Annotated in this window: 21 protein-coding genes (2 of these 21 only partly in view); 6 read left to right on the top strand and 15 right to left on the bottom strand. The window is 69.1% G+C overall.

What is annotated here, in order from left to right:
* Nucleotides 1-622, top strand: partial view of an NAD-dependent protein deacetylase gene (locus HUA76_RS19240; protein WP_141644618.1) — the 3' portion only. The gene continues 242 nt to the left of window position 1, outside the view; only the last 622 of its 864 coding nucleotides appear in the window; its start codon lies beyond the left edge, outside the window; it ends in the stop codon at nucleotides 620-622.
* Nucleotides 623-637: 15 nt separating this feature from the next.
* Here the strand turns inward: HUA76_RS19240 and HUA76_RS19245 are convergent, their stop codons facing one another.
* A complete protein-coding gene (locus HUA76_RS19245; RefSeq protein ID WP_174461723.1) occupies nucleotides 638-1,543 on the bottom strand; it encodes a LysR family transcriptional regulator in 906 nt (301 codons plus the stop codon).
* Between the two features lie 106 nt (nucleotides 1,544-1,649).
* Between HUA76_RS19245 and HUA76_RS19250 the strand changes: the two genes are divergently transcribed.
* From HUA76_RS19250 to HUA76_RS19260, 3 genes are read left to right on the top strand one after another with little or no spacing between them, the layout of a single operon-like run.
* A complete protein-coding gene (locus tag HUA76_RS19250; protein ID WP_174458402.1) occupies nucleotides 1,650-2,849 on the top strand; it encodes an MFS transporter in 1,200 nt (399 codons plus the stop codon).
* Complete coding sequence (locus HUA76_RS19255; RefSeq protein ID WP_141644621.1) at nucleotides 2,846-3,904, top strand: SDR family oxidoreductase; 1,059 nt, start codon at nucleotides 2,846-2,848, stop codon at nucleotides 3,902-3,904. Before HUA76_RS19250 ends, HUA76_RS19255 begins: the two co-directional genes overlap by 4 nt.
* Before the next feature lie 59 nt (nucleotides 3,905-3,963).
* Nucleotides 3,964-4,560, top strand: coding sequence for an HD family hydrolase (locus tag HUA76_RS19260; protein ID WP_217439887.1), 597 nt, complete (start codon nucleotides 3,964-3,966; stop codon nucleotides 4,558-4,560).
* A gap of 13 nt (nucleotides 4,561-4,573) precedes the next feature.
* On the opposite strand, the gene cysI is transcribed toward HUA76_RS19260, so the two are convergent.
* The 10 genes from cysI to HUA76_RS19310 form a co-directional block, all read right to left on the bottom strand.
* Complete coding sequence (gene cysI / locus HUA76_RS19265; RefSeq protein ID WP_174461724.1) at nucleotides 4,574-6,265, bottom strand: assimilatory sulfite reductase (NADPH) hemoprotein subunit; 1,692 nt, start codon at nucleotides 6,263-6,265, stop codon at nucleotides 4,574-4,576.
* Nucleotides 6,266-6,289: 24 nt separating this feature from the next.
* On the bottom strand, nucleotides 6,290-8,131 hold the full coding sequence (locus tag HUA76_RS19270; RefSeq protein ID WP_174461725.1) for an assimilatory sulfite reductase (NADPH) flavoprotein subunit: 1,842 nt from the start codon (nucleotides 8,129-8,131) through the stop codon (nucleotides 6,290-6,292).
* Nucleotides 8,128-9,861 carry a GTP-binding protein gene (locus tag HUA76_RS19275; protein ID WP_174461726.1) on the bottom strand — a complete coding sequence of 578 codons (1,734 nt, stop codon included), beginning with the start codon at nucleotides 9,859-9,861 and terminating at the stop codon, nucleotides 8,128-8,130. Before HUA76_RS19275 ends, HUA76_RS19270 begins: the two co-directional genes overlap by 4 nt.
* Nucleotides 9,861-10,778, bottom strand: a complete 918-nt coding sequence (gene cysD, locus HUA76_RS19280) for a sulfate adenylyltransferase subunit CysD (protein WP_174458398.1) — start codon at nucleotides 10,776-10,778, stop codon at nucleotides 9,861-9,863. Before cysD ends, HUA76_RS19275 begins: the two co-directional genes overlap by 1 nt.
* Nucleotides 10,771-11,571, bottom strand: coding sequence for a uroporphyrinogen-III C-methyltransferase (cobA, locus tag HUA76_RS19285; RefSeq protein ID WP_141644627.1), 801 nt, complete (start codon nucleotides 11,569-11,571; stop codon nucleotides 10,771-10,773). The genes cysD and cobA overlap by 8 nt, the downstream gene beginning before the upstream one ends.
* The gene (locus tag HUA76_RS19290) at nucleotides 11,568-12,224 is read right to left on the bottom strand and encodes a bifunctional precorrin-2 dehydrogenase/sirohydrochlorin ferrochelatase (protein ID WP_174461727.1); all 657 of its coding nucleotides are present in this window, start codon (nucleotides 12,222-12,224) and stop codon (nucleotides 11,568-11,570) included. The genes cobA and HUA76_RS19290 overlap by 4 nt, the downstream gene beginning before the upstream one ends.
* Nucleotides 12,225-12,238: 14 nt before the next feature.
* Nucleotides 12,239-12,988, bottom strand: coding sequence for a phosphoadenylyl-sulfate reductase (locus tag HUA76_RS19295; RefSeq protein ID WP_174458397.1), 750 nt, complete (start codon nucleotides 12,986-12,988; stop codon nucleotides 12,239-12,241).
* A 482-nt stretch (nucleotides 12,989-13,470) separates the two neighbouring features.
* Complete coding sequence (locus tag HUA76_RS19300) at nucleotides 13,471-14,694, bottom strand: alpha-hydroxy acid oxidase (protein ID WP_174461728.1); 1,224 nt, start codon at nucleotides 14,692-14,694, stop codon at nucleotides 13,471-13,473.
* A gap of 103 nt (nucleotides 14,695-14,797) precedes the next feature.
* The gene (locus tag HUA76_RS19305; RefSeq protein ID WP_174461729.1) at nucleotides 14,798-51,592 is read right to left on the bottom strand and encodes a non-ribosomal peptide synthase/polyketide synthase; all 36,795 of its coding nucleotides are present in this window, start codon (nucleotides 51,590-51,592) and stop codon (nucleotides 14,798-14,800) included.
* A gap of 46 nt (nucleotides 51,593-51,638) precedes the next feature.
* Nucleotides 51,639-53,066: an MFS transporter gene (locus tag HUA76_RS19310; protein WP_174461730.1), complete on the bottom strand. Its 1,428-nt coding sequence runs from the start codon at nucleotides 53,064-53,066 to the stop codon at nucleotides 51,639-51,641.
* 267 nt (nucleotides 53,067-53,333) lie between these two features.
* Between HUA76_RS19310 and HUA76_RS19315 the strand changes: the two genes are divergently transcribed.
* Nucleotides 53,334-53,771 carry a DUF2383 domain-containing protein gene (locus HUA76_RS19315; RefSeq protein WP_141646270.1) on the top strand — a complete coding sequence of 146 codons (438 nt, stop codon included), beginning with the start codon at nucleotides 53,334-53,336 and terminating at the stop codon, nucleotides 53,769-53,771.
* Nucleotides 53,772-54,045: 274 nt separating this feature from the next.
* A complete protein-coding gene (locus HUA76_RS19320; RefSeq protein ID WP_141646269.1) occupies nucleotides 54,046-54,846 on the top strand; it encodes a hypothetical protein in 801 nt (266 codons plus the stop codon).
* A 9-nt stretch (nucleotides 54,847-54,855) separates the two neighbouring features.
* On the opposite strand, the gene HUA76_RS19325 is transcribed toward HUA76_RS19320, so the two are convergent.
* From HUA76_RS19325 to HUA76_RS19340, 4 genes are all read right to left on the bottom strand, one after another.
* Nucleotides 54,856-55,950 (bottom strand): hypothetical protein, encoded by a 1,095-nt coding sequence (locus HUA76_RS19325; protein ID WP_174457287.1) that lies wholly within the window; start codon nucleotides 55,948-55,950, stop codon nucleotides 54,856-54,858.
* A 33-nt stretch (nucleotides 55,951-55,983) separates the two neighbouring features.
* Nucleotides 55,984-56,544 (bottom strand): DUF2378 family protein, encoded by a 561-nt coding sequence (locus HUA76_RS19330; protein WP_174461731.1) that lies wholly within the window; start codon nucleotides 56,542-56,544, stop codon nucleotides 55,984-55,986.
* Nucleotides 56,545-56,636: 92 nt separating this feature from the next.
* Nucleotides 56,637-57,584, bottom strand: a complete 948-nt coding sequence (locus HUA76_RS19335; protein ID WP_174461732.1) for a VWA domain-containing protein — start codon at nucleotides 57,582-57,584, stop codon at nucleotides 56,637-56,639.
* 23 nt (nucleotides 57,585-57,607) lie between these two features.
* Nucleotides 57,608-57,671, bottom strand: the 3' portion of a protein-coding gene (locus tag HUA76_RS19340; protein WP_174461733.1) for an RCC1 repeat-containing protein. The gene runs 2,174 nt beyond the window's last position; 64 of the gene's 2,238 nt are visible here — the last part of the coding sequence; its start codon lies off the right edge, out of view; it ends in the stop codon at nucleotides 57,608-57,610.

Raw genomic sequence — 57,671 nt, forward strand, 5'->3', positions numbered from 1 at the left:
CTGGCCCCGCTTCGCTTCCGCCCACCCGAACCCCGCTCACCGGGCGCTGGCCGCGCTGGAGCAGGGTGGACATGTCCCCGGCCTCATCACCCAGAACGTGGACCGGTTGCACCACGCCGCGGGCAGCTCGCGCGTCATCGAGTTGCACGGCGCGCTGGCTCGCGTGCGCTGTCTGGACTGTGGAGCGCAGGAGGCGCGTGTCGACCTGCAGGCGCGACTGCTGGCGCTCAACCCGGACTTCTCCCACCAGGTGCTGGAGCTTCGGCCGGACGGTGACGCGGAGCTGTCGTCGGAGGCGCTCCAGTCCTTCCAGGTGCCCGCTTGCGTGCGCTGTGGCGGGACGCTGAAGCCGGACGTGGTGTTCTTCGGCGACAACGTGCCCGCGCCCACGGTGACGGAGGCGTTCGCCTTGCTGGAAGAAGGGGACGCGCTGCTGGTGGTGGGCTCGTCGCTCGCCATCTACTCCGGCTATCGCTTTCTCGTCCGCGCCGCGGAGCGCCACGTGCCCATCGCCATCCTCAACCTGGGCGAGTGTCGTGGCGTGGAGCTGGCGGACCTTCGCGTGGAAGCGAGCGCTGGAGACGTGCTGCCCAGGCTCGCCGAGGCGCTGGCGCGAAGCTGAGCGCGTCGTCACCCGTCAGGGCAGGCGCACGTGCGTGGTGAGGTGGTCCACGAAGGCGCGCACGCGCGCGGGCAGGTGTCCGCCCTGGCTGAGGAAGAGGGCATGGATGACCTCCGTGTCGCCGGGGTTGTACTCCTCCAGCACGGCCACGAGGCGGCCTTCGTCCAGGTCGTCCTTCACCTGGAAGCGCGCCAGCCGTGCCAGACCCACTCCGGCCAGCACCAGTTGTCGCAGCGCTTCACCGTCGCTCGCCTGGATGTTGCCGACCGGGGACAGCGAGAGCTGCGAGGAGGACTCCGTCAGGGGCCAGCCCTCGATGGCGCGCGCGTAGCTGAAGCCCAGCCGGTTGTGTGACGCCAACTCGCCCGGAGTCTTCGGCACGCCCTGGCGCTTCAGGTAGTCCGGCGAGCCGACGATGACCATCCGCGTCTCACCGAGCCTGCGCGCGGTGAGCTGGGAGTCCTTGAGCTGCCCGTGGCGAATGGCCACATCCGTGCGGTCATCGAGCAGGTCGATGAGCTTGTCCGTCAGCGTGAGGTCCACCGTCACCGACGGATATCGGGCGAAGAAGCCGGGGAGCAGGGGGATGAGGATGCAGCGCCCGAAGGCCGGGTTGGTGTTGATGCGCAGTCGCCCACTGGGCTCGTCGCTCGCGGCGGCACCGCGCTCCGCCTCGTCGAGTTCACCCAGGATTCGCACGCTGCGTTCATAGAAGCCGCAGCCTTCCGGCGTGAGCTGGAGCGCGCGCGTGGAGCGATTGACCAGCCGAGCCCCCAACCGCTGCTCCAGCCGGGCCACCAGCTTGCTCACCGCGGAGGGGGTCATCCGGAAGGCTCGCGCCGCGGCGGAGAAGCCTCCCAGCTCCACCACCTTCACGAAGACTTCCATCTCTCCGAAGCGATTGACGTCCAGGCGAGCCATGGTGAGCCGAACTCACAAGTCCTATTCCGCACGTCGCTCTACCGCAGCGAATTCGCCCCGTCCATACAAGGCCCCATCCAACTTCTTCACGGGAGGGCCGCGAATCATGCCGCTGGCCTTGTTCGCATTGACCGCGGGCGCCTTTGGAATCGGCGTCACGGAGTTCGTCATCATGGGCTTGTTGCTGGAGGTGGGCACGGACCTGGGGGTCTCCATCTCCACGGCGGGCCTGCTCATCTCCGGCTACGCACTGGGCGTCGTGGCCGGCGCCCCGGTGCTGACCGTGTTGACGGGGCGCTGGTCCCGCAAGCACGTGCTGCTGGGGTTGATGGTCATCTTCACGCTGGGCAACATCGGCTGCGCGCTGGCGCCCACCTACGGCACGCTGATGGCCGCGCGGGTGTTGACCGCGCTCTCCCACGGCACGTTCTTCGGCGTGGGCTCCGTGGTGGCCACGGGCCTGGTGCCGGTGGACAAGCGCGCGTCGGCCATCGCCATCATGTTCACCGGCCTGACGGTGGCGAACATCCTCGGCGTGCCGCTGGGCACGTGGCTGGGGCAGTCGCTCGGATGGCGCTCGACGTTCTGGGCCGTGGCGCTGATTGGCCTGCTCGCCGTGGCGGTGATTGCGCTGTTCGTGCCGCGTGACGAGGCGTCGCAAGAGGCGAACGACTGGCGCGCTGATTTGCGGGCCCTGGGCCGGCGGCCGGTGTTGCTGGGACTGTTGACGACGGTGCTCGGCTTCGCCGGGGTGTTCACCGTGTTCACCTTCATCGCGCCCATCCTGACGCGGCTCAGCGGCTTCTCACCGACGGCGGTGTCTCCCATCCTGCTCGTCTTCGGCGGTGGGCTGGTGGTGGGAAACCTCGTGGGCGGAAAGCTCGCGGACCGGCGGCTGGTGCCGTCCATCCTCGGCAGCCTCGCGGTGCTGGCGCTGGTGCTGTTCGGGATGACGTTCGTCCTGCATGACCGCGTCCTCACGGTCATCGCCATCGGCCTCTTCGGCGCCGCGGCGTTCGCCACGGTGCCGCCGCTTCAGATGTGGGTGCTGGAGAAGGCCGAAGGGGCCGGTCAGAGCCTCGCGTCGAGCCTCAACATCGGAGCCTTCAATCTGGGCAACGCGCTGGGTGCCTGGTTCGGTGGCGTCATCATCGACCGCGGCCCGGGCCTGGGCGCCGTCACGTGGGTGTCGGCGCTGGTGCCGGTGTCCGCCATCTTCATCGTCCTCCTGGCGCTGCGCCTGGAGTCCCGCGAGCGCCGCCTCGGCGCTCCCAACGAACGAATGCTGCAAGGAGGAGTGTCATGAGCACGGTCAACAAGGTCGCCCTCGTGGTGGGCGCGCAGGGTGTCATCGGTCGCAACCTCATCGAGCACCTCGAGTCGCTGGGTGACTGGGAGGTCATCGGCCTGTCCCGGCGAGGCGGCCCGTCCTCCGAGCGCGTGCGGCACGTGCAGGTGGACCTGCTCGACGCGGAAGACTGCCGCGTGAAGCTGGCGAACCTGGGCCATGTGACGCACATCTTCTACGCCGCGTACCAGGAGCGGCCGACGTGGGCGGAGCTCGTCGCGCCCAACCTGGCGATGCTCGTCAACGTCGTGGATGCCATCGAGCCGGTGGCCGCGGGCCTGCGCCACGTCAGTCTCATGCAGGGCTACAAGGTCTACGGCGCGCACCTGGGGCCCTTCAAGACGCCGGCTCGGGAGACGGACCCGGACCACATGCCGCCCGAGTTCAACGTGGACCAGCAGCGCTTCCTGGAGCAGCGGCAGAAGGGCAAGGCGTGGACGTGGACCGCGTTGCGTCCATCGGTGGTGGGCGGCGTCGCGCTCGGCAACCCGATGAACCTGGCCCTGGTGATTGCAGTCTATGCGTCCATCTCCAAGGAGCTGGGGCTGCCGCTGCGCTTCCCTGGCAAGCCCGGTGCGTATCACTCGCTGCTGGAGATGACCGACGCGGGGCTGCTCGCGAAGGCGACGGTGTGGGCGGCGACGGATGCGCGCTGCGCGAACCAGGCGTTCAACATCAACAACGGCGACCTGTTCCGCTGGAGCGAGCTGTGGCCGAAGATTGCCCGCTACTTCGGGCTGGAAGTCGCGCCTCCGCTGCAGATGTCGCTCGACGTCGTCATGGCGGACAAGGCGCCGCTCTGGAAGGCGATGACGGAGAAGCACGGGCTGGCGGGCCACTCCTACCAGGACGTGTCCTCCTGGCGCTTCGGTGACTTCGTCTTCTCGTGGGACTACGACATGTTCGCCGACGGCACCAAGGCGCGGCGCTTCGGCTTCCACGAGTTCGTCGACACCGAGGCGATGTTCCTGCGCCTCTTCGATGACTTCCGCCGCGCGAAGGTCATTCCCTGATTCCTCGGGGTGGCGCTTCAGGGGTTGAGCGGGCCTGGGGGGTGGGGAACAATCCGGGGATGGCTCACGGCGACGGAATGCAACAGGTCATCGGCTTCATCCTGGAGCTGGACAAGCTCAAGGGTGTCACGCGCAAGGTGAAGCCGTTGGGCCTTGCTCGCTACGAGAACTCCGCGGAGCACAGCTGGCAGTTGGCCATGCTGGCCCTCTCCCTGTCCCACCATGCTCCGCCTGGGATTGACCAGGACCGCGTGGTCCGGATGCTGCTGGTGCATGACGTGGGCGAAATCGACACCGGCGACACGCTGGCGTTCGTGGAGGGCGGGTGGAAGGAGCGCAAGGCGGCGGAGCTGGCCGCGGTGGAGCGCATCTTCGGTTTGTTGCCCGCGCCCCAGGGCCCTGCGTTCCTCGCGCTCTGGAAGGAGTTCGAGCAGGCGGAGACTCCCGAGTCCCGCTACGCGAACGCGGTGGACCGCGCGATGCCGGTGTTGCTGAACCTCTCCAACGAGGGACAGAGCTGGCGGGAGAACGGCGTCAGTCACGCGCGGGTGGTGGCACGCATCGCGCCCCCCATCCAGGCGGGGTGCCCCGCCCTGTGGGAGTACCTGGAGGGCCGTCTGGAAGAGGCCCGCCAGCGTGGCTGGTTCGGCGCGTGAGTGAGCGCGTCGCTCAGGCGGCCTGAGGTGTGCGGGACGGAGGCGCGGGGACGTGCCCCGCCCGCACCAGATAGTCGCCGAAGCCCTCACCCTGCTGTCGCTCGCTCGCATACGCCGCGAACAGTGGCTCCAGCACCGAGAGGATGGTCGCCTCGTCGATGTTCTCCCGGACCAGTCGGTTGAGGCGCTGGCCCCGGGCATCCCCGCCCAGGTGGAGGTTGTAGCGACCGGGGGCCTTGCCCACGAGGCCAATCTCCGCGAGGTAGGGGCGCGCGCAGCCGTTGGGGCAGCCGGTGATGCGCAGCAGGATGTTGGCGTCCTGGAGGCCATGTGCCTGAAGGCGGCCCTCCACGCGCTCCACGAAGGTCGGCAGGTAGCGCTCCGCCTCGGCCATGGCGAGGGCGCACGTGGGCAGGGCCACGCAGGCGAGCGCGTTGCGCCGCAGCGGACTGGCGGTCCGGAAGCTCTCCAGTCCATGGGCCCGGACGAGCGCGTCGATGTGCTCCTTGGACTCCGGGGGCACTCCCGCGATGACGAGGTTCTGATTGGGGGTCAGCCGGAAGTCGCCGGCATGCACCTGGGCAATCTCGCGCAGCCCCGTGAGGTGGAGCGCGCCGGGCCGGTCCGCCACGCGGCCACTGTCCAGATGCAACGTCAGGTGCCAGCGCCCGTCGTGGCCCTCCCTCCAGCCGAAGCGGTCTCCGTTGTGCTCGAAGGTGAAGGGCCGCGTGGGCTCCAGCTTGAAGCCGAGGCGGCGCTCCAGTTCCTCGGTGAACCAGGCGACGCCCCGGTCCTCCAGGACGTACTTCAGGCGCGCGCGCTTGCGGTTGCCCCGGTCTCCGTAGTCACGATGAATCTTCAGCACCTCCTCGGCCACCGCGAGCATCTGTTCGGGAGGCACGAAGCCCAGCACATCCGCCAGCCGGGGAAAGGTGTTGGCGTCACCGTGGGTCGCGCCCAGGCCGCCGCCCACCGCGACGTTGAAACCCTGGAGGACGCCGTCCTCGATGATGGCGATGTAGCCCAGGTCCTGCGCGAACAGGTCCACGTCGTTCTCGGGCGGCACCGCGACGGCGGCCTTGAACTTCCGGGGCAGGTAGGTGGCGCCGTACAGGGGCTCTTCCTCGCCGCCGGCCACCTTCTCCTCGTCCAACCAGAGCTCGTAGTACGCGCGAGTCTTGGGCAGCAGGTGCTCGGACAGGCGCACCGCCCAGCCGTACACCACTTCATGCACGCGGGTGTCCACCGGGTTGGGATTGCACAGCACGTTGCGGTTGACGTCGCCGCATGCGGCCAGCGTGTCGATGAGGGCGGCGTTGATGCGCGCAATCGTCGGCTTGAGGTCGCCCTTGAGGATGCCGTGAAGTTGGAAGGCCTGCCGCGTGGTGATGCGCAGGGTGCCGTTGGCGTGCTCACGCGCCAGCCCGTCCATGACGAGCCACTGCGCGGCGGTGCAGACGCCCCCGGGCAGCCGGGTGCGCAGCATGAAGCTGTAGTCCGGCTCCAGCTTCTGCTGGCGACGCTCCTCGCGGAGGTCCCGGTCATCCTGCTGGTAGCTGCCGTGGAACTTGATGAGGCTGGCGTCCGGCGTGGAGATGGCGCCCGTCACCGGGTCCGCCAGGCTCTCCGCCAGCGTTCCGCGCAGAAGGCGGCTGTTCGCCTTGATGTGCTCCACTTCGGAGAGGGGCTTGGGCTGGGTGCTCATGTCATTGCTCACAGTCAGAAGGATTCAGTAGACGTCACGCAGGTAGCGCCGCTCGTCACGCAGTGTCTTGAGCCAGTCCTCGGCGTCCTCTCGGCCGCGGCCACCATGCTCGGCGATGACGTCCACCAGGGCCGCGTGGACATCCGGTGCCATGCGCTGGGCATCGCCGCACACGTAGAGGTGGGCGCCGCCTTCCAGCCAGGTGTAGAGCTCCTTGCCCGCCTCGCGCAGCCGGTGCTGGACGTAGACCTTCGCCGCCGTGTCGCGGGAGAAGGCGAGCGAGAGCTTGTGGAGCGTCTTCTTCTTCAACGCCTCCTGCCACTCCGACTGGTAGAGGAACTGGCTGCGGAAGTGCTGCTCTCCGAAGAACAGCCAGTTGCGTCCGCGCGCGCCGACCTCCGCGCGCTCCTGCACGAAGGCCCGGAAGGGCGCCACGCCCGTGCCGGGGCCAATCATCACCACGTCCCGGTCCGTGTCCTCCGGCAGCCGGAAGCGCTCGTTGCGCTCCACGAAGACCCGCACCGAGTCCGCGTCCGCCCCTCGCGTGGACAGATGGGACGACGCGGCGCCGAGGTGGCGCTCGCCAAAGGCCGTGTAGTCGACCACCGCCACCGTGAGGTGCGCCTCCTCGCCCACGCGCTTGGGACTGGAGGCAATCGAGTACAGCCGGGGCGTCTGCTTGCGCAACGAGAGGACCAGTTCCTTCGCGCTCCACGGCGCGGGGTGCTGGCGAAGCACGTCGATGACCTGATGACTCTTCAGCAGCGCGCGGAAGGCCTCCGCGCCCGTGGGCGTCAGCACGGACTGGAGCGCGGTGCTCGCGCCGAGCGTGGCGTGTCGCTCCAGGAAGGGCCGGCTCAGACGCGTCAGCTCCAGTCCCTCCGAGAGCCACACCGCCAGCGGGAGTGTCTTCCCGTCGCGCGTCACCGGCTCCGCGCCATCCAGTCGCTGCTGCCTCAAGACGGCGTCCACCAGCTCCGGTGGATTGGGCGCCCACACCCCCAACGCGTCGCCCGGCGCGTACTCCAGGTCGGAGCCTTCGAGGGAGATTTCAACGTGGCGGACGTCCTTGAGCGCGCCCCGTCCGGTGATGCGCTGGTTGACCAGCACGGTCGCGGAGAAGGGGGCCTCCTTGCCCACGGTGGGTGTCGCCGTGGCGCCTCGCAGCGGGACGACAGTGGCGACGGCGGGCGTGCGCGGTTCGAGCGCCTCGCGAGCGCGACCAAGCGTCTGGTCCAACCAGCCCGTGGCGATGGGCTCGAAGTCCAGGTCGCAGTCGGCGCGCTCCACCAGCCGCGTGGCACCCAGCTCCGCCAGTCGCGCGTCGAGTGCCCGGCCCACCTCGCAGAACTTCGGATAGCTGGTGTCCCCGAGTCCGAGCACCGCGTAGCTCAGGCCCTCCAGTCGGGGAGCGCGCTTGCCCAGCAGGTGCTCGCAGAACCCACGCGCGTCGTCGGGAGGGTCTCCGTCTCCTTGCGTGCTGATGACCACGGCCAGCAGCTTCTCGCGCGCCAGCTCTCGCACCGGGTACTCACTGGCCCGGATGATGCGCACGGGAAGGCCCGCGCTCTCCGTCTGGTGCTTGAGTCGCTCGGCGATCAGCCGGCTGTTTCCCGTCTGCGTGCCGTAGACGATGGTGAGGGGCGCGGCGGGTGTCGCCGTGGGAGCCATGGCGACGGACGCCGCCGTGGAGACCGCACCGGGGCGTGCCGCGAGGCCCGCGGCGTAACCACTCAGCCAATGAAGCGCCGTCGGGTCCAGCCCCGCCACCAGCTCCAGCAGCAACGTGCCCTTCTCCGCGCCCAGCAATGCGCCGATGAAAGGAGGCGGGGACAGGGTGAGATTGCCTGGGGAGGAGGCGCTCACGTCGCGTCCTCCCGTGGGGCGGTGAGGCGTCGTGCCCACTGCTCCGGGGCCTCCGCGTCGTCCAGCTCCCACCAGCCCGTGCCCGCGTCATGGGCTTCCTCTCGCAGCGCACGCCGGACCTGGGGCGCCTCCGTGTAGACCAGGGCGAACAAGCCCGCGCGCGCCAGGGCCAGGGCCACTTCCACGTCCCCGGGAACGGTGGCGACATGGCGGCCCAGGTTGAACAGCTCACGCTCCAGCGCGAACGCGCGACTGGCCGCCTCGGGCGTGGCGGGAAGCAGGACGACGGCGCCGACCTGGCCCAGCCGTCCGTGTCGCTCGGCGCTCGTGACGAGCGACGCACCGGCGCGCGAACTGGACTCCGCGGGGCCCAGCACCATGCCCGCGCCCACGGTGTCGTGGGTGAGCGCGTCGATGACGATGAAGGCCCCCGTGCGCCGGTTCTCCTGGTACGGGTCGCACAACAGGGGCCGGCGGCACACCAGCCGGACGCGGCCGATGTCGTTGAGCGCCAGCGACTCCGAGGGCACCTCCGAGAGGGTCTCCAGCTCCTTGCGCCAGAGCACACGCTCGAACTGCGCGGGCGCCGTGCGCGTGGTCTGCTTCACCAGGTAGCGGCGAGTCACGTCCAGCGGCTGTTCACCGAACCACACCAGCATCGCGTCCAGGTGTTGTAGCGCCAGGGGCGGCTGGTCCACGTGGGCGAGCAGGTCGCCTCGGCTGGCGTCCACGTCGTCCGTGAGCAGCAGTGTGACGGAGTCCGTCGCGGAGGCTTCCTCCTTGGCGCCGTCGAAGGTGTCGATGGCCTCCACGCGCGTCCTGCGACCCGAGGGCAGCACCTGCACCTCGTCTCCCACGCGCACCGTGCCGGAGGCCACCTGGCCCGCGAGTCCCCGGTAGTCCTGATGGGGCCGCAGCACGTACTGGACGGGGAAGCGGAAGGCCGCGCCGTCGAGCCGCCGCTGGTGTGGGAGCGACTCCAGCCAGCCCAGCAGCGTGCCGCCCTCGTGCCAGGGTGTGCGGGGACTGAGGCGGGTGATGTTGTCGCCCCGGCTGGCGCTGACGGGGAACAGGCGCACGCCCTCGAAGCCCAGCGTGCGCGCGAAGTCCACCAGCTCGGAGCCGATGCGCTCGAACGTCGCGCGCTCGTAGCCCACCAGGTCTATCTTGTTCACCACCACCGCGAGGTAGGGGATGCCCAGCAGCGAGGCGATGTACGCGTGGCGCCGCGTCTGCGGCAGGACGCCGAGTCGCGCGTCCACCAGGATGACGCCCGCGTCCGCCGTGGAGGCACCCGTGGCCATGTTGCGCGTGTACTGAAGGTGTCCTGGCGTGTCGGCGATGATGATCTTCCGCAGTGCCGTGGATAGGTACCGGTACGCCACGTCGATGGTGATGCCCTGCTCGCGCTCGGCGCGCAGGCCGTCGGTGAAGAGGGAGAAGTCCAGCTCCTCCTCGTCACCCGCGCCCGCCGCGGCCTTGAGCCCCTGGGCCAGCAGCTCAGGAGGAAGCTCCGTCCGGGCGGCGGCCCGCTTCGCGCTGGCACGTCGCACCGCGGAGATCTGGTCCTCGAAGAGTCCGTCACACTCGAAGAGGAGTCGGCCGATGAGCGTGGACTTGCCATCGTCCACCGAGCCCACCACCGCGAGCCGCAGCAGCGCCCGGTTGGAGTGCTCGTCGAGGAGTCGTTGGATGTCGGGTTGCGCAACGGCCTGGAGTGCGGTGTCCATCAGAAGTACCCCTCGCGCTTCTTCAGCTCCATGGAGCCTTCTTCGTCGTGGTCGATGAGTCGGCCCTGGCGCTCGGACTGACGTGCGTGGACCATCTCGTGGATGACGGCCTCCACCGTGGTGGCGGATGACTCGATGGCTCCGCTGAGCGGGTAGCAGCCGAGCGTCCGGAAGCGCACCCGCCGGAGCGTGGGCCGCTCCCCGGCGCGCAGGCGCATGCGTTCGTCATCCACCATCAGCAGCGTGCCACCCCGGTCGATGACGGGGCGCTCGGCGGCGAAGTAGAGCGGCACCACCGGGATTTTCTCGCGCAGGACGTAGTGCCAAACGTCCAGCTCCGTCCAGTTGGACAGGGGGAAGACGCGCATGCTCTCGCCCGCGTCCACGCGGCCGTTGAAGAGGTTCCACAGCTCTGGCCGCTGCCGGCGCGGGTCCCACTGGCCATGCTTGTCCCGGAAGGAGAACACGCGCTCCTTGGCGCGGGACTTCTCCTCGTCGCGGCGGGCTCCACCGAAGGCCGCGTCGAAGCCGTGCAGTGCGAGCGCTTCGAGCAGCGCCTGTGTCTTCATCGCGTGCGTGTACTTCTGGCTGCCGTGGTCGAAGGGGTTGATGCCCTCGGCGAGCGCCTTGTGGTTCTGATGGACGAGCAGCCGCAGACCGTGTCGCGCGATGAAGGCGTCGCGAAACGCGTACATGTCCCGGAACTTCCACGTCGTGTCGACATGGAGCAGCGGGAAGGGCAGGGGCGCGGGGTGGAAGGCCTTGCGCGCCAGGTGCAGCAGCACCTGCGAGTCCTTGCCAATGCTGTAGAGCATCACCGGGTTGGCGAACTCCGCCACCGTCTCGCGGAGGATGTGGATGCTCTCCGCTTCCAGCTCCTCCAGATGCGTGGAGCGTGCGTGGGTCGTGTCAGTCATGTCCCGCCTCCGCGAACCGGGGGACGGAGTCTCCCGTCGCCGTGTGATTCCTCGCCGCGAGCGAAGGGAGCCGAGCGCGCAGCGCGACGACTTCGCCCACCACCAGCAGCGAGGGAGAGCCCAGTCCGGCCTTGCGCGCCTCCTGGGCGACGGTGCCCAGGGTGGCCTCCACCACGCGCTGGTGTTCCCAGGTGCCTGCTTCCACCAGGGCGGCGGGCGTGGAGGCCGCGCGACCCGCGGTGACCAGGGCCGCCGTCGTCTCCTCCAGGCGGTTTCCCGCCATGAACAGCACCAGCGTCTGGGCGCGTGCGAGGAAGCCCCAGTCGGGCGCTCCCCCCGCGCGGAACGCCGTGGCGAAGGTCACCTCGCCGGACATGTCCCGATGGGTGACGGGAATACCCGCCGAGGCGGGCACCGCGATGCCCGAGGAGATGCCGGGCACCACCTCGTAGGGAATGCGCGCGGCCTCCAGCGCCAGGGCCTCCTCCCCGCCGCGACCGAAGACGAACGGGTCTCCGCCCTTGAGGCGCACCACGGTGCGGCCGAGCCGCGCCTGGGCGATGAGCACCGCGTGGATGGCCTCCTGTTGTACCGACTCGCCCCCACCTTCCTTGCCCACGTAGATGAGCCGGGCGTGCGGACGCGCGTGCTCCAGCACTCCGGGGTGGATGAGCCGGTCATGCACCACCGTGTCCGCCTCTCGCAGCAAGCGCGCCGCGCGCAGCGTGAGCAGCTCTGGATCTCCAGGGCCCGCACCCACCAGGTACACGCGCCCTCTCGACGACTCCTTCATGTGAACTCTCCAGACGACTTGAAGGTCTTCAGTTCCGAGCGAAGCCGAGCCACCGCGGCCCCTCGCTCACCGCGCGCGAGCAGCGCGCCAGGCTCTCCCTCCACCAATTGCTTCAGCAGGCGCTGACGCCGGGGACCACGAGGCAGCCGTCGGCGCAGCCATCCACTCAGCCTCGCCAGCCAGACGTGGTGGGGCGCGACCTGGGCCCCCAGCTCCCTGCGCAGGTGGCGCGCCAGCGCGGGGGCCTGACCGGCGGTGGAGACCGCCACGGTGATGGGGCCTCGTCGCTCCACCGAGGGCAGGGTGAAGTCGCACAGCTCCGGCTCGTCCGCCGTGTTCACCCACAAGCCCAGCTCACGCGCCTCGGCCGTCAGGTGTTGATTCACGGCGGGCTCATCCGTCGCGGCCAGCACCAGCGCGTGGCCGCGTACATCGCCGGAGGCGTAGGCCCTGCGCTCCCAGTCCAGACGTCCCTCGGCGGCCAGGCGTTGGAGGGTGTCGGTGACGTCAGGGGCTATCAGGTGGAGCCGCGCGCCCGCTTCGAGCAGGGCCAGGGCCCGGCCTTCGGCCACGGCGCCTCCGCCCACCAGCAGGACGCGGCGGCCTTCCAGCCGGAGGCAGACGGGATAGTCGACAGGAGTAGAGGTCGCCATGGCGGGAGTCCGCGTCACCGAACGCGGTGCAGTCCGCACTCGCTGTGCTCTCGTGACTCCCACCACCACCGGCCCGCGCGCTCGTCCTCGTACGGCTTCACCGCGCGCGTGCACGGCGCGCAGCCGATGGACGGGTAGCCCCGGTCATGCAGGGCGTTGTACGGGACGGCGTTCGCCTGGATGTAGCTCCACACCTGTTGCCGGCTCCAGGCCGCCAGGGGGTTGAGCTTGAGCAGCCCGCCATGGTCGCGGTCGTGCTCGACGATGGCGACCTCGGTGCGGTTGGCGGACTGCTCGCGGCGCAGCCCCGTCACCCAACCGTCCAGTCCCTGCAGCGCGCGACGCAAGGGCTCCACCTTGCGGATGGCGCAGCACTCCTTGCGCGCGTCGAGGCTCCGGCGAAACGAGAAGTAGCCCTGGGTCGACTCCAGCGCCTCGACGCGGGCTCGCTCCGGGAAGTAGGTCTCCACGGGAATGCCGTAGCGATTGCGGACGACCTCGATGAGCTCGTAGGTCTCCGACGGCAGTCGACCGGTGTCGAGGGTGAAGACGCGCAGGCTGGGCGCGTGCTTGCGCGCCAGGTCGATGAGGACCATGTCCTCCACTCCGAAGCTCGAGGCGATGGCCGCGCGCGCGCCGAGCCGCTGCTCGACCCAGGCGAGAATCTCCTCGGTGGTGGCGGCTTCGAGCGACGCGGCTTCCGCGAGCAGGGCCGAGGGCTCGCGAGCGATTCCAAGTGCGGGGGACGACGGCACGACGGACACGGTGGACTCCAGGGGCTGAAAAGCAGACGGCCCGCGCCTCTTTCGAGGGCGGGCCGCGCGAGCAGGGGAGAAGGGATGGAACCGCTATCCGCTCCTCGAGGCTCGGGGCCCGCCTGTCGGCGGACACACCTCACACGCACACGCCAGACAGCACGCACAGCGGGCCCCGTGGGGCGCCTGCTGCGTCGCGACTGGCTGGGTGGAGATGAGGTGCATGAGGGAGCGTCGGGAAGCGGTGAGCGGGAAACAGCGGAGCAGACCCAGACCTCGGGACGGAGGTGGGGCCAGGCGAGGCGCGGAGGGAATCAGGAGGCTTCCGGCGCGCGCTTCAACAGCCCAGGCCCGAGAGGGCACAACAGGCACACGACCGACAGCAGCGGCGGAACAGCGCGGCCATCGGAGTGGAAGGCGTCAACACGGAACGGCAAGCTAACGGCTGTCACCTCGCGCCGTCAACCTGACCTCCCTGTCCCGAGGGGTACTCAGGTGTCGCTTGTCCCACTCGCCCGCCTCGTGACGGTGGAAGTCTCCAGTCGGTGCGAGGACGCGGTGGGTTCCAGGGTCGCGGGGGTATCGACACGCAGCGCGGAGCGCTCCAGCTCACGGAGCCGCGGACGACCCAGCAGCGCGAGCGTCCGGTCAATCTCCGAGGTGAGGATGTCCAGCGACAGCTCCACGCCCGCCTGCCCGTCCGCCGCCAGCCCGTAGAGGAACGGTCGACCCACCATGCAGGCGCGTGCGCCCATGGCGACAGCCTTCACCACGTCGGAGCCTCGGCGGATGCCCCCGTCGAGGATGACCTCCGCTCGGCCCTCGACCGCGTCCACCACCTCCGGAAGTACGTCGATGGCGCCCGGGAGGAAGTCGAGCTGCCGGCCTCCGTGGTTCGAGACGATGAGGGCCTCGACACCCAGCGAGACGGCCTGTCGCGCATCCTCCGCGCAGGTGATGCCCTTGAGCACGAGCGGGCCGGTCCAGATGGAGCGAAGCCACTCCACGTCCTTCCACGTCACCGAAGGGTCGAACTGGCTGTTGGTGAAGCGCGCGACACCCACCGCGTCGGTGCGGGTCAGCGAGGGATGGTCCACGAAGTTGCCGAAGGTGGCTCGCGGGCTCTTTGACATGCGCAGCACCCAACCCAGGTGGCGCAGCACGTCCATCACGTTGGAGAACTGGACGCGAGGAGGCAGGGTGAAGCCATTGCGCCGGTCCTGCTCCCGGTTGCCCATGACGGGCACATCCACCGTGAGGCACAGCGCGCGATAACCCGCCGCCTTCGCGCGCTCCACCAACGCACGCGTGACGCTCCGGTCCTTCCAGACGTAGAGCTGGAACCAGAGTGGGGAGGGCGCCGCGGCGGCCACTTCCTCCAGGGTTCCGATGGACATGGTGCTGAGGGTGAAGACGGTGCCTCGGCTCGCCGCGGCCTTCGCGGCCAGCTCTTCGCCCCGAGGCGCGAGCAGCCCCGCGAGCCCCGTGGGTCCCAGGATGATGGGGGTGGCCAGCTTCTCTCCAAGCAGCGTGGTGGAGTGGTCCACCGCGCTCACGTCCACCAGGGCCCGCGCTCGGAAGAGATAGCGGTCGAAGCCGCGTCGGTTGGCGCCGGAGGTGAAACCGTCGTCGGCGGCGCCCTCCACGTAGTCGAAGACGGTTCGGGGCAACCGGCGTCGTGCTCGCTGGCGCAGGTCATCGATGCTGACAATCACGATGCGTGCTCCCTCGGGGCCCGCCGCCCCGGAGCATCCACTCCGGGAGCGGGCCTGCTGACGATAGCAGCCCCGACGTGGGGGACCGCGCATCGCGCGTACATCAAGCTGCGTCTCGCTTCAGCGCGGCGAGCAGGCGAGCGAACAGCTCGGCCAGCGTGGTGACGTGGGGCGCGCGCAGCATCGTGTAGTGGTCTCCCGGTGACTCATGCACCGTCGGCGCGGTGGCCAGCCACGGGCCCCAGCCCAGGTCCGCCGTCACGGTGAGCCCGGGGAGCGGCGTCGCGGCCTTGATGAGCACGGTGGTCCCCTCATACGGCGCGCCCGTGGGCACATAGCCACGCTGGGCTTCGCTCAATCGTTGGTAGAGCGCGAAGAGACGCTCCGCCGCGTCGACGTCCAGGTCGATGGTGTGCGTGGAGGCGCGGCGGGTCAGCTCCAGCAGATAGGCGAGCCGCTCCCGGCCTTCGAGGCGGGCCAGTCGCTCCGGGTCCACCGGGAGGTCTCGCCACGGCAGGCCGAGCACCTGTCCGAAGGCCGCGAGCTGCGACAGTGCATCCGGTGTCGGACGCGGCTCCGGCTTGGGAGCATGGCTGTCGATCATCGCCAGCAGCTCCACCTGCTCGCCTGATGCCTGGAGCCGACGCGCCATCTCATAGGCGACGAGCCCGCCGAAGGACCAGCCCGCGAGCAGGTAGGGGCCATGGGGTTGTACGGCGCGAAGCTGCGAGAGGTAGTCCCGCGCGAGAATCGCGACGGACGCGGGAGGAAGCTCGCCTCCATCGATGCCGCTCGCGGAGAGGCCGTGAATGGGCCGGCTTGGAGCGAGTTGACGAACGAGCTCCGTGTAGCCCAGCGCGCTGCCGCCGCCTCCGTGGACCAGGAACAACGGGCGCTCGGTGGAGGTGCCCGAGTCGAGGCGCACGAGGTTCGGCGTGGCGCGCGTGCCGTCCTGCTGCTGCTCCAGGAATGGCGCCAGACGCTCGATGCTGGAGCCCTGGAAGAGCGCGGTGACGGGGAGCGAGACTCCTGTGCGCTCGCGAATCCGCGCCATCAGCTTGATGGCGAGGAGTGAGTGGCCGCCGAGTTCGAAGAAGTCGTCCTCGATACCGACCTGTGGGACGCGAAGGACCTGCGCCCAGATGGAGGCGAGCAGCTCCTCGGTGAGCGTGCGCGGCGCGACGTAGGTGGAGGAGGGAGCAGAGAGCACGGCCTCGGGAGGAGGCAGTGCCTTGCGGTCAATCTTCGCGTTGGAGGTGAGAGGGAGCGCGTCGAGGCGGAGCAGGGACGACGGCACCATGTACTCAGGAAGCCGAGACTTGAGGAAGGCTCGGAGGGAGACGGCGTCCAGGTCGTCGCCGACGAAGTAGCCGACGAGCCGCTTGTCGCCGGGGACGTCCTCGCGAGCGATGGCGATGGCCTCGCGGATGGATGGATGCGTGAGCATCGCGGCTTCGACTTCGGGCAACTCGATGCGGAAGCCGCGCACCTTCACCTGCGCGTCGGCGCGACCGATGAAGGCGAGCGTCCCGTCGTGGCTCCAGCGGACGAGGTCGCCGGAGCGATAGAGGCGCGCCCCAGGGACGGAGGAGAACGGGTCCGGGATGAAGCGCTCCGCGGTGAGTGAAGGCTGGCCGACGTAGCCGCGAGCCAGGCCGTCACCACCGATGAAGAGCTCACCGGTGATGCCGATGGGGACGGGCTGAAGCGAGGAGTCGAGGACGAGCAGGCGGGTGCCGTTGGTGGGCTTGCCGATGGGCACCGTTGCCCCAACGTCCTCGGGCCGAGCGACCAGGAAGGTCGTGGCGAAGACGGTGGATTCGGTCGGGCCGTAGCAGTTGGTGACGGAGATGCCCCAGTCCTGCAACGCGCGTCGGACATGGAGAGGCGAGACGATGTCGCCACCAGTGAGGACGCGCTGGAGTGAAGGAGGCGCGGGGAGGCGACTCTCGACGAGCTGGGAGAACAGACCACTGGTGGCCCAGAGCGTGGTGACGCCATGGCGGGCGACGGTCTGGAAGAGCTCTTCGAGCGAGGGCGCCTGAGGCGGGAGGACGACGAGGCGCGCGCCGTGGAGCAGTGCGCCCCAGATTTCGAAGGTGGTGGCGTCGAAGGAGATGGGAGCGAGGAGGAGGTGGGTCTGCTCGGGCCCGAGGTGGGTGAAGTCGACGCCGATGAGGGTGTGGATGACGCCGCTGTGGGTGCAGCCAACGCCTTTGGGCTTGCCGGTGGAGCCGGAGGTGAAGTCGATATAGGCGAGCGACTCGGGAAGCGCGGACGACGGCAGGGCTTCGGTGGGGCTGTTGGTCAGCGACACCTCATCCAGGAGGACGCACGTCAGGCCATCGGCGGGCACCTTGTCGAGGACGGCCCGCGTGGAGATGAGGACCTGGGGCTGAGCGTCCTCGAGCATGAATGCAATGCGCTCGCGCGGATATTGGGTGTCGAGGGGGACGTAGGCGGCGCCAGCCTTGAGGATGGCGACGAGGGCGATGATGAGTTCGGCGGAGCGCTCGATGGCGATGGCGACGCGGGAGTCGGTGCGGACGCCGAGGGAGCGCAGGTGCCAGGCGAGCTGGTTGGAGCGCTCGTCGAGCTGACGGTAGGTGAGGGAGGTGTCACCGAAAAGGAGCGCGACGGAGTCGGGCGCACGTGCGACGACGTCGGCGAAGACGGCGGGCAGGGTGGACTCGGGCGAGACGTGCGCGGGAGCGGTGGCCCAATCCACGAGGAGGTTGTGCCGCTCCTCGATGGTCAGCATTCCGTGAGCGCGGACCGGGACGTCGGGGCGCGCCACGAGAGCTTCGACGAGCAACTCGAAGTGTCGAGCCATCCGCTCGATGGTGGAGCGCTCGAAGAGGTCGGAGTTGTAGCCCAGACCACCGAAGACTCCTTCAGACGTCTCCGTCAGGTTCAACTGAAGCTCGAACTTGGCGGTGACCGCCACGCTGCCCAGGTCCACCGGACTGAGCGTCAGCTCCGACTTCTGGACGGCGGACTCGGGCGTGTTCTGGAGGACGAAGAGCGCCTGGAACAGCGGGCTGCGGCTCATGTCACGCGCGGGCTGAAGCTCCTCGACGAGTCGCTCGAACGGAATGTCCTGATGGGCATAGGCACCCAGCGCGGACTCCTTCACCTGCCTCAACAACTGGAGGAAGGACGCCCGTGAGTCGACGCGCGCGCGCAGCACCAGCGTGTTGATGAAGAATCCGATGAGCCCTTCGACTTCCGAGCGGTGGCGGCCGGCGATGGGCGAGCCGACGGCGATGTCATCCTGTCCCGAGTAGCGGGAGAGCAGGAGCTGCCACGCCGCGAGCAGAAGCATGAACGGCGTTGCGCCTTCACTCTGGCCAAGGGCCTTGAGCTGCTCCGAGACGGTCTTCGAGAGGAAGACCGGAAGCGTGGACCCTCGGAACGTCTGGAGCGGAGGTCGCGCCTTGTCGATGGGCAGCTCCAAGGAGGGAGTCCCGGTGAGCTGATTGCGCCAGTAGGAGAGCTGCTGGTCCAGCACGGCACCCTGGAGCCAGTCACGCTGCCAGACGGCGTAGTCGGCGTACTGGATGGAGAGCGGCGCGAGGGGCGACGGCCTGCCATGGGCGAAGGCGTCGTAGAGCGCGGCGACCTCCTGGGTGAGCACGCCCATGGACCAACCATCGGAGACGATGTGGTGCATGTTGAGCGCGAGCACATGCTCCGTGTCGCGCAACTCGAGGACCTGCGCGCGGATGAGCGGGCCCGTGGAGAGGTCGAAGGGCCGCTGGTACTCCTCTTTCAGTCTGCGCTGGACCTCGCTGTGAGACGTCTCCGCGTCGAGGCCTCGGAGGTCCACGCGCACCATCGGGAGTTCGCCCACGGGAGAGATGCGCTGGAAGGGTTGCCCATCCAGCTCGAAGAACGTGGTGCGGAGCGCTTCGTGACGGTGGACGAGTTCATCGAAGCTGAGCTGGAGCGCGTGGATGTCGAGGTGCCCGTCCAGCCGGACGAAGGAGGGCATGTTGTAGATGGAGCTGCCGGGCTGGAGCTGGTCGATGAACCAGAGCCGCTGCTGAGCGAAAGAAAGAGGCAGCGGGCCGGAGCGAGGCACCGGGAGGATGGGGGGCGGTTGAGCGCTGAGGCTCTCCTGCGAGGCCGCGAGGATGCGAGTGGTGAGGGAGGCGACAGTGGGTGCCTCGAAGAGGGCACGAAGGGGGAGCTCGACGCCGAAGGAGGAGCGGACGCGAGAGATGACCTGGGTGGCGAGGAGGGAGTGGCCACCGAGCGCGAAGAAGTTGTCGGTGACGCCGACGCGCTCCAGGCGGAGGACGGTGGCGAAGAGGGAAGCGAGCTTCTCTTCGTCGGGGTTGCGAGGAGCGACGAAGGAGGAGTCGCCCCGCAGGGAGTCGGCGTCAGGAGCGGGAAGCAGCTTGCGAGCAAGCTTTCCGCTGGGAGTCAGGGGTAGCGCCGCCAGGGAGAGGAAGGCGGAGGGCACCATGTACTCAGGCAGCCGCTTGAGGAGGAAGGTGCGCAGGGCCTCGGAGTCGAGGGCGGTGTCGGGAGCGAGGACGACGTAGCCGATGAGGCGCTTGTCGCCGGGGACGTCCTCACGGACGACTGCGGCGGCGTCACGCATTCCTGGCGCGGTGCGAAGGACGGACTCGACTTCGCCCAGCTCGACACGGAAGCCACGGACCTTCACCTGGAAGTCGAGGCGGCCGAGGAACTCCAAGGTGCCGTCAGCCCGCCAGCGAGCAGCGTCGCCTGTGCGGTAGAGGCGCGAGCCCTCCACACCGGAGAAGGGATTCGGGACGAAGGCCTGAGCGGTGATGTCGGGGCGGGCGAGGTAGCCGTGAGCGAGGTGCGTGCCGCCGACGTACACCTCACCCGAGACGCCAATGGGGACGGGCTGGCCGAGGGAGTCGAGGACGTAGAGCTGAGTATGTCCGACGGGGGAGCCGATGGAGGGCAGGCGAGGCCAGGAGGAGGGGGCGCCCTGGAGGCGGAAGGCAGAGACGACGTGGGCCTCGGAGGGGCCGTACTGGTTTTCGAGGACGCTGCCCGGGAGCTTCTCGAAGAAGGAAGCGAGGGTGGAGTTGACCTGGAGTTGCTCGCCGGCGGTGACGACTTCGCGAAGGGCGGAAGGAAGCGTGGCGCCGTGAGAGACGGAGTCCGCCATGGCCTGGAGAGCGACGAAGGGAAGGAACAGACGCTCCACCTGCTGGCGGTGCATGAAGTCGAGCAGGGCGGGGATGTCCTGGCGGAGTCCCCCGGTGGGCAGGACGACGTGGGCGCCGACCCACCAGGAGGCGAAGAACTCTTGAACCGAGACGTCGAAGTTGAGGGACGCGAACTGGAGCGTCACCGCGCGAGGGTTGGGGGACTGACGAATCTGCCAGTCGAGGAGGAAGCTGAGGGCACGGTGGGGCATGACAATGCCCTTGGGGACGCCCGTGGAGCCGGAAGTGTAGATGACGTAGGCGATGTCCTCGGTGGAGACGAGGACGCCCGTGGCCTGCGAGGACTGGCGGGAGATGGCGTCGGCTTCGGAGTCGACGAGGACGAAGCGCGCACCGGAGCTCGCGGGGAGGACGGAGGCGAGCAGGGAGTGGGTGAGGACAACGGGGGCGCGAGTGTCCGCGAGCATGAAGGCGAGGCGCTCGGGGGGGTAGTTGGGGTCGAGAGCGACGTAGAAGGCGCCGGCCTTGAGGGTGGCGAGGACGGCGACGGCCATGTCGAGGGACTTGTCGAGGCAGATGCCGACGGCGCCGCCAGGAGTCACGCCGCGAGCAGCGAGGTGGCGGGCGAGCTGATTGGCGCGTGCATCGAGGGCGGCGTAGGTGAGCGAGTGCGTGCCATCGGAGATGGCGATGGCGTCGGGCGTGCGGAGTGCCTGGGCCTCGAAGGGGCCGTGCATCGTCGTGACGGCGTGAGACTCGCGTGACGTGTCATTCCAGGAGACGAGGAACTGGTGACGCTCCTGCTCGTCGAGCAGGGGCAGTCGCCACAACGTCTGGCTCGGGTCGCTGATGGCGGATTGCAGCAGCCGCGACAGGTGCGAGCCCATTCGCCGAGCCGTGTCCGGATCGAACAGGTCGGTGTTGAACTCGAGCAGGCCGCTGATGTCATCGCCATGGTCCGCGAGCAACAGGGACAGGTCGAACTTGGCGCTGCCGTAGGTGACTTCCACGGGACCCGGAGCGTGTGCCGGCTCCTCATTGCGCGCCTCGGTGCGACGCTGCCGCGGCGTGTTCTGCAGGGCGAGCATCACCTGGAAGAGCGGAGACCGGCTCAGGTCCCGCTCGGGCTTCAGCTCGTCGACGAGCTTCTCGAAGGGCACGTCCTGGTGCGCATAGGCACCGAGCGTCGTCTCCTTGAGCTGAGCCAGCAGCTCACGGAACGTCATCGCCCCCGTCAGCCGTGCGCGCAGCGCGAGCGTGTTGGCGAAGAAGCCGACGATGCCTTCCAGCTCCGTTTGCTGCCGGTTCGCGATGGGCGAGCCGACGACGAAGTCGTCCTGCCCCGAGTACCGCGCCAGCAACGTGTGGAACGCGGCGAGCAGAACCATGAAAGGTGTGACGCCTTCGCGCTTGCACAGTGCACGCAGCGCCTCTGTCACCTCGGTGCTCAGGTGCACCGGGAGCGACGCGCCGACGTGGGTCTGCACGGGCGGGCGCGGCCGGTCGGTCGGCAGTTCGAGCGCATGAGGTGCGCCTGCGAGCTGCTGCCGCCACCAGGAGAGCTGTTGCTCCAGTGCCTCGTCGCGCAGCCAGCCGCGCTGCCACAGCGCGTAGTCCGCGTACTGGAACTCCAACGGCGCGAGCGGGGACGGACGCCCCTGGGAGAACGCCTCGTAGAGCGCGCTCACTTCGCGCAACAAGATGCCGTTGGACCAACCATCCGAGACGATGTGGTGCACCGTGACGAGGAGCACATGGCTTTGCTCGGTCACTCGCAGCAGGGATGCTCGCAGCAGGGGTGAGTGCGTCAGATCGAAGGGCTTCTTGGCCTCGGCGGAGGTCAGTCGCACGAACTCCGTGTCCAGGGCCGTGCCTGTCAGGTGTCGGAGGTCGGTGACGGGAACCGACAGCTCGGCGCGTGGATGGATGACCTGAACCGCAGTGCCGTCCTCCTGCACGTGGAAGGAGGTACGCAACGCTTCATGGCGCTGCACGAGTTCCTGAATCGCGCGCTCCAACGCGGAGGTATCCAGGTCGCCATCGAGCTGCTTGCTCGAGTGGATGTTGTAGGAGGCGTTGTTGGGCTCCAGCCTGTCGAGGAACCACAGGCGCTGCTGCGCGAAGGACAGCGGCAGAGGCCCGGTGCGAGGCACCGCCACGAGCGGAGGCCGCGTGTTGACCGGAGTCTCTCCACGGGCCGCTTCGACCCGCAGCGCAAGCTCACCCACGGTCGGCGCCTCGATGAGCGCGCGAAGGGGCAGCTCGACGTCGAAGGCCTTGCGGACGCGAGAGACGACCTGGGTGGCGAGGAGGGAGTGGCCGCCAAGGGAGAAGAAGTCGTCGGAGACGCTGACGGAGTCGAGGTGGAGGACCTCTGCCCAGATGGCGGCGAGGCGAGCCTCGGTGGGATTGCGAGGCGCGAGGAAGGAGTCGGTGGGGCTGGAGTCGGGAGCCGGGAGGGCCTTCCTGTCGAGCTTGCCGTGGGTGTTGATGGGCAGGGCGTCCAGGGCGACGAAGGCCGAGGGCACCATGTACTCGGGGAGGCTGAGGAGCAGCTCCGCGCGCAGTGAGGAGGTGTCGACGGAGGCTGGGGTGACGTAGGCGACGAGGCGCTTGAGGCCGGGGACGTCCTCGCGGACGAGGGCGGCGGCGTGGTGGACGGAAGCCAGCGCTTCGAGAGCGGCCTCGACTTCGCCCAACTCGATGCGGAAGCCGCGCAGCTTCACCTGGAAGTCGATGCGGCCGAGATACTCGAGGTGGCCGTGGGCAAGCCAGCGAGCCTTGTCACCGGTGCGGTAGAGGCGAGCACCCGGCACCGAGGAGAAGGGATTGGGGACGAAGCGCTCGGCGGTGAGGTCCGGGCGGAGGTGGTAGCCGCGAGCCAGGCCATCGCCGCCGATGAAGAGCTCTCCAGGGACGCCAATGGGAGCGGGCTGGAGAGAGGCGTCGAGGATGAAGGTGGAGACGTTGGAGAGCGGCCCACCGAGTGCGGGACGCGCAGAGGAGCGGATGGAGAGCGCGGTGGTGTCGACGGTGGCCTCAGTGGGCCCGTAGACGTTGAAGGCGCTCAGCGAGGGCGAGGACGAGAGCGCGGCCCAGAGGGAGTCGTCGATGGCCTCACCGCCGATGAGGACACGGAGGTGACGCCCGGACTCCGCGAGGCCCTCGTCGAGGAGGAGGCGGAGGTGAGAAGGGGCGCAGTCGAGGACGTCGAGCTGGTGCTTCTGAATCCAGGAGAGGAGCAGGGGGACGTCTTCACGAGCAGCCTGAGGGACGAAGCAGAGGCAGTGGCCCTCGGCGAGGAAGACGAGCTGCTTGACGGAGGCGTCGAAGGAGAGAGGAGCGTTGAGGGAGATGCGGAGGGGGCGCTGGACGTCGGAGTAGACGGCAGAGGAGAGGGCGGAGAGGAGATTCACCACGGAGGAGTGGTGGACCATGACGCCCTTGGGCCTGCCGGTGGAGCCTGAGGTGTAGATGACGTAGGCGAGGTGAGAAGGAAGGGTGACGCGAGGAGGATTGGAGTCGGGGAGCGCGGCGAGAGAAGCGCGCAGTGCGTCGTCATCGAGGCAGAGGGCCGAGCAGGAGGCCGAGTCGAGACGAGGCAGGAGGTGGGACTGGGTGAGGACGAAGGGAGCGCCGGAGTCCTGGAGCATGAAAGCCAGGCGCTCGCGAGGGTAGGCGGAGTCGAGAGGGACGTAGGCGGCGCCGGCCTTGAGGATGGCGAGGAGGGCGACGAGGGAGTCGACGGAGCGCTCCAGGCAGAGGGCGACGCGGACTTCGGGCCCGACACCACGGGCGCGCAGCAGGTGAGCGAGCTGGTTCGAGCGCTGGTTGAGCTGAGAGAAGGAGAGAGAGGAGGAGTCGTCGAGGACGGCGAGGGCGTCGGGCGTGAGAGCGGCCTGGGCCTCGAAGCGCTCGTGGAAGGCGCCAGTCCAGGGCAGCTCGCGGCGGGTGTTGTTCCACTCGACGAGCACCTGACGGCGCTCCTCGGCCGGCAACATCGGCAGCTCACCCACAAGGGTATCGGGAGTGGTGATGGCGGCTTCCAGCAGGGTGTTCAGGTGTTCCACCCAGCGCGTGATGGTGGCCTCCTCGAAGAGGTCCACCCGGTAGCTGAGCCCACCGGCCAGGCCTTCCGGCGTCTGTGACAGGGTCAGCGTCAGGTCGAACTTCGTGACCTGAAGCTCCTGCGCGAATGACTCCAGGTGCAGCGGAGAGCTGTCCGTGGAGGTGCTCTCCACGGTGCGGTTCGCCACCGGGAGGTTCTGGAGCGACAGCATCACCTGGAAGAGCGGCGTGTGGCTCAAGCTGCGCTGAGGCTTCAGCTCTTCGACGAGCTTCTCGAAGGGAACATCCTGGTGCTCATAGGCGGCCAGCGTGGTGGCGCGGACCTGGGCCAGCAACTCCCGGAAGCGCAGCCCGGGGCGGACCTGCGTGCGAAGCACGAGGGTGTTCACGAAGAAGCCGATGAGGCCCTCGGTCTCCGTCCGGGTGCGCCCCGCGATGGGCGACCCGACGGCGATGTCGTCCTGTCCGGAGTAGCGAGCGAGCAACACCTGCCAGGCGGCGAGCAGCGCCATGAACGGCGTGGCCCCTTCCTGGCGGCAGAGCGTCATCAGGCGCTCCGTGAGCTCCTTCGACAGCCGCACGGGGCGCGAAGCCCCACGAGGATTGCGCACGGGAGGACGGGGCTTGTCCGTCGGCAGCTCCAGCAGCGGAGGAAGCGCTCCGAGCTGACGACGCCAGTACCCGAGCTGCTGCTCCAGCACGTCACCCTTCAGCCAGGAGCGCTGCCAGGCCGCGAAGTCCGCGTACTGGATGGGGAGCGCGGGCAGTCGAGCGTCTCCGCCCGTGGCGAAGGCTTCATAGAGCGCCGCGAGCTCCTGGATGAGCACCCCCATGGACCAACCGTCCGAGACGGCGTGGTGCATGGTGACCAGCAACACATGCTCCTCGGGTGCGAGCCGCACCAGCATCGCCCTGAGGACGGGGCCCCGGGCGAGGTCGAACGGGCGCTGAGCCTCCTCTGCGGCGAGTCGCCGTGCGTGCTCCTCGCGTTCCTCGGCGGGCAGGATGCCCAGCTCCACGATGGGCAGTGAGAACGGCGCGGCCGGATGGATGTGCTGAATCGGCTCGCCATCACGCGCGAGGAACGTGGTGCGGAGCGATTCGTGGCGTTCGAGCAGCGCGGTGAAGGACCGCTCCAGCGCGGCGGTGTGGAGCGGTCCACGCAGCCTCAGCGCGGAGGGAATGTTGTACGCGGAGCTGCCGGGCTCCAGCTGATCCACGAGCCAGAGCCGCTGCTGCGCGAACGACAGCGGCAGCTCTCCGGTGCGCGGCGTGGGAACCAACGGAGGCGCTTGCCGTGAGTGCTCCTGCCGAGCAGCTGCGATGCGCGAGGCCAGCGCCGCCACGGACGGCGCCTCGAAGAGCGCACGCAAGGGCAGCTCGACCTCGAAGGCCCTGCGGATGCGCGACACGACCTGCGTGGCGAGGAGGGAGTGGCCGCCAAGCTCGAAGAAGTCGTCGGAGACGCTGACCTTGTCGAGACGGAGGACGTCCGCCCAGATGGAGGCGAGCACCTCCTCGGTGGGATTGCGAGGCGCGAGGAACGACGCGGAGGACGCGAAGGTGTCGGGAGACGGGAGGGCCTTCCTGTCGATCTTGGCGTTCGTGGTGAGCGGGAACGCGTCCAGATGGAGGAGGAAGGAGGGCAGCATGAACTCGGGCAGTTTGAGCTTGAGGAACGAGCGCAAGGCGGCCGAGTCGATGGGAGCCGAGGACGTGAAATAGGCGGCGAGGCGCTTGTCTCCCGGCGTGTCCTCGCGCAGCAGGGCGAGGGCCCCCGTGACGGACGGATGAGACAGCAGCGCGGCTTCGATTTCGGGAAGCTCGATGCGGAAACCACGCAGCTTCACCTGGGCATCGGAGCGGCCGATGAAGTCGAGCGCGCCGTCATCGCGCCAGCGGACCAGGTCGCCGGAGCGGTAGAGGCGTGCTCCGGGCGTGGTGCTGAAGGGGTTGGGGATGAAGCGCTCGGCGGTGAAGTCGGGGCGGAGGAGGTAGCCGCGTGAGAGACCCTCACCACCGATGAACAGCTCACCCGTGACGCCAGGGGGAACAGGCTGGAGTGTGGCGTCGAGGACGAAGAGCTGCGTGCCGTGGATGGGGCGGCCAATGGGCAGCGACGTCCCGACGTCTTCGGGCCGGGAGACCGTGAACACGGACGCGAAGACGGTGGACTCCGTCGGGCCGTAGGCGTTGGACACAGGCACGCGCCACGCGCCGAGGGCCTTGCGGACGTGGACTGGCGAGACGATGTCGCCGCCGGTGAGGACGTGCTGCAACGAACTCCAGCCCGGAAGCTCGGAGTCCGCGAGCTGGGAGAACAGACCACTGGTGGCCCAGAGGGTGGTGACACCGTGACGGGAGACGGCGAGTTCGATCTCCTCGAGGGACAGCGCATGCGGCGGCGGGACGACGAGCCGCGCGCCGTGAAGCAGAGCGCCCCAGATTTCGAAGGTGGAGGCGTCGAAGGAGATGGGCGCGAGCAGCAGGTGCGTCTGCTGGGGGCCGAACCTCGTGTAGTCGGGACCCACCAGGGTGCGAAGGACCGCGGAGTGCGGCGTGCCGACGCCCTTGGGCCTGCCAGTGGAGCCGGACGTGAAGTCGACGTAGGCGAGCGACAGGGGCAGCGCAGCGAGCGGCAGCGCCCCCGTGGGCTGAGACGAGAGGTCGACGTCGTCGAGGACGAGGGTGGTGAGGCCCTCAGACGGGAGCTTTGACGCGAGGGCTCGCGAGGTGAGGAGGAGCAGCGGCTGTGCGTCCTCCATCATGGAGGCGAGGCGCTCTCGGGGATAGCTGGCGTCGAGAGGGACGTAGGCGCCGCCGGCCTTGAGGATGGCGAGCAGGGCGACGACGAGGTCGAAGGAGCGCTCCAGCGAGAGTGCGACGCGAGAGTCGGTGGAGACGCCCAGGGCGCGCAGGTGCCAGGCGAGCTGGTTGGACCGGGCGTCGAGCTGGCCGTAGGTGAGGACGTCCTCTCCGAAGAGGAGCGCGGTCTTATCGGGAGAGCGCGCGACAACGCGTGCGAAGACCTCTGGGAGGGTGGAGTCGGTATCGGTGACGAGCGGTGATGAAGCCCAGTCGACGAGGACGTTGCGGCGCTCGGCCTCCGTGAGGATGGAGTGCGCGGCGACGGGGACGTCGGGACGGGTGACGACGGCTTCGACGAGCAACTCGAAGTGACGCGCCATGCGCTCGACGGTGGAGCGCTCGAAGAGGTCGGAGTTGTAGCCAATTCCTCCGAAGATGCCGTCCGGTGTTTCGACGAGGCTGAGCTGAAGCTCGAATTTCGACGTGCTTCCGCTGATCTCCACCGGGCTGAGCGTCAGCTCCGTCTTCTGGATGGCGGAGGCCGGAGTGTTCTGGAGGACGAAGAGCACCTGGAACAGCGGGCTGCGACTCATGTCGCGGCTGGGCTGGAGCTCCTCGACGAGCCTCTCGAAGGGGATGTCCTGATGAGCGTAGGCGCCCAGCGAGGCCTCCTTCACCTGCCGCAGCAATCGCGGGAAGGACGCCTGTGAGTCGATGCGGGCGCGCATGACGAGCGTGTTGACGAAGAAGCCGATGAGCCCTTCGAGCTCCGAGCGGTGACGCCCCGCGATGGGTGAGCCGACGGTGATGTCGTCCTGGCCGGAGTAGCGGGACAGCAGGAGTTGCCACGCCGCGAGCAGCGCCATGAAGGGCGTTGCGCCTTCACGCTGGCAGAGAGCCTTGAGCTTCTCCGCGGTTGCGAGCGGGACGCTGACGTACACCTGCCCGCCGGCCGTGGTCTGCACCGTGGGTCGAGGCTTGTCGAGTGGCAGTTCGAGGGCCGTGAGGTCCGCGAGCTGACGGCGCCAGTACGCAATCTGCGCGTCCAGCACGGCACCCTGGAGCCAGCCACGCTGCCAGACGGAGAAGTCCGCGTACTGGATGGAGAGCGGCGCGAGGGGCGACGGCTTGCCGTGGGCGAAGGCGTCGTAGAGCGCGGCGACTTCTTGGGTGAGCACGCCCATGGACCAACCGTCGGAGACGATGTGGTGCATGTTGAGCGCGAGTACGTGCTCGGTGTCGCTCAACTCGAGGACCTGAGCGCGGATGAGCGGGCCCGTGGAGAGGTTGAAGGGCTGCTGGTACTCCTCCTTGAGCCTGCGCTCTACCTCCGCACGGGTGCTCTCCTCGTTACGGCCTCGGAGGTCCACGCGAGTGACGGGCAGCTCGGCATGCGGCGCGATGACCTGCAAGGGCTGGTCGTCGCGCTGGATGAAGGTCGTGCGAAGCGCTTCGTGGCGGCGAACGAGTTCATTGAGGCTGAGCTGGAGCGCGTGGATGTCGAGATGCCCGTCCAAGCGGACGAAGGAGGGCATGTTGTAGATGGAGCTGCCGGGCTGGAGCTGGTCGATGAACCAGAGGCGCTGCTGAGCGAAGGAGAGAGGCAGCGGGCCGGAGCGAGGCACCGGGAGGATGGGGGGAGGTTGCGCGCTGCTGCTCTCCTGTGAGGCCGCGAGGATGCGAGCGGTGAGGGAGGCGACAGTGGGTGCCTCGAAGAGGGCACGGAGGGGCAACTCGACGCCGAAGGAGGAGCGGACGCGAGAGATGACCTGGGTGGCGAGGAGGGAGTGGCCACCGAGCGCGAAGAAGTTGTCGGTGACGCCGACGCGCTCCAGGCGGAGGACGGTGGCGAAGAGGGAAGCGAGCTTCTCTTCGTCGGGGTTGCGAGGAGCGACGAAGGAGGAGTCGCCCCGCAGGGTGTCGGCGTCAGGAGCGGGAAGCAGCTTGCGAGCAAGCTTTCCGCTGGGAGTCAGGGGCAGAGCCGCCAGGGAGAGGAAGGCGGAGGGCACCATGTACTCAGGCAGCCGCTTGAGGAGGAAGGTGCGCAGGGCCTCGGAGTCGAGGGTGGTGTCGGGAGCGAGGACGACGTAGCCGATGAGGCGCTTGTCGCCGGGGACATCCTCGCGGACGACTGCGGCGGCGTCACTCATTCCTGGCGCGGTGCGGAGGACGGACTCGACTTCGCCCAACTCGACGCGGAAGCCACGGACCTTCACCTGGAAGTCGAGGCGGCCGAGGAACTCCAAGGTGCCGTCGGCCTTCCAGCGAGCCGCGTCGCCTGTGCGGTAGAGGCGCGAGCCCTCCACACCGGAGAAGGGATTAGGGACGAAGGCCTGAGCGGTGATGTCGGGGCGGGCGAGGTAGCCGTGAGCGAGGTGGGTGCCGCCGACGTACACCTCACCCGAGACGCCAATGGGGACGGGCTGGCCGAGGGTGTCGAGGACGTAGAGCTGCGTGTGGGCGACGGGCGAGCCGATGGAGGGCAGGCGAGGCCAGGAGGAAGGCGCCCCCTGGAGACGGAAGGCGGAGACGACGTGGGACTCGGAGGGGCCGTACTGGTTTTCGAGGACGCTGCCCGGAAGCTTCTCGAAGAAGGAAGCGAGGGTCGAGTTGACCTGGAGTTGCTCGCCAGCGGTGACGACTTCGCGAAGGGCGGAAGGAAGCGTGGCGCCGTGAGAGACGGAGTCCGCCATGGCCTGGAGGGCGACGAAGGGGAGGAAGAGACGCTCCACCTGCTGGCGGTGCATGAAGTCGAGCAGTGCGGGGATGTCCTGGCGGAGTCCTCCGGTGGGCAGGACGACGTGGGCGCCGACCCACCAGGAAGCGAAGAGCTCTTGAACCGAGACGTCGAAGTTGAGGGAGGCGAACTGGAGGGTGACAGCGCGCGGATTGGGGGACTGACGAATCTGCCAGTCGAGGAGGAAGCTGAGGGCACGGTGGGGCATGACAATGCCCTTGGGGACGCCCGTGGAGCCGGAAGTGTAGATGACGTAGGCGATGTCCTCGGTGGAGACGAGGACGCCCGTGGCCTGCGAGGACTGGCGGGAGATGGCGTCGGCTTCGGAGTCGACGAGGACGAAGCGCGCACCGGAGCTCGCGGGGAGGACGGAGGCGAGCAGGGAGTGGGTGAGGACGACGGGGGCGCGAGTGTCCGCGAGCATGAAGGCGAGGCGCTCGGGGGGGTAGTTGGGGTCGAGAGCGACGTAGAAGGCGCCGGCCTTGAGGGTGGCGAGGACGGCGACGGCCATGTCGAGAGACTTGTCGAGGCAGATGCCGACGGCGCCGCCAGGAGTCACGCCGCGAGAGGCGAGGTGGTGGGCAAGCTGATTGGCGCGTGCATCTAGAGCGGCGTAGGTGAGCGAGCGCGAGCCATCGGAGATGGCGATGGCGTCGGGAGTGCGGAGTGCCTGGGCCTCGAAGGGGCTGTGTATCGTCGTGACGGCGTGAGACTCGCGTGACGTGTCATTCCAGGAGACGAGGGACTGGTGACGCTCCTGCTCATCGAGCAGGGGCAGGCGCCACAGCGACTGGCCTGGGTTGTTCACCGCGGACTTCAGCAGGCGCACCAGGTGCGCGCCCATCCGCTCCGCGGTGCTTCGGTCGAACAGGTCGGTGTTGAACTCGAGCAGGCCGCCGATGTCGTCGCCGAAGTCACCGCAGAGCAGGGACAGGTCGAACTTGGCCGTGCCGCTGTCCACCTGCATCGGCTCGAGCGGACTCTTCTCCTCACCGTCCTGCGGCCCGGCCGAGCGGCCCGTGTTCTGAAGAGCGAACATGACCTGGAAGAGCGGAGACCGGCTCAGGTCGCGCTCGGGCTTCAGCTCGTCGACGAGCTTCTCGAAGGGCACGTCCTGGTGAGTGTACGCGCCGAGCGTCGTCTCCTTCACCTGAGCCAGCAACTCGCGGAACGTCATCTCCCCCGTCAGCCGTGCGCGCAGCGCGAGCGTGTTGACGAAGAAGCCGACGATGCCCTCTATCTCCGAGCGCTGCCGATTCGCGATGGGCGAGCCGACGACGATGTCGTCCTGGCCCGAGTAGCGAGCGAGCAACACCTGGAATGCGGACAGCAGAGCCATGAAGGGCGTGACGCCTTCACGCAGGCACAGCGCGCGCAGCTCGGCGGTGAGCTGCGAGCCCAGCTCGATGGGGAGCGTGCCGCCGTTCGCCGTCTGAACGGGAGGACGCGGCCTGTCGGTGGGCAGCTCCAGTGCGTGGGGAGCCCCGGCGAGCTGACCTCGCCACCAGCTCACCTGCTTGGAGAGGGCTTCGTCGCGCAGCCAGCCTCGCTGCCACGCCGCGTAGTCCGCGTACTGAAGCTCCAGCGGCGCGAGCGGCGAGGGGAGTCCCTGGGCAAACGCGGCGTAGAGCGCTCCGACTTCCCGCGTGAGGATGCCGCTGGACCAGCCATCCGAGACGATGTGGTGGACGGTGACGAGCAGGATGTGGCGCTGCTCGGAGAGGCGAAGCACGGAAGCACGGAGCAGCGGGGCCTGGGAGAGCTCGAACGGCTTCTGCGCTTCGAGTTGAGCCAGTCGCCGCGCTTCTGTCTCACGCGAGGCTTCGGGCACGGCCTCCAGGTCCGTTACCGGGACGGACAGCTCCACACGAGGAAGGATGTGCTGAACGGCCTCTCCATCCTCCTGGACGTGGAACGAGGTGCGCAGCGCTTCATGGCGCTGCACGAGTTCCTGAATCGCCCGCTCCAGCGCGGCGAGGTTCAGTCCCCCATGGAGCTGGATGGCCGAGGGGATGTTGTAGAAAGGGCTGCCCGGCTGGAGCCTGTCGAGGAACCACAGGCGCTGCTGCGCGAAGGACAGCGGCAGCGGCCCGGTACGAGGCACCGCCACGAGCGGAGGCAGCTGGAGCGACAGGTCCCCGTGACCCACGGCATCGACGCGAGCCGCGAGCGCCGCGACGGTCGGCGCTTCGAAGAGAGCGCGAAGGGGAAGCTCGACGTCGAAGGCCTTGCGGACACGAGAGACGACCTGGGTGGCGAGGAGGGAGTGGCCACCGAGGGCGAAGAAGTCGTCGGAGACGCTGACGGAGTCGAGGTGGAGGACCTCTGCCCAGATGGCGGCGAGGCGAGCCTCGGTGGGGTTGCGAGGTGCGAGGAAGGAGTCGGTGGGGCCAGAGTCGGGAGCCGGGAGCGCCTTCCTGTCGAGCTTGCCGTGGGTGTTGATGGGCAGAGCGTCGAGGGCGACGAAGGCCGAGGGCACCATGTACTCGGGGAGGCTGAGCAGCAGCTCCGCGCGCAGTGAGGAGGTGTCGACGGAAGCCGGGGTGACGTAGGCGACGAGGCGCTTGAGGCCGGGGACGTCCTCGCGGACGAGGGCAGCGGCGTGGTGGACGGAAGCCAGCGCTTCGAGAGCGGCCTCGACTTCGCCCAGCTCGATGCGGAAGCCGCGCAGCTTCACCTGGAAGTCGATGCGGCCGAGGTACTCGAGGTGGCCGTGGGCAAGCCAGCGAGCCTTGTCACCGGTGCGGTAGAGGCGAGCGCCCGGCACCGAGGAGAAGGGGTTGGGGACGAAGCGCTCGGCGGTGAGGTCGGGGCGGAGGTGGTAGCCGCGAGCGAGGCCGTCGCCGCCGATGAAGAGCTCACCAGGGACGCCGATGGGGGCGGGCTGGAGAGAGGCGTCGAGGATGAAGGTGGAGACGTTGGAGAGCGGCCCACCGAGTGCGGGACGCGTAGAGGCGCGGATGGAGAGGGCGGTGGTGTCGACGGTGGCCTCAGTGGGCCCGTAGACGTTGAAGGCGCTCAGCGAAGGCGCGGAGGAAAGCGCGGTCCAGAGAGAGTCGTCGATGGCCTCGCCGCCGATGAGGAGACGAAGGGGGCGGCCGGACTCCGCGAGGCCCTCGTCGAGGAGGAGGCGGAGGTGAGAAGGGGCGCAGTCGAGGACGTCGAGCTGGTGCTTCTGAATCCAGGAGAGAAGCAGCGGGACGTCTTCACGAGCAGCCTGAGGGACGAAGCAGAGGCAGTGGCCTTGGGAGAGGAAGACGAGCTGCTGGACGGAGGCGTCGAAGGAGAGGGGAGCGTTGAGGGAGATGCGGAGCGAGCGCTGGACGTCGGAGTAGACGGCAGAGGAGAGGGCGGCGAGGAGATTCACCACGGAGGAGTGGTGGACCATCACGCCCTTGGGCTTGCCGGTGGAGCCTGAGGTGTAGATGACGTAGGCGAGGTGGGAAGGAAGGGAGACGCGAGGAGGATTGGAGGTGGGGAGCGCGGCGAGAGAAGCGCGCAGTGCGGCGTCATCGAGGCAGAGGGCCGAGCAGGAGGCCGAGTCGAGACGAGGCAGGAGGTGGGACTGGGTGAGGACGAAGGGAGCGCCGGAGTCCAGGAGCATGAAAACCAGGCGCTCGCGGGGGTAGGCGGGGTCGAGAGGGACGTAGGCGGCGCCGGCCTTGAGGATGGCGAGGAGGGCGACGAGGGAGTCGACGGAGCGCTCCAGGCAGAGGGCGACACGGACTTCGGGCCCGACACCGCGGGCGCGCAGCAGGTGGGCGAGCTGGTTGGAGCGGTGGTTGAGCTGGAGAAAGGAGAGAGAGGCGGAGTCGTCGAGGACGGCGAGGGCGTTGGGCGTGAGAGCGGCCTGGGCCTCGAAGCGCTCGTGGAAGGCGCCGGACCAGGGCAGCTCGCGGCGGGTGTCGTTCCACTCGACGAGCACCTGACGGCGCTCCTCGGCCGGCAACATTGGCAGCTCACCCACGAGGGTATCGGGGGTGGTGATGGCGGCATCGAGGAGGGTGCCGAAGTGCGCGACCATTCGGGCGATGGTGGACTCATCGAACAAGTCCGTCCGGTAGCCCAGCGCGCCTTCCAGTCCCTCGCCCAGCGTCAGCGTGAGGTCGAACTTCGCGCTCTGCGCTCCCGAGTCGAAAGCCTCCAGGCGCAGCGGTGACGTCTCCACCGTGCTCCCAGGCACTTCCATGCTCGTCGTCGGTGCGTTCTGCAGGGCGAGCATCACCTGGAACAGCGGCGAGTGGCTGAGGGTGCGGTGAGGGTTGAGTTCCTCGACGAGCTTCTCGAAGGGGACGTCCTGATGCTCGTAGGCGCCGAGCGTGGTGCGTTTCACCTGCGCGAGCAGCTCGCGGAAGCGGAGTCCCGGCAGGAGCTGCGTGCGCAGCACGAGGGTGTTCACGAAGAAGCCGATGAGCCCCTCTGTCTCCGCTCGGGTGCGTCCCGCGATGGGGGAGCCGACGGAGAGGTCGTCCTGCCCGGAGTAGCGGGAGAGGAGGAGTTGCCAGACGGCGAGCAGCGCCATGAAAGGCGTCACGCCCTCGCGCTGGCAGAACGCGAGGAGTCGCTCGTTCACGGAGGGAGGCAGGCGCACGGGGAAGGAGGCGCCCCGGTTCGACTGGACTGGCGGACGCGGCCGGTCGGTGGACAGCTCCAGGAAGGGAGGCGCGCCGGAGAGCTGCTGTCTCCAATAGGAGAGCTGCTGCTCCAACGCGTCGTCACGCAGCCATGAGCGTTGCCAGGCGGCGAAGTCCGCGTACTGCACGGGGAGGGCTTCCAGCCGAGGCGACTGCCGGGTGGCGTGCGCGGAATAGAACTCCGCCAGCTCACGGAGCAGGATTCCCGTGGACCAGCCGTCGGAGGCGATGTGATGGACCGTCCCGACGAGGACATGGCGCTGTGCGTCCAGTCGCAGCAGCAGCACGCGGAAGATGGGGCCGTGCTCCAGGTCGAAGGGCCGTGAAGCCTCCTCGCTCACCAGTCGCCGGGCCTCGACGAGCTTCGTATCTTCCGAGAGGGACTCCAGCTCCCTCACCGTGACAAGCATGGGCTTGGGGGCGTGGATGTGCTGACGCGGCTCTCCGTCGCGCGTCACGAACGTGGTGCGCAGGGATTCGTGGCGCTCGACGAGCGACGTGAAGGCGCCCTGGAGCGCGTCCACCTCGAGCGGCCCTTGCAGGAGCAGGGCGAGGGGAATGTTGTAGGTGGAGCTTCCGGGCTCGAGCTGGTCGATGAGCCACAGGCGCTGCTGCGCGAAGGACAACGGGAGGTCGCCCGTGCGCGGCACGGGAACGATGGCGGGCGCGCGGGCGCGCGGGGACGCTCCTCCATCCTCGCCAAGGCGGGTGGCGAGCGCGGCGATGGTGGGGGTCTCGAACAGCGTGCGGAGAGGCAGCTCCACGTCGAGAGTCCTGCGCACGCGTGAGACGACCTGCGTGGCGAGCAGGGAGTGGCCGCCGAGCGAGAAGAAGTTGGCGGTGACGCTGACCTTGTCGAGCTGAAGCACTTCGGCCCAGATGGCCGACAGCGTCTCCTCGATGGCACTGCGAGGCGCGACGAAGAGGCTGTCCTCCGTGCCCTGCTCGGGGACGGGTAGGGCCTGCCGGTCGACCTTGCCGTTGGGCGTCAGCGGCAGCGCGTCCAGGCGCATGAAGACCGTGGGCAGCATGTACTCGGGCAGCCGCTCGCGCAGTGAGGCGAGCAGCGTGTCCGTATCGAGCGGCGCGGAGACGAGATAGGCGACGAGGCGGTGCTGGCCAGGGACGTCCTCGCGCACGAGGACGATGCTGTCACGCACGCCCGGTTGCGCGCGGAGGGCGGCTTCAATCTCGCCCAGCTCGATGCGCAGACCGCGCAGCTTCACCTGGAAGTCGGTGCGGCCCAGGTACTCCAGTCGCCCTTCCGCGAGCCACCGGACCTTGTCACCGGTGCGGTACAGGCGCGCTCCAGGCGTGGCGGCGAAAGGGTCCGGGATGAAGCGCTCCGCGGTGAGCGCGGGCCTGCCGAGGTAGCCCAGGGCCACCTGCGCACCGCCCAGGTACAGCTCCCCTGGGACACCCGGCGGGACGGGCCGCAGGGTGTCGTCGAGCACATAGGCGCGTGTGTTGGCGACGGGACGACCGATGGGAATGGAGACGCCCGACGTGACGGCATCGACGACGGTGTAGGTCGAATCGATGGTGACTTCGGTGGGGCCGTAGAGATTGACGAGCCGCGCCTGAGGGAGCCGCTCGCGGGCGAGGGACGCGAGCGAGGCGGAGAGCGCCTCACCTCCGCAGAACAGCCACCTCAGGGACGTGGCGCGAGCCAGTGAGGGCTCGTCGAGGACGAAGCGCAGCAGGGACGGGACGAGTTGGAGGACGGTGATGCCCTGCCGGACGACGCAGTCGAGCAGCAGCGCCGCATCGCGGTGGGCGTCAGTGGGCGCGAGTACGAGCGGCGCACCCGCGAGGAGCGGAGCCCAGCACTCCCAGACGGACGCGTCGAAGGCGAGCGGCGTCTTGAGCAGCACCCTGTCCCGCGCGGTGAGCGGGAAGACCTGGAGGAACCAGGCCATGTGATTGGCGAGCGCGCGGTGGGGAATGAGCACGCCCTTGGGCTGTCCCGTGGAGCCCGAGGTGTAGATGACGTATGCGGGAGCGTCGGGCTCCGGCTTCGACAGGAGAGGCTCAGACGGTGTGCGCGCGAGCTCCTCCGCGTGCGAGGCGGAGTCGAGGCAGAGGATGTCGAGTCCGTCGGGCAGGAGCGAGACGAGCGCCTCCTGGGACAGCACGAGGCGAGCCCCGCTGTCGCGCAGCATGAACGCGAGGCGCTCACGCGGGTAGTCGGGAGACAGCGGGAGGTAGGCGGCACCCGCCTTGAGGATGGCGAGCAGGGCGACGGGGAGCTGGGGCGTGCGATGCGTGAGCAGCGCAACGAAGTCGCCAGGGCGCACCCCTCGCGAGCACAGCACCCGGGCGAGCTGGTCGGCGCGCTGGTTGAGCTGTGTGAAGGAGAGCGCTTCGTCATCGGAGAGGACGGCGAGGGCCTCGGGCGTGAGGCGGGCCTGCTGCTCGACGAGTCGATGGACGAAGGGTTCGGTGGCGACGTCCGTGCCCGTCTCGTTCCAATCGAGCAGAACCTGCCGCTGCTCCTGCTCGGTGAGCAGCGAGCAGGACGCGACGGGGATTTGGGGCCGCGAGACGAGTGCTTCGACGAGCGTGGTGTAGTGAAGGGCGAGTCGCTCGACGGTGGCGTGCTCGAACAGGTCTGAGTTGTAGCCGAGCGAGCCCGCGTAGCCCTCCGGCAGCTCCACGAGGTTGAGGTTGAGCTCGAACTTGGACGTGACGCCGTCGACGTCCACGGGGCTGATGGTCAGCGCCTGCTTCTGGATGGCGGAGGCGGGCGTGTTCTGGAGGGAGAAGAGGACCTGGAACAGCGGGCTGCGGCTCAAGTCACGGGCCGGCTGGAGCACCTCGACCAGTCGCTCGAAGGGTACGTCCTGATGAGCGTAGGCGCCGAGCGCGGTCTCCTTCACCTGTCGCAACAGGTGCTGGAACGAAGCCTGTCCGTCGATGCGCGCCCGGAAGACCAGCGTGTTGACGAAGAATCCGATGAGGCCTTCGAGCTCCGCGCGCTGGCGACCCGCGATGGGCGAACCGACGGTGAGGTCGTCCTGGCCTGAGTAGCGCGAGAGGAGCAACTGCCACGCGGCGAGCAGCGCCATGAACGGCGTGGCGCCCTCCTGCTGGCACAGCGCCTTGAGCTTCTCGGCGGTGGAGGCGGGCAGGAACACGCCGACGTTGCCGCCGCGCGAGGTCATGACCGGAGGACGCGGCTTGTCGGTGGCCAGCTCCAGTGGCACGCCGCCGGAGAGCTGGTTGCGCCAGAAGGTGAGCTGCCGTTCGAGCACCGCACCCTGGAACCAGTCGCGCTGCCAGACGGCGTAGTCGGCGTACTGGATGGCGAGGGGCGAAAGCGGTGACGGCCTACCGTGGGCGAAGGCGTCGTAGAGCGCGGCGACTTCCTGGACGAGCACGCCCATGGACCAACCGTCGGAGACGATGTGGTGCATGTTGAGCGCGAGCACGTGCTCGGTAGGCGACAGCTCCAGGAGCTGCGCGCGGATGAGCGGTCCCGTGGAGAGGTTGAAGGGACGAGCCAGCTCCTCGAGGAGCAGTCGCTTCACTTCCTCGCGAGCGGTGGAGGGCTCCAGGCTCCGCAGGTCCACGCGCACCAGGGGCAGCTCGCCGTGGGGGGCGATGCGCTGGTAGGGCTGGTCGTCCTGCTGGAAGAAGGTGGTGCGCAGCGCCTCGTGACGCCGCACCAGCTCGTCGAAGGAACGCTGGAGCGCCGCCGTGTCGAGCGGCCCTTCCAGGCGCACGAAGGACGGCATGTGGTACGCGGCCCCGCCGGGCTGGAACTGGTCGATGAACCAGAGCCGGAGCTGCGCGAAGGACAGGGGCACCAGGCCTTCGCGCGACACGGGGACGATGGGCGGCGCGAGCGCCTGCGTCTCTCCCAGCCCCTCGTCTTCGATGCGGGCCGCGAGCGCGGCGACGGTGGGCGCCTCGAAGAGCGCGCGCAGCGGAAGCTCGACGGCGAAGGCGGACCGGATGCGCGAGATGACCTGGGTGGCGAGCAGCGAGTGACCACCGAGCGCGAAGAAGTTGTCCGTGACGCTCACGCGTGGCAGGTGCAGGACGCTGGAGAACACCTTGGCAAGCTTCTCTTCCTGGGGCGTCCTGGGCGCGATGAATGGGGCCTCGCGCTCCTGCGCACCCAGGTCGGGCGCGGGCAACATGCGCCGCGCGAGCTTGCCGCTGGGCGTCAGCGGGAGCGTCTCCAGCGAGACGAAGGCCGTGGGCACCATGTACTCGGGCAGGTGCTGGAGCAGGAGGGTCCGCAGGTTCTCCGCGCTCGGGGGCTCCGATGCGGACACGGGGACGAAGTAGCCGACGAGGCGCTTGAGGCCGGGGGCGTCCTCACGGACCGTCGCGGCGGCGTCGCGGATGCCGGGGATTGCGCGCAGCGCGGCCTCGACTTCACCCAGCTCGACGCGGAAGCCTCGCAGCTTCACCTGTCCATCGAGGCGACCGAGGAACTCGACGGTGCCGTCCGCCTTCCAGCGCGCCGAGTCACCCGTGCGGTAGACGCGAGCGCCGGGCGTGGTGCTGAAGGGATGGGGAACGAATTTCTCCGCCGTCAGCTCGGGCCTGCCCGCATAGCCGAGGGCCAGGTGCGCGCCGCCGATGAAGAGCTCGCCCGGCACGCCGATGGGCGTCGGCTGGCCCAACGCATCCAGCACGAAGAGCTGGGTGTGCGGCAGCGGCCCGCCGATCGATGGAAGGCGGGGCCAGGACGCGGGAGGGCCCTGGAGCCGGTGGGCGGAGACGACGTGCGTCTCGGAGGGGCCGTACTGATTCTCCAGGATGCAGCCCGGCAGCTTCTCGAACAGCGCGATGAGCGCGGGAGTGACCTGGAGCTGCTCACCGGCCGTCACGACTTCGCGCAGGGCGGTGGGCAGGGTGGCGCCGTGAGAGACGGCGTCCGCGATGGCCTGGAGCGCGACGAAGGGCAGGAAGAGCCGCTCGACTCGCTGCTGGTGCATGAAGTCGAGCAGCGCCGGGATGTCCTGGCGCAGTCCTCCGGTGGGAAGCACGAGGGTGCCGCCCGCCCACCAGGTGGAGAACAGCTCCTGGCAGGAGACGTCGAAGCTGAGCGACGCGAACTGGAGCGTCGTGGCCGACGGCTTTTCGGACTGGCGCAACTGCCACGTCAGCAAGTGGCTCAGCGCGCGGTGTGGCAGCGCGACGCCCTTGGGCCGTCCGGTGCTGCCGGAGGTGTAGATGATGTACGCCGGAGACTCGGGCGAGACGGAGACGTCTGGCGCGTGCTCGGGCAGTGCCGCCAGCGACTCGGCCTGCTCATCCAGCAGAACGAGTCGTGCTCGCGACGAAGGAAGCACCGCGCGCAGGGCGGTGTGCGAGAGGACGACAGGCGCCGCGGAGTCCTCGAGCATGAAGGCGAGGCGCTCTGCGGGGTAGTTCGGGTCGAGCGGGAGGTACGACGCACCGGCCTTGAGGGTGGCGAGGACGGCGACGGCCATGTCGAGGGACTTGTCGAGGCAGATGCCGACGGCGCCGCCAGGAGTCACACCACGAGAGGCGAGGTGGTGGGCAAGCTGATTGGCGCGGGCGTCGAGGGCCGCGTAGGTGAGCGAGCGCGAGCCGTCGGAGATGGAGATGGCGTCGGGCGTGCGGAGCGCCTGGGCCTCGAAGGGGCCGTGTATCGTCGTGACGGCGTGAGACTCGCGTGACGTGTCATTCCAGGAGACGAGGGACTGGTGACGCTCCTGCTCGTCGAGCAGGGGCAGTCGCCACAGTGACTGACCCGGATTGTTCACCGCGGACTTCAGCAGGCGCACCAGATGCGCGCCCATCCGCTCCGCGGTGCTTCGGTCGAACAGGTCGGTGTTGAACTCGAGCAGGCCGCCGATGTCGTCGCCGAAGTCACCGCAGAGCAGGGACAGGTCGAACTTGGCCGTGCCGCTGTCCACCTGCATCGGCTCGAGCGGACTCTTCTCCTCACCGTCCTCCGGCCCGGCCGAGCGGCCCGTGTTCTGAAGAGCGAACATGACCTGGAAGAGCGGAGACCGGCTCAGGTCGCGCTCGGGCTTCAGCTCGTCGACGAGCTTCTCGAAGGGCACGTCCTGGTGCGTGTACGCGCCGAGCGTCATCTCCTTCACCTGGGTCAGCAACTCGCGGAACGTCATCTCCCCCGTCAGCCGTGCGCGCAGCGCGAGCGTGTTGACGAAGAAGCCGACGATGCCCTCTATCTCCGAGCGCTGCCGATTCGCGATGGGTGAGCCGACGACGATGTCGTCCTGGCCCGAGTAGCGAGCGAGCAACACCTGGAACGCGGACAACAGCGCCATGAAGGGCGTGACGCCTTCACGCAGGCACAGCGCGCGCAACTCAGCGGTGAGCTGCGAGCCCAGCTCGATGGGGAGCGTGCCGCCGTTCGCCGTCTGAACGGGAGGACGCGGCCTGTCGGTGGGCAGCTCCAGTGCGTGCGGAGCCCCGGCGAGCTGACCTCGCCACCAGCTCACCTGCTTGGAGAGGGCTTCGTCGCGCAGCCAGCCTCGCTGCCACGCCGCGTAGTCCGCGTACTGAAGCTCCAGCGGGGCGAGCGGCGAGGGGAGTCCCTGGGCAAACGCGGCGTAGAGCGCTCCGACTTCCCGCGTGAGGATGCCGTTGGACCAGCCGTCCGAGACGATGTGGTGGACGGTGACGAGCAGGATGTGGCGCTGCTCGGAGAGGCGAAGCACGGAGGCACGGAGCAGCGGGGCCTGGGAGAGCTCGAACGGCTTCTGCGCTTCGAGTTGGGCCAGTCGCCGCGCTTCTGTCTCACGCGAGGCTTCGGGCACGGCCTCCAGGTCCGTTACCGGGACGGACAGCTCCACCCGAGGATGGATGTGCTGGACGGCCTCTCCGTCCTCCTGGACGTGGAACGAGGTGCGCAGCGCTTCATGGCGCTGCACCAACTCCTGAATCGCCCGCTCCAGCGCGGCGAGGTTCAGTCCCCCATGGAGCTGGATGGCCGAGGGGATGTTGTAGAACGGACTGCCTGGCTGGAGCCTGTCGAGGAACCATAGACGCTGCTGCGCGAAGGAAAGCGGCAGCGGTCCAGTGCGAGGCACTGCCACGAGCGGAGGCAGCTGGAGCGACAGGTCCCCGTGGCCTACGGCATCGACACGAGCCGCGAGCGCAGCAACGGTTGGCGCCTCGAAGAGAGCGCGAAGAGGCAGCTCGACGTCGAAGGCCTTGCGGACACGAGAGACGACCTGGGTGGCGAGGAGGGAGTGGCCACCGAGGGCGAAGAAGTCGTCGGAGACGCTGACGGAGTCGAGGTGGAGGACCTCTGCCCAGATGGCGGCGAGGCGAGCCTCGGTGGGGTTGCGAGGTGCGAGGAAGGAGTCGGTGGGGCCAGAGTCGGGAGCCGGGAGCGCCTTCCTGTCGAGCTTGCCGTGGGTGTTGATGGGCAGAGCGTCGAGGGCGACGAAGGCCGAGGGCACCATGTACTCGGGGAGGCTGAGCAGCAGCTCCGCGCGCAGTGAGGAGGTGTCGACGGAAGCCGGGGTGACGTAGGCGACGAGGCGCTTGAGGCCGGGGACGTCCTCGCGGACGAGGGCAGCGGCGTGGTGGACGGAAGCCAGCGCTTCGAGAGCGGCCTCGACTTCGCCCAACTCGATGCGGAAGCCGCGCAGCTTCACCTGGAAGTCGATGCGGCCGAGGTACTCGAGGTGGCCATGGGCAAGCCACCGAGCCTTGTCACCGGTGCGGTAGAGGCGCGCGCCCGGCACCGAGGAGAAGGGGTTGGGGACGAAGCGCTCGGCGGTGAGGTCCGGGCGGCGGTGGTAGCCGCGAGCGAGGCCGTCGCCGCCGATGAAGAGCTCTCCGGGGACGCCGATGGGGGCGGGCTGGAGAGAGGCGTCGAGGATGAAGGTGGCGACGTTGGAGAGCGGCCCACCGAGTGCGGGACGCGCAGAGGAGCGGATGGAGAGCACGGTGGTGTCGACGGTGGCCTCCGTGGGCCCGTAGACGTTGAAGGCACTCAGGGAGGGCGAGGACGAGAGCGTGGCCCAGAGGGAGTCGTCGATGGCCTCACCGCCGATGAGGACACGGAGGTGACGCCCGGACTCCGCGAGGCCCTCGTCGAGGAGGAGGCGGAGGTGAGAAGGGGCGCAGTCGAGGACGTCGAGCTGGTGCTTCTGAATCCAGGAGAGGAGCAGGGGGACGTCTTCGCGAGCAGCCTGAGGGACGAAGCAGAGGCAATGGCCCTGGGCGAGGAAGACGAGCTGCTTGACGGAGGCGTCGAAGGAGAGGGGCGCGTTGAGGGAGATGCGGAGAGGGCGCTGGACGTCGGAGTAGACGGCAGAGGAGAGGGCGGAGAGGAGATTCACCACGGAGGAGTGGTGGACCATGACGCCCTTGGGACGTCCGGTGGAGCCTGAGGTGTAGATGACGTAGGCGAGATGAGGAGGAAGGGAGACGCGAGGAGGGTTGGAGTCCGGGAGCGCGGCGAGAGAAGCGCGCAGGGCGTCGTCATCGAGGCAGAGGGCCGAGCAGGAGGCCGAGTCGAGACGAGGCAGGAGGTGGGACTGGGTGAGGACGAAGGGAGCGCCGGAGTCCTGGAGCATGAAGGCCAGGCGCTCGCGAGGGTAGGCGGAGTCGAGAGGGACGTAGGCGGCGCCGGCCTTGAGGATGGCGAGGAGGGCGACGAGGGAGTCGACGGAGCGCTCCAGGCAGAGGGCGACACGGACTTCGGGCCCGACACCACGGGCGCGCAGCAGGTGGGCGAGCTGGTTGGAGCGGTGGTTGAGCTGAGAGAAGGAGAGAGAGGAGGAGTCGTCGAGGACGGCGAGAGCGTCGGGTGTGAGAGCGGCCTGGGCCTCGAAGCGCTCGTGGAAGGCGCCAGTCCAGGGCAACTCACGGCGGGTGTCGTTCCACTCGACGAGCACCTGACGGCGCTCCTCGGTCGGCAACATCGGCAGCTCGCTCAGCCGCAACTCCGGTGTGGTGACGACGGCGTCGAGGAGAGTGCCGAAGTGCGCGACCATCCGAGCGATGGTGGACTCATCGAACAAGTCCGTCCGGTAGCCCAGCGCGCCTTCCAGTCCCTCGCCCAGTGTCAGGGTGAGGTCGAACTTCGCGCCCGGCGCTCCCGAGTCGAAAGCCTCCAGGCGCAGCGGTGACGTCTCCGCCGTGCTCCCAGGCACTTCCATGCTCGTCGTCGGTGCGTTCTGCAGGACGAGCATCACCTGGAACAGCGGCGAGTGATTGAGGGTGCGGTGAGGGTTGAGTTCCTCGACGAGCTTCTCGAAGGGGACGTCCTGATGCTCGTAGGCGCCGAGCGTGGTGCGTTTCACCTGCGCGAGCAGCTCGCGGAAGCGGAGTCCCGGTTGGAGCTGCGTGCGCAGCACGAGGGTGTTCACGAAGAAGCCGATGAGCCCCTCTGTCTCCGCTCGGGTGCGTCCCGCGATGGGGGAGCCGACGGAGAGGTCGTCCTGCCCGGAGTAGCGGGAGAGGAGGAGCTGCCAGACGGCGAGCAACGCCATGAAAGGCGTCACGCCCTCGCGCTGGCAGAACGCGAGGAGTCGCTCGTTCACGGAGGGAGGCAGGCGCACGGGGAAGGAGGCGCCCCGGTTCGACTGGACTGGCGGACGAGGCCGGTCGGTGGACAGCTCCAGGAAGGGAGGCGCGCCGGAGAGCTGCTGTCTCCAATAGGAGAGCTGCTGCTCCAACGCGTCGTCACGCAGCCAGGAGCGCTGCCAGGCGGCGAAGTCAGCGTACTGCACGGGGAGGGCTTCCAGCCGAGGCGGCTGCCGGGTGGCGTGCGCGGAATAGAGCTCCGCCAGCTCACGGAGCAGGATTCCCGTGGACCAGCCGTCGGAGGCGATGTGATGGACCGTCCCGACGAGGACATGGCGCTGTGCGTCCAGTCGCAGCAGGAGCACGCGGAAGATGGGGCCGTGCTCCAGGTCGAAGGGCCGTGAAGCCTCCTCGCTCACCAGTCGCCGGGCCTCGACGAGCTTAGAATCTTCCGGGAGGGACTCCAGCTCCCTCACCGTGACAAGCATGGGCTTGGGGGCGTGGATGTGCTGACGCGGCTCTCCGTCGCGCGTCACGAATGTGGTGCGCAGGGATTCGTGGCGCTCGACGAGCGACGTGAAGGCGCCCTGGAGCGCGTCCACCTCGAGCGGCCCTTGCAGGAGCAGGGCGAGGGGAATGTTGTAGGTGGAGCTTCCGGGCTCGAGCTGGTCGATGAGCCACAGGCGCTGCTGTGCGAAGGACAACGGCAGCTCGCCCGTGCGCGGCACCAGGACGAGCGGAGGCCGCACCGTGCCCTTGCCCGTGAGGGTCGCCGCATCGAGCCGCCGGGCCAGCGCTTCGATGGTGGGGGCCTCGAACAGCTCCCGCAGCGCCAGCTCCACCTTGAAGGTGTTGCGGATGCGCGAGACGAGCTGCGTGGCGAGCAGTGAATGTCCGCCGAGCGCGAAGAAGTCGTCCTCGATGCCGACCTGTGGGACGCGAAGGACCTGCGCCCAGATAGATGCGAGCAGCTCCTCGGTGGGCGTGCGCGGCGCGACGTAGGTGGAGGAGGGAGCAGAGAGCACGGCCTCGGGAGGAGGCAGCGCCTTGCGGTCAATCTTCGCGTTGGCGGTGAGCGGGAGCGCGTCCAGGCGGAGCAGGGACGACGGCACCATGTACTCAGGGAGCCGAGACTTGAGGAAGGCTCGGAGGGAGACGGCGTCCAGGTCGTCGCCGACAAAGTAGCCGACGAGGCGCTTGTCGCCGGGGACGTCCTCGCGGGCGATGGCGATGGCCTCGCGGATGGAGGGATGCGCGAGCATCGCGGCTTCGACTTCGGGCAACTCGATGCGGAAGCCGCGCACCTTCACCTGCGCGTCGGCGCGACCGATGAATGCGAGCGTCCCGTCGTGGCTCCAGCGGACGAGGTCGCCGGAGCGATAGAGGCGCGCCCCAGGGACGGAGGAGAACGGGTCCGGGATGAAGCGCTCCGCGGTGAGTGAAGGCTGGCCGACGTAGCCGCGAGCCAGGCCGTCACCACCGATGAAGAGCTCACCGGTGATGCCGATGGGGACGGGCTGAAGCGAGGCGTCGAGGACGAGCAGGCGGGTGCCGTTGGTGGGCTTGCCGATGGGCACCGTTGCGCCAACGTCCTCGGGCCGAGCGACCAGGAAGGTCGTGGCGAAGACGGTGGTTTCCGTCGGGCCGTAGCAGTTGGTGACGGAGACGCCCCAGTCCTGCAACGCGCGTCGGACATGAAGGGGCGAGACGATGTCGCCGCCAGTGAGGACGCGCTGGAGGGAAGGAGGCGCGGGGAGACGACTCTCGACGAGCTGGGAGAACAGACCGCTGGTGGCCCAGAGCGTGGTGACGCCGTGTCGAGCGACAGTCTGGAAGAGCTCCTCGAGCGAGGGGGCCTGAGGAGGGAGGACGACGAGGCGAGCGCCGTGGAGCAGTGCGCCCCAGATTTCGAACGTGGTGGCGTCGAAGGAGATGGGAGCGAGGAGGAGGTGGGTCTGCTCGGGCCCGAAGCGGGTGTAGTCGACGCCGACGAGGATGTGGATGACGCCGCTGTGGGTGCAGCCAACGCCCTTGGGCTTGCCGGTGGAGCCGGAGGTGAAGTCGATATAGGCGAGCGACTCGGGGAGGGCGGAAGGAGGCAGGGCCCGGGTGGGGCTGTGGGCCAGCGACACTTCATCCAACAGGACACACGCCAGCCCGTCGGTGGGAAGCTTGTCCAGGAATGCGCGGGTGGAGACGAGGACCTCGGGCCGCGCGTCCTCCATCATCGAAGCGAGACGCTCGCGCGGATACTTCGTGTCGAGGGGGACGTAGGCGGCGCCAGCCTTGAGGATGGCGACGAGGGCGATGATGAGCTCGGCGGAGCGGTCGACGGCGATGGCGACGCGGGAGTCGGTGCGGACGCCGAGAGCGCGCAGGTGCCAGGCGAGCTGGTTGGAGCGCTCGTCGAGCTGACGGTAGGTGAGGGAGGTGTCACCGAAGAGGAGCGCGACGGAGTCGGGCGCACGTGCGACGACATCGGCGAAGACGGCGGGCAGGGTGGAGTCCGGCGAGACGAGCGCGGGAGCCGAGGCCCAGTTGGTGAGGACGTCTCGCCGCTCCTCGACGGTCAGCATGGAGTGGGTAGCGAGCGGAGCGTCGGGCCGGGCGACGACCGCTTCGACGAGCAGCTCGAAGTGCCGCGTCATGCGCTCGATGGAGGCTCGCTCGAACAGGTCCGTGTTGTAGGTCAGCGCGCCGAAGAGGCCGTCCGGCCCGTCCACGAAGTGCAGCTCGAGTTCGAACTTGATGACGGTGGCTTCAACCTCCACCGGGCTGAGCGACAGCTCCTGCTTCTGGAGGGCCGACGCGGGTGTGTTCTGGAGCGCGAAGAGGACCTGGAACAGCGGGCTGCGGCTCAGGTCTCGACGAATCTGAAACTCCTCGACCAGGCGCTCGAAGGGGACGTCCTGGTGCGCGTAGGCCCCCAGGGCGGTCTCCTTCACCTGCCGCAAGAGCTGGAGGAACGTCGCGTTCGTGTCGATGCGCGCGCGGAAGACGAGCGTGTTGACGAAGAAGCCGATGAGCCCTTCGAGCTCCGCGCGCTGGCGACCCGCGATGGGTGAGCCGACGGCGATGTCGTCCTGCCCGGTGTGACGGGACAGGAGCAACTGCCATGCGGCGAGCAGCGCCATGAACGGCGTGATGCCTTCACGCTGGCACAGCGTCTTGAGCCGCTTGGAGACCTCTGGCCGCAAGGTGACGAGCACCTGGGCACCGGTGAAGGTCTGCACGGGAGGACGCGGCTTGTCGAGCGGCAGGTCCAGCGTGGCCACACCCATCAGGCGTCCGCGCCACCATGCGAGCTGCTGCTCCAGCACTTCGCCCTGGAGCCAGTCGCGCTGCCAGACGGCGTAGTCGGCGTACTGGAGGGACAGGGGCGGAAGCGGCGACGGTGCCCCCATCGCGAAGGCCCCGTAGAGGGTGGCGACCTCCTGGGTGAGCACGCCCATGGACCAACCGTCGGAGACGATGTGGTGCATGTTGAGCGCGAGGAAGTGCTCGGTGGGGGACGTCTCCAGCAGCAGGGCGCGGACGAGCGGGCCGGTGGAGAGGTTGAACGGACGCAGGTACTCCTCGCGCAGCAGTCGCTCCACCTCCTGGCGGACGGCGTCCGGCGTCTGCCCCTGGACCTTCACCACGGTCACCGGCAGCTCCGCGTGCGGGGCGACGACCTGGAAGGGCTCGTCGTTCTGCTGGAGGAACGTGGTGCGCAGGGCCTCGTGGCGCCTCACCAACTCGGCGAAGGCCCGCTGGAGCGCGGACAGATGAAGCGCTCCGTCCAGTCGGACGAAGGAGGGCATGTTGTACGTCGCGCCGCCGGGCTGGAGCTGGTCGAGGAACCAGAGGCGTTGCTGCGCGAAGGACAGCGGCAGCGGTCCCGTGCGGGGCACTGGAACCAACGCGGGCGGCTGCCGGTTCCGCGACGTCATCAACGTGGTGTCGATGCTCGCCGCGAGGGCGACCACCGTGGGTGCGCCGAAGACGGTGCGCAGCGGCAGCTCCACGCCGAACGCGGACCGCACACGCGACACGACCTGGGTGGCGAGCAGCGAGTGCCCGCCGAGCGCGAAGAAGTTGTCGGTGACGCTCACTCGCGGCACGTGCAGGACGTCGGCGAAGAGCGCGGCGAGCTTCTCCTCCAATGGAGTGCGGGGCGCGGCGAAGGCCGCACCTCCGCGCAGACTCTCCGCATCGGGCACGGGCAGGCGCTTGCGCGCGAGCTTGCCGCTGGGCGTGAGGGGCAGCGCGGGCAGCGCCACGAACGCGGACGGCAACATGTACTCGGGCAGGCGCTGGAGTACGAACGCGCGCAGGGCCTCGGTGTCGAGCGTGGCGTCGGGCGAGACGACGACGTAGCCGACCAGTCGCCTGTCGCCCGGCACATCCTCGCGCACGATGACCGCGGCATCACTCAGCCCCGGCGCGGAGCGGAGCACGGACTCGACTTCACCCAGCTCGACGCGGAAGCCGCGCAGCTTGACCTGGGAGTCGAGCCGCCCGAGGAAGTCGAGCGTGCCGTCCGCGCGCCACCGCGCCGCGTCTCCGGTGCGATGGAGCCGCGCGCCCGGCACCGTCGAGAAGGGGTCGGGGACGAACGCCTTCGCGGTGCCTTCTGGCTGTGACAGGTAGCCGTGCGCCAGGTGGGTGCCACCGATGTACAGCTCTCCCGAGACGCCGATGGGCACCGGATGTCCGAGTGCATCCAGGACGTAGAGCCGCGTGTGGCCGACCGGCCCGCCGATGGACGGAAGCCGGGGCCAGGACGTGGGAGTGCCCTGGAGTCGGAAGGCGGAGACGACGTGCGCCTCGGAAGGACCGTACTGGTTCTCCAGGACGCTGCCCGGCAGCTTCGCGAAGAACGCTGCGACGGTGTCGCTCACCTGGAGTTGCTCACCCGCCGTCACCACTTCCCGCAGCGCGGAGGGCAGGGTGGCGCCATGCGAGACAGCGTCGGCGATGGCCTGAAGGGCGGCGAAGGGCAGGAAGAGCCGCTCGACGCGCTGCTGCTGCATGAAGTCGAGCAGCGCGGGGATGTCCTGGCGCAGTCCTCCGGTGGGAAGCACGAGGGTGCCGCCCGCCCACCAGGTGCAGAACATCTCCTGGACGGAGACGTCGAAGTTGAGCGACGCGAACTGCAACGTGGTGGCGCGCGGCTGGGGAGCGCGCTTCAGCTGCCACATGAAGAGCGCGCTCAGCGCGCGGTGGGGCATGACGATGCCCTTGGGCACCCCCGTGCTCCCGGACGTGTAGATGATGTAGGCGGGGCTCTCCGCCGAGACGTCGAGACCTGGCGCGCGTCGGGACTGGCCGGCGACAACGGCCGCGTCGATGTCCACCAGCAGGACGCGAGCGCCGCCCTCGGTGGGTAGCGACGCCGCGAGCCGGGAGTGGGTGAGGATCACTAGCGCGCGCGTGTCCGCGAGCATGAAGGCGAGGCGCTCGGCGGGATAGCTGGGGTCGAGCGCGACATAGCTGGCCCCCATCTTGAGCGTGGCCAGGACGGCCACGGCCATGTCGAGTGACTTGTCCAGGCAGATGCCGACGATGCTCCCCGGCGTCACGCCTCGCGCGAGCAGGTGGTGCGCGAGCTGATTGGCCCGCGTGTCCAGCGCCGCGTAGGTGAGCGAGTCGGTGCCGTCGGTGACGGCGATGGCGTCGGGCGTGCGAAGCGCCTGGGCCTCCACGGGTGCGTGGAGCGTGGTGGGCGCGAAGGGCTCCCGCGACGTGTCGTTCCAGGAGACGAGGACCTGGCGACGCTCGGGCTCCTCCATCATCGGCAGGCGCCAGACGGGCTGGCTCGGGTCCTCGACGGCGGCTCGCAGCAGGCGCACGAACTGGTCCGCCATGCGCTGGACCGTCGCCGTGTCGAAGAGGTCGGTGTTGTATTCGAACACCGCGTTGAACACGTTGCCGTCGTCGGACGCCAGCAGCGAGAGGTCGAACTTGGCGGTGCCGCTGATGGCATCCAGCGGACGGACCTTGAGCGGCGCGTCGGGGTCTTCCTGTCCCTGCGTCTTCGGCGTGTTGTGCAGGGCGAGCATCACCTGGAACAGGGGCGTGCGGCTCTGGTCCCTCTCGGGACGCAGCTCGTCCACCAGCTTCTCGAACGGGACGTCCTGGTGCGCATAGGCACCGAGCGTCGTCTCGCGCACCTGGGCCAGCAGCTCGCGGAACGTCATGCGCGGGGTGAAGCGGGCGCGCAGCGCGAGCGTGTTGGCGAAGAAGCCGATGAGGCCTTCCAGGTCCGCCCGCATCCGGTTGGCGATGGGCGAGCCGACGATGATGTCGTCCTGCCCGGAGTAGCGCGCGAGCAGCGTCTGATAGGTGGCCAGCAGCACCATGAAGGGCGTGACACCCTCCTGGTGGCACAGCGCGTGGACGGCGGGCGCGAGCGCGGCGGGAAGGTCGACGCGCAGCATGTCCCCGCGCAGCGACTGGATGGGAGGCCGCGGCCTGTCGGTGGGCAGCTCCAGCGCGTGCGGCGCGTCGGCCAGTTGGGTGCGCCAGTAGGCGAGCTGTGACTCGAGCACGTCGCCCGTCAGCCAGCCGCGCTGCCAGACGGCGAAGTCCGCGTACTGCACGGGCAGCTCCGGCAGCGGCGAGGGCCGGCCGAGCGCGAACGCCAGATAGAGGGCGGGGACCTCTTGCGAGAGGACGCCAATGGACCAGCCGTCGGAGATGACGTGGTGATTGACGATGAGCAACACGTGCTCGTGCTCAGCGAGCGTCAAGAGCCGCGCGCGCAAGAGCGGGCCGGTGGCCAGGTCGAAGGGCGTGCGCGCTTCCGCGTCCGCCAGTCGCTGCGCCTCCGCGTCGCGCGCCTCCGGGGTAAGGGCGCGCAGGTCGTCGACGGAGATGGTGAACGGCGCGGGCGGTGAGACGGCCTGGACGGGGCCGTCCTGCAGCGAGCGGAAGCGGGTGCGCAGCGTCTGGTGACGCCGCGCCAGCTCCGTGAAGGCGCGCTCCAGCAGCGAGTGCTCCAGCGGGCCCGTGAAGCGCAGGCCGTAGAACATGTTGTAGGCGGGACTGCCGGGCTGGAGCTGATCCAGGAACCAGAGCCGCTGCTGCGCGTACGACAGCGGCGCGCCGTCGCTGTGACCCGTGGGGATGGGCCCGGTGAGGGACTGGCCGGACTCGAAGATCCGCGCCGCCAGCGCCTTCACGTGGGGCTCGCGCAAGAGCGAGTGTCCGTCTCCAGGCGTGTCGTCGACCTGGGCGCCCTCCTCCGCGAGCACCGCCCAGCCCTTGTCCTTCTCCACGTCCGCGGCGTCCATGACTTCGGCGGCGCGAACGATGCGCGCGGAAGCAGCAAAGGCCTCGGGGACGTAGCGACGCGCGGCGCGCACGTGGGCGGAGAAGAGCTTGAAGCGCGCGCGCAGGAACTCGAGCGTCGTGGCCGCGGGCAGCAGCCCCTGGCGCGTGCCCTCCGCGTGCAGATGCACCAGCAGGGGCTCGGGGTCCTTGCCCGTGGTGAGCGCGGCGGGAAGCTCGAGCGGGGGCAGGCCCGCCTGGAGCGCCAGCTCTCGCGCGAAGAGGGCGGCGTGCGCGGCGAGCGCCTGGGCGGAGATGCTCCTGTCGGGTGACGCGGGCGGCGGCTCGATGAGCGTGAGCCGCGCGACGTGGCCGTCACGCTGGAGGAGGCGCGCCATCTCCCACGCGATGACCGCGCCGAGCGCCCAGCCCGCGAGGTGATACGGCCCTTCGGACCGCTCCGCGCGCAGGGCCTCCACGTAGAAGACGGCCATCGCCTCCAGCGACTCCAGCGGCGCGCGCCCGTCGTCCAGGCCTCGCGCCTGGATGCCGACCACGGGCTGGGATGCCGGAGCGTGACGGACCAGCTCCGCGTAGCAGTCCAGGCGGCCGTCCATCGGATGCACGAGGAAGAGCGGGCTCGCCGCGTCGTTCCCCGCGCGCAGGGGCACCAGGGGAGAGGCGGAGGGGCTCGCTTCGGATGGGATGACGGGCCCGACGGACGTCGGGGAGTCGTTGCGCGTGCTCACGGAGTACTCCAGTCAATTCATTGCGCGGGGCCGGGACGCTGCGTGCTCAGGACGGGGTGTTTCCCGTCGCCGAGAGCGGACTCTCGGGCACGGCGCCAGCCGGGGGCTGCTCGGAAGGAAGAGAAGTGGCGAGCGGGTGGGAAGGAATCATGTCCGGAAGCTCTTCCTGGACGCGCCGCGCGCGAGGAGACAACAGGAGGAGTCCGACGGCGCCCAGCACCGCGAACCCCAGGACGACGAACAAGAACGCGATGCCACGCCCGGTGCCGGTGCCCAGCACGCGCCCCACGCTGCCGGCGAACGCTCCGCCCGGCGCCATCCACGGCTCGAAGACGCGGTCCGCCAGGGGACCTGCGATCAACGTGGTGAGCAGCACCCCGGACTGTCCCACCGTCTTGCGCAGCGCGGACACCCGGCCCTGGATTTCCAACGGCACCTTGAGCTGCCAGATGACATGGGAGTTGGTCGTGGTGAGCGGCATGGAGAACAGGAACAGCGCCGCCGCCGTGGCGAGCAGCGGCACGCTGGGCGGCAGCGCGGCCAGCAGCAGCATGACCGAGGCGATGATGGGGAAGCCCGCGATGCCGAGGATGCGGCGCCTGGGGCCGCCCCACACGCTGGTGAGGATGCCGCCCGCCAGCAGGCCCATGCCGGAGATGGAGCCGATCAGTCCCAGGTGCTTCAGGTCCGTGAAGGCCAGCACCAGCGGCGTGAAGAGCAGGAGCACCAGCGCGAGGCTCGAGTTGGTGAACGTGCTGAAGGCCAGGATGTACGACAGGCCCGGCCTGTCCCGGACGAAGCGCCACCCCTCCGCCAGCTCCGCGCGCATGGAGCGAGGCCCCGCGCGCCGCACCGAGGCCCCGGGCGCCGACGGGAAGCGCACCACCACCAACACGCCCGCGGCGAACAGGAAGCTGACCACGTCCATGAAGAGCACGCCGTGCAGGCCAATGCTCCCCACCAGCAGGCCCGCGAACAGGGGCGACGCAATCTGGCTGATCGCCCCGCCCAGCTCCGCCATGCCGCTGGCCCGCCCCAGGTGCTGCTTGGGGATGAGCAGCGGCGTCGTGGCCGTCCACGCCGGCCAGCGAAACGCATTGCAACAGCCTCCCAGCAGGACGATGGGGTACAGGTACCAGGCCTTGAACGCGAGCTGGCCCAGGTCATCCGCCACCAGCAGCAGCCAGATGAGCGCGGTGGTGAGGCCGGAGCCCACGTCGCTCCAGAGCATCGCCTTCCTGCGGTCCCACCGGTCCACCAGCACTCCGGCGAACGGCGACAACACCGCCAGGGGCAGCGTGGCGAAGAAGGAGATGAGCACGAAGCGCGTCGTGGAGCCGGTGAGCTGGTAGACGTGCGCGCCAAGCGCGAACGACGTCAACCCCGAGCCGAAGAGGGAGACGAACTGCCCCAGCCATACGAGGCCGAAGGTGAGAAGCGGGCGCGACGGTGAAGCAGGCGACGGGGCAGTCATTTCGCGTGGCGATGCGAGCTGGGTTGGCTGGCGAGCTTCCCACTGGCCAGGGGCACGGCACAGGAACTGGGCACTCCCAGATCAGCTTCACAGCCCTGACGCATTCTTGCAAACAGACTACCCGGACAGTCGCGCTGATACCTGCTGAAACACGGACGGTGCGTGTGGCCGAAGGGAGGTGGCGGGGGAGGGGGCCCTTGTTGCGAGCGGGCGGGCACGTCGCACCTTCTTGCTCAGCAACCCGTTCACCACTTCCAGGAGGCCTTCATGGCGCACACCGACAAGGATGTCGACACGCTCAATTCCTTCCTCCGGGGCGAGATTTCAGCGGTGGAGACCTACCGGCAGGCGATGGGGCACATCGAGGATGACGTACGGCGTCGCACGCTGGAGGAGTGTCGACAGGACCACGAGCACCGCGTGGAGACGCTGCGCTCGCGCATCCTGCAGCTCGACGGCAAACCGGCGGAGGGCTCCGGCATCTGGGGCGCCTTCGCGAAGGTGGTCCAGGGCGGAGCGGACGTCCTGGGTGAGAACGCCGCCATCTCCGCGCTGGAGGAAGGCGAGGACCATGGCCTGCGCGACTACGAGCGCGACGCGGACAAGGTCCACGGCGACCTGCGGCGCTTCGTGCGCATGGAGCTGCTGCCCGCGCAGAAGAGTACGCACAAGAAGCTCAGTCACCTGAAGCACACCCTCCACTGATGACGTGACGGGTGGGAAACCCCAGGCCCGGGCCCCGCGACTCGTTCGCGGACCCGGGCCGTTTCCGTTGGGACTCTCAACTTCCAGGAATGCGCGCGGTGCCTTGAATGGCCGGGCGTCGACCTCGTCACAACCGGCGCGGGTTTCATCTGAGGGAGTAGATCGCCGGGGTGGGGTTGGACGTCGAGGGTTTCACGCCGAGCGGATGGGGCCTGGAGGTTGGGGTTGTGGCGTGCGATAAACGGGGGTCCGCCGACGAGGCTGGAGGAGATGCATGTGGCTGGACGACAGCTCTTCGGAACGCGATGAGGTCTCCGGTGAAGCGCGGCGCGGAGACGAGCGGACCGTGGAGCCCGAGCCAAGGGAAGCGGAGCGCGAGAAGATGCCCCTGGCCCCCGTGGCGTTGAAGGAGAGCAGCCATGCGGGAGCGCTGAGCGCGACCTGTGAGGCGCTGTTCCGCTCCACCGAGGCGGCCCTGCCCTGGGCGTGGAAGCTGCTCCAACTGGCCAAGGGCCCTGGCGCCTTGTCGTCCGAGGCGCGCGGCGCGGCGCTGGAGTTCCTGGACCGCATTCCGCCGCACGTGCGCCGGGGCGTGAGCGAGCTGCTCGCCTTCAGCAACCTGTGGCAGGCGGTCTGCACCCGGCTGGGGCGCCCGGTGGCGCGCTCCACGGAGGAGCTGCTGCGAGAGCTGAACGAGGACCTGCAGCTGCTTCTGCGCGGCGCGCAGGCCCGGCTGGGGACGACGGCCGCGCTGGAGCAGGGCCTGCTGTTGCACCTGGGGCGCCTGCGCGAGTCGCGGGGCATGGAGCCTTCAGCCGCGCTGGAGCTGCGCGCCGCGCTGGACGCCTTCACCCACTCGGTGACGCAGGTGATGGCCGCGGCGAGCGCGTACCGTCGCGCGTGGGAGGCCGCGCAGGCGGAGCTGTCCGAGTCCGCGGAATGGCTGGGCGCGGGAGACCCCGGCTTCTGCGCATGGCTGGCCGAGCACCTCTCCGCGTCCGTGCCCGCCTGGCGCGAGGCGCATGCGTCCAGTCGGCTCCTCCAGGAACTGGGCGCGCTGTCCGGTCCTCCGTAGGCGGGCTGCTCAAGCCTCCACGAGGATGCGGTGCCGGTACAGCTCCAGCAGGATGTCCTCGGAAAGGTCCGCCTGCTTGTGCTCGCGCAGGTGGTGTCGCACGGCCTCCACCGGCTGCCGGCCGGTGAACTCCACGAGCAGGCCATAGGCCTCTCCGGGGAGGGCAATCGCGTCGAAGTCGCTGTATGCGCCCAGGGCCACGCTGCCGTCGGGCAGCCACTGCACGGTGGCGTCCGGGTTGAAGCGGAGGGTGCGCGGCAGTTGGGGTGAGACGGAGGTCGCGAACAGCTTCTCCACGGCCTTCAGCTCGATGACGCCGTCCAGGCCCAGCAGCTTGTCGAGTCCTTCCGCCGTCAGCCCACGCACCAGTTGGTAGCAGGCGCGGAAGTACTCCACCTCGCGGCCCGCGTGCTCCTTCCACAGCTCCGCGTAGACGCGCGTGGGGGGCGGCGCGTCGTCCAGGTCCTCCACTCCGAGCGGGACGCTGTTCAGCTCGGGGCGGTCCTTGCCGGACAGGATGTAGTCGGGCAGCAGCTGGAGCGCCGTCCAGCGCGACAGTTGAATCTCCGTCAGCGTCAGGTACGTCTTGAGGGACATCCAGAATTTGCGGCCGTCGGCGCCCGAGACGTACTTGCAGAAGAAGGTGGAGCAGACGGCCTCGCGGTACGGCCAGATGGTGCAGCCGCCGCTCTCTTCGCCGTAGTAGGGGCAGCGAAGCGACGCGGCCCGGCCGAAGAACTGGTGCCCGTTCTTGTAGAGGAAGTTGAACTTCGCCGGGGGCTTCACCCACTGCGGCGTCACGCCGATGCGGCCCGCGATGCGCGCCTCCATGCGACCGCGTCCCTCGGCCAGCTCCGGGCGCTCATCCGACAGCAGGGCGCCGACGAGGTAGTTGGGCAGGCGAGGGAAGTAGGTGCAGCACTTGGTGTCGGGACGGAAGAAGCGGCTGACTCCGTCCACGGACTCCACGGCGCCCTCCGCGTTGTCCTTGCACATGGCGCACTTGGAGCACGTGGCCTTGGTCTCCTCGGGGACGTCCTGCCGGAAGAAGCCCGGGAGGAGGTCGCGGTAGAGCTCGGGGAGACTGTCGAGGAGGCGGGTCATGGGGCGGGGGGCTCGGGGGCTCTCGGAGGTGGGTCAGCGCGCGGAGGGGTCGTACCACTCGATGCGATAGGTACAGGACTCCGCGTCGTGACGGGTGCGGGAAATGGTGAGGCCCCGCACACCGATGCGATGCAGCCCTTCTTCCAGGACGCCCTCGACGAAGCCCTCGGTGACGTCCGGCTCGTTGAACCACAGCTCCGCGGTGGTGGGGTTCACCACGTTGACGCGCGTCTGCGTGAAGTTGTTGCCGCTGCGGAAGTTGTGCGTCATGCGGCCCAGCGAGCGCATGGGACCCAGCACGCGCGCCAGCGTGAGCACCGCCGAGCCCATGACCGTCTGCGCATAACCTTCAATCATCCGCCGGGCGAGCCGCCGCCGGGCCTCTTCCAGGGGCTTCTCCGGATAGAGGGCGCGGCCGACCTCGTCCAGGCACCTCACCCACACGGAGTGGGGATAGGCGGCCTGGAGGGGGGCGTCCAGGTCCATGCCCAGCTCGCGCAGCTGGGTGCGCAGCTCGTAGGACAAATCCTTGTCGAGCGTCTTCAGGTAGAGGCTGTCCACCGTGTTGCCGAAGATGACGCGCTCCTGGCTCATGCGCTCGTGCCCCCGAGTGTCGCCGGCCTACCCGGGCCGGCGGACGCGCATTCTCCCCGGAGGTGACCTCCGGAGGCCAGTCCTGTCGACGACTACTCGCGGACCTCGTGCACGGGCAGCACGGGTGGTAGCACGGTGTTGCAGCCACGGCCCAGGTTGCCGAGGACGATGGAGTAGTCCGTGAAGTCGACGACGCGGTCCCCGTTGAAGTCCGCCGCCGGGCTGGCCGGGGGAACCCTCAGCCCGTAGTTGGCGAGCATGAAGCGGTAGTCCACGGAGTCGACGCAGCCGTTCCCATCCGTGTCGCCGGGGATGGGGAGCGGGCGCACGTCGTCGATAGGCGTGTAGCGGCCTCCCGACGCCTTGGCGACCTCCTGGACGAAGGTGAGGAAGAAGGGCTCGGGCGCCAGCGTGATGTGGTTGAAGAAGACATCCGCGTCGAAAACGAGCTGGAAGGGATTGGGGCTGTCGCGCAGCGGGTCGCCCGTCTTGAGCATGTTGCGGACCTTCCACTCCCACGAGCCTTCCTCCAGGTCGGGATAGCGCGTGGCGCTCGGAGGGCCGTAGCAGAGCGTGGCCTCCGGCGTGCTGTTCTCCTCGCCGTCGGAGATGAGGCGGACGACCTTGCGGGCGTCGATGCCGGGGCCGAACTGGAGCAGTTCGTCGGCGGCGTCGCAGACAGCGAGCGCCAGGGGCGTCGCGCCCGCGCCCACGCTCAGCCGGCTCAGGCTCGCCACCGTCGTCGGGCCGTCCTCGAAGCCCTGCTCCCGGCGGTAGCCGCCGCCCTCGAACGTCCAGATGGCGAACAGGCGCGGCAGGGCGTTGGGCGTCTGGACGAAGTCGCGCCCGCGCACGAGCGCATCCGCGAAGCGCGTCTGTCCCGAGGCCCGCGTCGTCCTCATGGTGCCGCTGCGGTCAATCAAGATGATGACGTGCTCCTCGGTGAAGGCGTGCGCCGCGGTGCCGGACAGCAAGGCGAGTGAGAGTGCCGCGCCCGCGAGTGCACGCGGGGCCCACCGATTCAGGATACGGGCGAACATGGGTGTCTCCTTGTCGAGTTGCATCAGAACAGCTCCACCTTCACGGGGATGATGCTGTCGTTGCGCGTGCCATCACCGAGCTGGCCT

This window comes from Myxococcus sp. CA056, from assembly GCF_013336715.1.
GTDB lineage: Bacteria > Myxococcota > Myxococcia > Myxococcales > Myxococcaceae > Myxococcus > Myxococcus llanfairpwllgwyngyllgogerychwyrndrobwllllantysiliogogogochensis.

Bases quoted from the DNA above. Each gene is read 5' to 3' on its own strand.
- HUA76_RS19245 (WP_174461723.1), bottom strand. From the start codon at position 1,543: ATGGCTCGCCTGGACGTCAATCGCTTCGGAGAGATGGAAGTCTTCGTG.
- HUA76_RS19250 (WP_174458402.1), top strand. From the start codon at position 1,650: ATGCCGCTGGCCTTGTTCGCATTGACCGCGGGCGCCTTTGGAATCGGC.
- HUA76_RS19255 (WP_141644621.1), top strand. From the start codon at position 2,846: ATGAGCACGGTCAACAAGGTCGCCCTCGTGGTGGGCGCGCAGGGTGTC.
- HUA76_RS19260 (WP_217439887.1), top strand. From the start codon at position 3,964: ATGGCTCACGGCGACGGAATGCAACAGGTCATCGGCTTCATCCTGGAG.
- cysI (WP_174461724.1), bottom strand. From the start codon at position 6,265: ATGAGCACCCAGCCCAAGCCCCTCTCCGAAGTGGAGCACATCAAGGCG.
- HUA76_RS19275 (WP_174461726.1), bottom strand. From the start codon at position 9,861: ATGGACACCGCACTCCAGGCCGTTGCGCAACCCGACATCCAACGACTC.
- cysD (WP_174458398.1), bottom strand. From the start codon at position 10,778: ATGACTGACACGACCCACGCACGCTCCACGCATCTGGAGGAGCTGGAA.
- cobA (WP_141644627.1), bottom strand. From the start codon at position 11,571: ATGAAGGAGTCGTCGAGAGGGCGCGTGTACCTGGTGGGTGCGGGCCCT.
- HUA76_RS19290 (WP_174461727.1), bottom strand. From the start codon at position 12,224: ATGGCGACCTCTACTCCTGTCGACTATCCCGTCTGCCTCCGGCTGGAA.
- HUA76_RS19310 (WP_174461730.1), bottom strand. From the start codon at position 53,066: ATGACTGCCCCGTCGCCTGCTTCACCGTCGCGCCCGCTTCTCACCTTC.
- HUA76_RS19315 (WP_141646270.1), top strand. From the start codon at position 53,334: ATGGCGCACACCGACAAGGATGTCGACACGCTCAATTCCTTCCTCCGG.
- HUA76_RS19320 (WP_141646269.1), top strand. From the start codon at position 54,046: ATGTGGCTGGACGACAGCTCTTCGGAACGCGATGAGGTCTCCGGTGAA.
- HUA76_RS19325 (WP_174457287.1), bottom strand. From the start codon at position 55,950: ATGACCCGCCTCCTCGACAGTCTCCCCGAGCTCTACCGCGACCTCCTC.
- HUA76_RS19330 (WP_174461731.1), bottom strand. From the start codon at position 56,544: ATGAGCCAGGAGCGCGTCATCTTCGGCAACACGGTGGACAGCCTCTAC.
- HUA76_RS19335 (WP_174461732.1), bottom strand. From the start codon at position 57,584: ATGTTCGCCCGTATCCTGAATCGGTGGGCCCCGCGTGCACTCGCGGGC.